A 57,671-nucleotide genomic window follows, 5' to 3' on the forward strand; every position below is an offset into this window, starting at 1 on the left:
AAAGAAATGCTGATTAGATGATTTATTGTATTTTACCTTTGCCCGGTCTACAATTAATTTTAAACGGTCTCCTTTTTGGATATTTACGGCCAGGTGGTGCCCTGGTCCCTGCCTGTTTAAATAAAAGATCACTTCGCAGGTTTCTTTCGTTTTATCAAAGGCAGACAGTGTATAATGACGGTATTCGTTTGCGTTAACCCTAAACAGCACTTCCATTCCCGGAATAAATTCAGCTTCGAAAAAACCACCTTTAAAGGTAACACACTTTAAGTTGCTGCTTAACATTTTAGTTTCTACAACCTCTACCTGATATATTTTATTGCTGATCACTTTTTCCATTGTATCGGCCAGCCAGGATGGTAATTTTGTCATCGTATCTTTTTGTTTAGTAACTTTGAACAAAAGTAATGGTCTGATTAAGGCCCCTTTTTATATCAAAAGGATTAAAGTTTATATTAAAGGGATTTTATGGCCTTAAAGATTTACGATAGCGACAATAAGCATTATACTGTAGGAAGCATGTTTGACAATGCCGGACTTCAACCGGCGCTGGTAACTGAGCGGCGCGACAAATACAGTTTTCCATTTGGTGATGCAGAGATTGTGCAGATTGCTTTTTCGGGCATTTATATTGTTTATGGCGATATGCTGGTAAAGCAAAGCCGTTTGCGTATTAAAGCTTTCGACGAACCTGATATGGTGGAACTTCATTTTGCACTCGCTGGCGGGGGCATCATGGAAAATTACCTCACCAACAAACGCCTGAATATCAAAGGAAACCAGCATAATATTATCTATAGCCCCGACTTTGACGGGATGGCAGAATTCAAGACCAACGAACCGCATAAATTTTTTGAAGTAAATTTTGAAAGAAACCGCTTTATCGATTTAACCAGTGAGAGCAGCAACCTTTTAAAGAATTTTGCTGAAAACATTATGAACAACCGCCCGGTAGAAATTTCATCAGAAAACCTCCCCATCAGCCTGGCTATGCACAGTTGTATAAAAGATATTATGAATTGTCAGTTTACCGGCGGATTAAAGTTATTGTTTCTTCAATCTAAATGTCTGGAACTGCTTGCGCTACAGGCTCAGGCTTTTGAAGAAGCTGCTAAGAAAACCGTAAATTCTGCTATTAAATCAGCTTATGATAAAGAAAGGATCTATTATGCCCGCGAATATTTGCTGGCCAATGCCAATCATCCACCGTCTTTAACTGAACTAGCCAAAACCGCAGGTATAAATGAATTTAAACTGAAACACGGCTTTAAAGAAGTGTTTAAAAATACTGTTTTTGGTTATTTGAGCGATTATAAATTAATGCGTGCTAAAGAGCTGCTGGCCGATAGCAGCAAAGACATCAAAAATATTTCCGACGAACTGGGTTACTCTTCAGTACAGCATTTCAGCAGCGCTTTTAGCAAGAAATTTGGAATAAGTCCGGCAAAAGCAAGGTAGATTATTTCCTGGTCTCAAGAGATCGCTGACCTGTAGCGAAGCGGAAAGCTACGCAGTAAATTTATTTCAGGGTCTTAACTGCAAGAAAGGTGCTGACCACACAGTAGCTACAAGACAATTGAAAACACTACTTCTACTTGTAAAATAAATTCAGCATGACGAAAAAGAGTTTAATCTCTCTTCCCTTTTTTCTTAAGATCTAGATAATCAACATAATACAACAACTTAACCGAAAGACTGTTGTTTTGTGGAGCATTTAAAATCCCGCTCAGGTTATTATTGTAACGTGGGGTGTAATAAGTATCGTAAGTTTCTGCTGCATCTTTATAAGAAACAGATAAAGTGCTGCCTGGAGCAAACTGCCAGGTATAAATTAAATCAATATTAAATACGTTATAATTCCTATCCAGCCCGGTTAATGGCACACCTTGGTATGTTGTTAAATGTCCGTCAGGATTAAGCAGGTAAAACTCCTTATTTCTTCTATCACTCCAATAATGTCTTAATACAACAGTTATCCCCATTAAATTGGTAAAGGTGTATTTGGCATCGAAAGAGTTTTCTACTGTCCTGCGGTCATATTTCGAAAAAATAGCCTGGTTGCCTTGCGCCGTTACCCAATTTACGTAGTCGTAATTAGGGTTAAAATTCAAGTCTAACCCAAAGGCAATCTGATCATTCAACCGCAGGTTCTGAAAAAGGTAAAAGTTATACTGTTTTCCTCCAAATAGTTGCTGTTTAAAGTAGCGCACATTTCCGCCAAAATTATAGGCTTTGGCTCTGTTGGGGTTTACATAAAGACTGATACCATAATTTTCTGGTGCGCGGTACAACTGCCCGTTTCGTGCCTCATAAAAATCATTTCCTTTTCTTTCCCAGCTTAAATCCAATTCTGCCGACCATAAATTTTTAAACTGTACCCAATATCCTGCATTTGTACTTGTTTTTTGGTAAACACTTGGTATTGCTCTGCGCGAATAATTTAAATTAATCCAGCTTTCAAATTGATTATACCATTTGCCTGGTTTATACACATTATAACCAATGCCTATCCGCTGATCTAAGAAGTTGTTATTGGTAAAGAAACCCATATCTGATGGATCAAACTTATCATCAGCATATACCTGATTGTAACTCCAGGTAAAGTTGCCGCTCTGTTTACCAAACCGCAGTGTATAACTATATCCTGTCCGCGATTCTTCTCCCCTTAAATAACTCATTTTACCAACGCCGTTTACGAAATATTTATTGCCTTTATTATTTATATTGAAAAGCAAAGCACTCACATTTGCATCGTAAGCCGTGCCTTGTCTGAGCACGTTCGTGTTGATAAATGTAGCCGAACTATTGTTCTTCAACGACTGATCAAAAACCAAAATATTATAATTGGTAAGTGGTTGCGTTTCCACCATCCGAATGTTGCCGTGAGTGTCTTCAACCTCGGTTTCCATACTACTGGTAACTGCATTAAAAATGCCAATACCAAGGCCTTTTGCAGTTCGGCCAGAAATCTTTGTTGCATTTAACACCTTAGCCTCTGTTTGATCTTTTACAATTTTATCGGTGCTGCCTACGTCACTATAATTATAATAGGCTGGTATAGAACCGATCCGTTTAGAATAAAAAAGATCTCCTTTGTTAAACAGCTCCGTGCCTTCGGTAAAAAACTGTCTGTTTTCATTAAATTTCACTTCAAAAGGAGTGAGGTTCAGTATACTGTTATCGGATTGTACCTGACCGAAATCTGGCACCAGAGTCATATCGAGGGTAAAACTGTTGTTGATCCCGTATTTAACATCCATACCGCCATTAAATCTCGATGTGGTGTTTTTAACACCAGGCAGATTAACAGGGTAATGGTTTACATAAGCTGAAACATAGGGAGAAAAAGACAACCTTAATGGTGGCTTAATATTTTTTATCCCCGTCCAAAGGCCTTCCTGATTGATAAATCCATTTATTTTAGGGTCGACGAAATTCCAAAAAGTCTGTGTATTGCTCCGTTGTATTCTTCGGCTAAAATTCAACCCCCAAGTTTGCACCCCTTTGCTCGAGAAACGAAGGGCTGAATAGGGAATTTTCATTTCACAGGTCCAACCTTTATCGTCAATCTTAACTGCACTTTCCCATACCGCATTCCAGTTGGCGTCTTCATCGCCCACCTGCGAATATTTAGCGTCAAACTGCACTCCCGCAGCAGTAACAAAAAAGCCGTTTCCGTTCATTTTATCGTAAAAAGGGTCAACAATAATCGAAATAAAGTCGGCGTTTCCAATATTATCTCTCGAAACCAACTCGTGCGAAACACTGTCAGGATGATCATACATACGGGCATAAACATAAATGGCTACATCATCATAAATCACTTTCATTTCAGTGCGCCGGTCATGACCTTCTATCTTTCCAGGATTTGGCCTGATCTCAATGAAATCAGTAGCTATAGGGACATTATTCCAACACTCATCATCCAAAATACCATCTATTTTAGGGCTTTGCAGCGCCCTTTTCGCTTCCATTTGGCGCTGTTTTGAAATATCCTGAGCTTGAGAAAAAGCATAAGAAAATACAAAAAGAATGAGGAGGCAGCGTTTCATTTGTTTAGCTTAGTTAGATATAAGACCGCGCCTTAAACCAGAATGTTGCACAAGAAGAAAAATTTTATTTACTACCTCAAAGTTTTGACTTTGAGGTGCAGCGATTTACAAGCAAAATTTGATACATTTGCCCTTTATTAAAAACAAGTAGCTTTTTGCCCTCTGGCATAAGGCTTTTAGCTTAAAAAAAGATGTTTGATAATTTACAGGACAAGCTAGATAGAGCATTTAAAGTGTTAAAGGGGCAGGGCAGTATTACGGAAATCAACGTGGCAGAAACCATGAAAGAAATCCGCAAAGCATTGCTGGATGCCGATGTTAACTATAAAACAGCAAAAGCCTTTACTGATGAGGTGAGGCAGAAAGCTCTGGGACAAAACGTACTTACCGCCGTTTCTCCAGGTCAATTGCTTACCAAGATAATGAACGATGAACTTGCGGCCTTAATGGGTGGCGAAGTTACAGAGTTGAATACAAAAGCAAATCCTACCATCATTCTAATTGCAGGTTTAAACGGTGCAGGTAAAACCACTTTTGCCGGTAAACTGGCCCTACACCTGAAAGGTAAGGGCAAAAAACCTTTATTGGTGGCAGGCGATATGTACCGCCCGGCGGCCGTAGACCAATTAGAGGTTTTAGGAACTTCAGTTGGGGTGTCTGTTTATGCGAACCGCGCCTCAAATGATCCTGTTGGCATAGCTTTAGAGGGTATTGCACATGGTAAACAAAATGGGAATAACGTCATCATTATTGATACGGCTGGTCGTTTAGCGATCGACGAGTCATTAATGAACGAAATATCCGAAGTTAAAGCCCAAACTCAACCACACGAGGTTTTATTTGTAGTGGATGCAATGACTGGTCAGGATGCGGTAAATACGGCCAAAGTATTCAACGACCGTTTAGATTTTACAGGTGTTGTATTAACCAAACTGGATGGCGATACCCGTGGTGGTGCAGCCCTTTCCATTAAATCGGTAGTAAACAAACCTATTAAATTTATTGGTACTGGCGAGAAGATGGAAGCCCTGGATGTTTTCTATCCAGATCGTATGGCATCGCGTATTTTAGGCATGGGTGATGTGGTTTCGCTTGTTGAACGTGCTCAGATGCAGTTCGATGAGAAAGAAGCTGCAGAATTGCAGAAGAAAATCCGTAAAAATAAATTCGACTTCAACGATTTCTACAACCAGATTCAGCAGATCAAGAAAATGGGTAACATGAAAGATCTGATGGGCATGATCCCAGGTGTAGGTAAAATGATGAAAAATGTAGATATCCAGGATGATGCATTCAAATCAATTGAAGCCATCATCAATTCGATGACACCATTTGAGAAAGAAAATCCGGATAGCATCCAGCAAAGTCGCCGTTTACGTATTGCAAAAGGTTCAGGAAGCAAGGTTGAAGAAGTAACCAAGCTCATTAAACAGTTTGAAGACATGCGTAAAATGATGAAGCAGTTTTCTAATCCTGCAGCCGCAGCAGCCATGATGAAAGGCATGCCTAAAATGCCATTTGGCAGATAGTTAAGAAGCAGGATAGAGAAGTTAGGCCCTAAGGTCTTATTCCTAGTGAAAATACAAATCCCGATCAGTAGTGGTTGGGATTTTTTTGTTTTAGGTTTTGGAAATGAGTGTTCAGTTTTCCATAGCAGGGTTCAGCCCTGCTTTCCCTTCTGCCGATAGAAGGAATCGGCATTCGTCCAATCAGGTTTATTTAACAAAGGTAGTTTAATGAAGTTAATCCAATCCAAAAGCGATGCTAATATTACCTTTTGAACGAACCTTTTTTGATTTTAGAGTTGCAGCAACCCAGTTACCGGATGATCTCAATAACCTCAATGCCTCTTCATCACACCTAATATTTAAACCGCGTGTTATTACTGCATCTGTTATCTTACCGTCCTTTTCAATTACAAATGATAAAAAAATTCTTCCAATGGCCTTATCCTTTTTAGGCATTTTAGGATATCTTGAGTGAGTTAAAAGATATTTTTCCCATCCAATTTCTCCATTCGGTAAGCGAGCTTTTACACCTACTTCGTTCGAATAATAAACACGATTTTCTTCGTTTTTTTTCAGGTTTACGGCAATATTCCCATCCCTGCCTTGAGAATAAAGCTGTTGACTTAACATCAGAAAAATTATGGTCGATAATAACTTCAGCATTTTTAATATTGATTTAAAGTATAAATTATTAATCATATTCTTATATTAGTCATTAATATTCATCCCGAATAACTTACATCCGAATTTATTTAATTAAAATTAAATGCTTGTAAAAACATACGGGAGTGCTGTTTATGGCGTAAATGCACTAACCATAACCATCGAAGTGAATATTAGCGCAGGCACCAAATACTATATGGTGGGCTTGCCCGATAATGCGGTAAAAGAGAGTTTGCAAAGGGTGGCCAGTGCCATCAATGTTTCAGGTTTCCGCATGCCTAAACAGAAAATAGTGGTAAACCTGGCGCCAGCCGATATAAAAAAAGAAGGCTCATCTTACGATCTGCCAATTGCTATCGGCATTCTGGCGGCATCAGGGCAAATCCCAGCCGAAGAACTGGAAGATTATTTCATTATGGGTGAACTGTCTTTGGATGGAAGTATCCAGCCCATAAGAGGTGCCCTTCCAATTGCCATCCAAGCGCAGCAAGACGGCTTTAAAGGTTTTATCTTACCAAAACAAAACGTTCGTGAAGCAGCCATTGTAAACGATTTAATTGCATATGGTGTGGAAAACCTGGCACAGGTGGTAGCTTTCTTTAACAAAAGCGAAGTACTGGAACAGGTTAAAGTAAATACCAGGGAAGAATTCTTAAAAAACATCAACAATTACGAACACGATTTTGCAGATGTTAAAGGTCAGGAAAATATTAAACGAGCGTTAGAAATCGCAGCTGCAGGTGGTCATAATGTTATTTTAATTGGTCCGCCAGGAGCGGGCAAAACTATGCTGGCCAAGCGCCTGCCCACTATATTGCCCCCGTTAAATTTAAATGAGGCTTTAGAAACCACAAAAATTCACTCTGTAGCCGGAAAACTCGCTGCGAGCGACGCGTTAATGACAAGCCGTCCGTATCGTTCGCCGCACCATACCATTAGCGATGTTGCGCTGGTAGGCGGCGGAATGAATCCACAGCCCGGAGAAATATCGCTGGCCCACAATGGTGTTCTGTTCTTAGATGAATTGCCAGAATTTAAACGAACCGTTTTAGAAGTCATGCGCCAACCGCTGGAAGACCGTAAAGTAGCTATTTCAAGGGCAAGGTTTTCAGTAGAATATCCGGCCAGCTTTATGTTGGTGGCCTCTATGAATCCCTGTCCTTGTGGCTTTTACAATCATCCGGAGAAAGATTGTGTGTGCGCACCAGGCGTAGTTCAAAAATACCTGAGTAAAATATCAGGACCACTCCTAGACCGCATTGACCTGCATGTGGAGGTAACGCCTGTTGATTTTACCGAACTTGCCTCCTCACACGAAACAGAAAAAAGCAACCACATCAGGACACGAGTCATTAAAGCAAGGGAAATCCAGGATCTACGTTTTGCAGATAGAGAAGATCTGCATTGCAACGCCCAGATGAGTCCTAAAATGGTGCGCAAAGTATGCCGGATCAGCGAAGCCGGAACCAATTTATTAAAGACAGCAATGGAAAGGTTAGGGTTGTCGGCCCGTGCCTACGACCGGATTTTAAAGGTTGCGCGAACCATTGCCGATTTAGCCGATAGTGAAAATATAGAGCTTGAACATTTGGCCGAATCAATCAATTACAGGAGTTTGGACAGAGATGGCTGGGCGGGATAACGCTTTACACAAAAAAGCGTTTTAATTTGCTCGTTATCTTGATAAAGATTAAGTTTATCGATCAGCCAATGCCATATATATGAAAAATTTACCTTCTTATTTTCTGGCCCATTGGTAATTTTATGCTATATGAGAAATATTACAGGCCTAATGCTATTATTAATTTCTGCTCAGCTATTTGCTCAAAGCAACAATCCTCAAATTCCTAAAACAGGCATTAATACCAATGCATTTGTTCCAAAAGGATGGAAAATAATTTATCGTGCCAAAGGTGATTTAAATAAAGATCATTTACCTGATGAAGCCATCATTATCCAGAATACGAATCCAGAAAATATCATCAAAAACGAGGGGATGGGCATTGATAAACTGAATTTGAACCCCCGTATGCTTTTGGTACTTTTTAAAACATCCGGCAACTACAGCTTACAATCCAAAAACGCCATTTTTATCCCAACTGAAAATAATGAAGAGAATACCTGCCTCGCCGATCCTTTAGAAGAAACGGGTGCCATCAACATCAAAAACGGTACACTCACTTTAAGTTATCAATATTGGCTAAGCTGTGGCTCCTACTGGGTAAACAATGCTGATTATACATTCAGGTTCCAGAATCAAAAGATGGAACTTATCGGCTTTGATGCGGAGAGTTATAGCCGTTCTTCAGGAGAACAAACCACTACCAGCGTTAATTTCTCTACCCGAAAAAAAAGCGAAACCTCTGGTGGCAATATGTTTAGCGACAAAACCAACAAACCAAAAACAGTATGGAAGAAATTTAATTGGGGCAGATTGCTTACACTTGATAAGATGACGGAAGAACTTGCTCAAAAACTTGCAGAAATATAATCTTTTTGAGATGTTTAACGTGAAGAAGGTATTTTTTGTATATTTTATATTTATTTCGAGTCATTCGTTTGCACAAAAAATATTCCATCAGACTGATGTAAAAGGTACATGGCAATATGTTTATCCTTTTAAAGATAAGCGTTATGTAATGGCTATACAATATCTGATTGTTGATGGAGAATCCTCAGAGGAGCCGTCCAATGCCGTCATTTATTTCGGTCAAATTAATAAAAAAGCCGACAAAATTTTCTGGAAAGAAAATCTTGCTCTACGCCAGATCAGTAACAATATTACTTACGAAGACTATAACAACGACGAGATAAAAGATCTGTTAATTTTTGAAGATACAGGTGGAAGGGGAGGAAATTCTTTTTACAATCTTTACCTTGTTAATCCTAAAAACCATACCTTAACCAAGGTCGGAGATTTCAACAAAATTGTTAACCCTAACTACAACAAAAAATACAAAGTGATTGTGAGTTATGGTTTAACAGGTACTAATTATTATCAGTTGTATAAACTGAATAAAAAGCACATACCATATAAAATTGGCAAACCCTTTGACGATACTGAAGATTTAGATCTGGATAAAAAGATTGCCACAATTTTAAAGAAAAATAATAATCCAAAACAGCAGATCAAAAAGATAGGCAATTAGTACATCTAAATGAACATTAAAAACATAATAAAACTCCTGTTATATGCCATTATTTTGAGCGTTATCATAGTATTGGGGATTAATTTGTTAGTCAAACATCAAACTGATCCATCAATTTACTTCAACGCGCAAAACGTACCAAAAACCAGGGTAGCCATTATTTTCGGCGCAGGAATAAACAACAACAAGCCCGGTAAATATTTAAAAGACAGGCTTGATGCCGGCATAAAACTCTATAACAATCAAAAAATTGATAAAATTTTGCTTTCAGGAGATAACGGTACTGATGCGCACGATGAACTTACTGTAATGAAAATCTACTGTTATGAACATGGTGTTGATACCGGTAAAATTTATCTCGACTATGCCGGTTTTGATAGCTACTCTACGCTTTACAGATCAAAATTTATTTTCAAAATAGATACCGCCATTCTGGTATCGCAAAAATATCATTTGAATAGGTGTGTGAATATCGGCAACAAGCTAGGAATAAAATCTTATGGCTTTGCTGCAGATCAAGGAACATATCAAGGCTTCAAATACGCTTCATTCAGAGAATATTTGGCTATAGTAAAATCTGCTATTGATCTGATTATTGACAGAAAGCCCCGTTTTTTAGGTGAACCGGTTAATATTAATGGCCCATCAAACTATACTAAACAATAGTATAAAGTAAATTTATTTATCAGCGCCTAAATTGAAAATTTCTTTTAAACCAAACAGTTCCGGTACTTAAACAAATCAGCATATTTTTTAAAAGGCATCATTAAACAGCCCGATTAAAAGATCAAACTCATTTATAAGAACCTAAAAAACAACAACTTATTAGTAAAGTTTAATTAGACCTGCTTGCTGGTTACTCATCTCATTTACCAATCACATTTTTCTTTGGCATAGTCATTGTCATAGCACTGTTACAATTATTACCTATTTAAAATTAAAAAAGTGAAAGAGATGAAAAAGACAGTTCAAATTTTCAGCATGCTTCTAATAGCATTAACCGTAATGGTATCATGTAAAAAAGACACCGATCCGGCAGATCGCGATTTCTTTGTAGGCACGTACAAAGGATCAGTTTCTTACCGTAGTGGCGAAAATACAATTACCAGCAGCGACGGAAAAGTGACCGTGAGCAAAGTTGGTGAAACCTATAATTTTTACTTTGGCAACAACATTCCGGATATTACTGGAGTAAAATTCGAAAAGAAAGGCGACAACAGCTACGTGAGTATCGGTTCTGGCTTAACTGGTATTAGCATTGACGCCAGTAATCTAACCATCAGGGTAGCTAAAGACAGTCAATTCTGGACTGCAGATTGTACCAGATAATAAAGAATAATATAAATTAAGGCCCGATTGGTAATCGGGCCTTAATTTTTTTCCTCACTTCGTTCTGAATGCAAAAAAAATTTTCATGCTTAATTTAGCTAAATTTACAGCATGAGTTTTGAATTAAAAACACACCTCGAAGAAATCATTTCCCTTACCGATCAGGAATTTGAACATATTGTTTCTCATTTCAAACTTAAAACGCTTAAGAAACATCAGTACCTCATCCAGGAAGACGAATTTGTCAATCACATTTATTTTGTAGTTAAAGGTTTATTAAAAGCCACCTTTACTGATACCAATGGTAAAGAATATATTATCCAGTTCGCAATGGAAAACTGGTGGCTTTCTGATTTCAGGGCTTTTTATGGCCAGGTTAAATCAATTACCAACATCAGCTGCCTGGAAAATTCCGAATTACTCTCCATCACCAAAGAAAACCTGGATCTGTTATGCCGCGAAAGCCATAAAATGGAACATTTTTTCAGGGTAAAAAACAGTTTAGGATATGTAGCATTACAGCAAAGAATTTTATCCCTTTTAACCACAAGTCCAAAAGAGCGCTTTGAACAACTTGCTCACCAGTATCCGCAATTGATGCAAAGGGTTTCTAAAACAATAATAGCGGCATACTTAGGTATATCAAGAGAAACCCTAAGCAGACTTTCCGCAAAAACGTGATTTCGCGCACAATAAATCTGTGATTGAAGTCCTTTGCTACCAAACCTAACAGCTTTAACTTTGTAATACACTTAACACAAAAACATATGAATAAGAAAGTTTTATTCGTGCTTACAAGCCACGACGAATTAGGAAATACAGGTTTAAAAACAGGTTTTTGGTCAGAAGAATTGGCAGCGCCATATTATGCTTTAGCCGATAAAGGCATTGATATTGTATTGGCCTCTCCAAAAGGTGGTCAGCCACCAATAGACCCTAAAAGTGAAGACCCTTCTTTTCAAACCGAAACAACGAAAAGAATGGACAATGACACGGTTCTCTTAGATAAATTGAAGAATACCACTCCATTGGCTGATATCAAAATGGATGATTATGATGCCGTTTTTTATCCTGGTGGCCACGGACCACTGTGGGATTTGGCAGAAAGTAAAACTTCACAACAGCTCATTACCGAATTCTATTCTGCCGGCAAACCTGTTGCTTTTGTATGTCATGCTCCCGGAGTGCTTAAGGATGTAAAGGTAAATGGCGAATACCTGGTAAAAGGAAAAAATGTAACTGGGTTTACCAATAGCGAAGAAGAAGCTGTACAATTAACAAACGTAGTGCCTTTCCTGGTAGAGGATATGTTAATAAAAAATGGTGGAAATTATAGTAAGATAGCCGACTGGAGTCCTTATGCTGTAGTTGATGGTTTATTGATTACCGGCCAAAACCCTGCCTCATCAGAAAAAGTTGCAGAAGAATTATTAAAGCTTCTTGCCTAAATTTAAATCCTCAACAGAGATTGGTTTTTCCCCTCCCTGTTGAGGATTCCTTATTATAACCCGTCTTCTTCCTCGTCTTCAGGTTCAGGTACATAATTTTCAATGGCCTGCCCAATTGCATTAACCTCTTCGTCTTCCTCAAAAATTGGAAGTTCGGTTTTATAGTCCATTTTTAACCAGATAGATGAAGTGTCCTTTTGGATCTGTATGTATTCTTTTCCCTCTTTAAAAATGGTATAAGAATCATTTCCTTCCGGAAAAACGGAATAATTAATTGGCCCTATTTCTATATCAAAAGGTTCTTGCATAGCGGATATTTTCTTACAAAGATAAAAATCTTTTTGTTGAGGTAACTTAGCCATACGCCAGACTTTACTATCTTTACCCTAATAAATGTTAACTATGGATTTTTCAAAAGCAGATAACAAAGTTGCCCGAAAATTATTCGAAGTCGCTTTACAACGGGAACTAAAAAAGGAAATGCAGCTATTCTCCGAAATTTTAGACCAATGGAAAGCACAACAGCCTGAAGACAACAGAGACGATTACTATAAAATTTTTACTGCTGTAAAAGATTTCGACAAGCACATCGCCAGAAGGTACGACGGACTTAGAAATTCATGGTTTTTAGGCACTATAACTGCGCTGCTTGTAGAAAAAATCATCACGGCAGATGATTTGGAAGATTTTTCAGAAGAGGCAAAAAGTGAAATATCAAGGAGCCTCAAATTCAGAGAAGTTAATCAATTATAAATAATTTCAAATCCGGGAAAGGCAGAGCGCTTTGATTCTACGGTGTACAGAAATTATTGTTAATTTAGTATGCACTGTGGCTTTCCTCCGCAACCTCTGTGCTAATGAAATTAAAAAATTACGCATGATTGTTTAAAAATCTCATCATTTGTACTACTTTACGGCTAAAGATTTTACGCGATAGATAAGAAGATGAAGTTAACGTTTTGGGGAGCAGCGCAACAGGTAACCGGTAGTATGCACCTGCTCGAAATCGGGCATTATAAAATACTGATAGATTGTGGATTAGATTACGAGAAAGAAACATATCAGGAAGAAAACCAACAATTCCCCTTTGATCCGGCCATTATAAACCTGGTAATTCTAACCCATGCCCATATCGATCACTCTGGTAATTTACCAACATTGGTTAGAATGGGCTTTGAGGGCCAGGTGCTTTGTACACCACCAACTGCCGATCTTACTTCGATACTATTGTTCGATTCTGTCGAACTTTTTTTAAGAAAGGCCGGCCGGAAACCGCGTACAAAACGTGGCAATTTTAGCGGACCAAAACCGCTGTACCTGCACAAACATGTGATGGATACCATCGATCGTTTTGTAACCATTGCTTTTAACAAACCTTTCAAAATTAACGGCGATATCACTTTAACCTTTGTGCCGGTTGGTCATTTATTGGGTGCTGCCGCAGCTGTTTTAACCATAAATGATGAGGGAATAGAAAAGAAAATCGCTTTTACGGGTGATATCGGCAGAGAGAACTATCCGGTATTGGTTAATCCGGAGCCTTTGCCAGAGGTAGATTATGTTGTAAGTGAAGCGACTTATGGAGGTAGAATACATACCAAAGATCAAACACTGGAGGAACGCCTGGTTCAGGAAATTACAGAAGCCTGCATCAAAAGTCCTGGCAGGCTGATTATTCCGGCGTTTAGTATTGGGCGTACACAATCGCTGGTATTTGCCCTGAACCAGATATTTACTAAAAAACTGTTGCCGCCCATTCAAATCTTTGTAGATAGCCCAATGGCCATCCAGGCTACCGAGGTTTATCGTAAACACCACAACCTGGTGAACCAGGAGGCAAAAGATTTTTACCAAACTATGGGTGATGAGTTTGAGTTTGAACACCTGGCTTACGTTCAAACCATGAAAGAAAGTAAAGACGTTTCTAATTATTTCGATCCCTGCATCATTATTTCCTCAGCAGGCATGCTGGAAGGCGGAAGGATCCAGGACCATCTTTATTACAACATTCAGAACTATTATTGCACCATTCTATTTATTGGTTATTGCGCAAAAGGAACGCTAGGCTATAAGTTATTAAGCGGAGCGCCCATCGTACGTATTAAAGACCGAGAAATGATGGTTTATGCCACTATCCGCCAAACAGATCTACTCAGTGGCCACGGCGATCATAACGACTTAATTAAAACAATTAAACAAACTGGCCAACCCAAAAAGGTATTCCTGGTTCATGGTGAAGATAAAAGCCTGCAAAGCCTATCATTAGCATTACAGGAAGAAGGTTTTAATGTAGAGGTGCCGGAAAGAGGAGAGGCATTTGAACTTTAATACTATGTTGTCATTTTGAGGGATAATTTATTTTATAAAAAATTAATATGATTGACAGTAGCATCTAATTGAAATAGACCTCACCGAGGATCGTCATTGCGAAAAGGCTTTTTCAGCCGACGAAGCAATCTTTATAGCAAGGATCATTAGCATGAAAGATTGCTTCGTCGTTCCTCCTCGCAATGACGAATTTTTAGGGATGAGGTTTGTCAATGGTAGCACAGCGAAAAATTCCTGAATAAGTTGCACTACCGATTATGAAAAATTCATTGGCAGTTTTCCATGGTTTGCAGATTCTTCGCTATGCTCAGAATGACAATATTGCTATGGATTTCGAACATCATCATCCCTCTTACACCTTCCATCATTTCCTAATTTGCCCATTACCCCGAACCACCCACTTATAACTGGTTAATTCTTCCAAACCCATTGGTCCCCGTGCATGAAGTTTCTGTGTGCTGATCCCAATTTCGGCGCCAAGGCCAAATTGAGCACCATCGGTAAAACCTGTAGAAGCATTGGCATACACTGCTGCGGCATCTACTTCATTCAAAAATTGAGCGATATTAGCGGCATCTTCAGAAATGATGGCTTCACTGTGCTTAGAGCTGTAATCAGCAATGTGGTTCAATGCTTCTGCTAAATCCTTTACCACTTTAACTGCCAGCTTTAACGATAAAAATTCCGTTCCAAAATGTTCAGGCATAGCCTTATTCAATAGATTTGACGGATAAGAATACTTTAATGCTTCATAGCTTTTTTCATCTGCAAATAATTTCACATTTCCATCTGCCAGCGGAGATAAAAGTGCGGGTACATCATTTAACCTGTTTTCGTTAACAAGCACACAGTCTAATGAGTTACAAACGCTTACCCTTCTCGTTTTAGCATTAAAAATAATCGCTTGACCTTTCTCCAAATCACCTTTTTCGTCAAAATAGGTATGCACTATTCCCGCTCCGGTTTCAATAACCGGGATTTTGCTGTTTTCCCGGACATAATTAATTAACGATTGACTTCCTCTTGGAATCAGAACATCAACAAAGCCTCTTGCATTCAATAGCGCTTCGGTTGCAGCCCTTTCTGCCGGCAACAAGGTTAACACATCACGATTGATTTTATGGTTATCCAACACCTCGTGTATTACCTTTGCTATGGCCAGATTAGAAAACTCAGCGTCACTGCCGCCTTTTAATACGGCAACATTTCCGGTTTTAAAACAAAGCGAAAATACATCAGCAGTGACGTTGGGGCGAGCCTCATAAATTACACCCACCACGCCCAAAGGCACACTCACTTTTTGTATATGAAGCTGATTGTCCAATATTTTATCGGATAGTACTTTACCCAACGGACTGTTTAAACTTGCTACATTTTTAAGGTCAGTTGAAATATCAGCAATACGTGCTGCACTTAATTTTAGCCTGTCATATTTAGGGTCTTCGATGGCCATTTTAGCTAAATCCTTTGCATTTTCAGAAAGGATTCCGGCTGTATTAGCCACTAGAGCCTCTGCCAAATCCCTTAAAATTGCATCTGTTGTTTCTTTTCCCAAGCTAATCAAGCTGCGACTTGCCTGTTTTGCCTTTTCGAAGTATTCTTTGTAATCCATGTTGTTAATTATTAACCGCAAAGAGCGCTAAGTTTTTCGCAGAGAACGCTAAAGTTAACTGCATATTTACAACCTTGCTTACCCTCCTCTTTGTGCCTTCGCGTATCTCTTTGCGTCCTTTGCGGTAAAGCCCTTTAAATAGCCGAATAAAAATAATCGTAATGCACCAAAGCTTTCTGTTTCTTTTGTCCTATTCTCTCTCTTGCCTTGTCAGATCCATATTCTGCAATACCCAATCCGATCAGGTTATGCTGTTCATCGATAATCTTAATAATATCGCCTTTTAAAAAGTCTGTCTGTATTTCAATAATTCCTACGGGCAATAAACTGGTTGCTTTGCCTGATGTCAATACCGTTTTTGCTCCATCATTTAATTTCACCACGCCAGTTGCGGCAGTTTCAGAATGGGCAATCCATTTTTTCTTACCTGATTTGCTTTTCTCCGGGACAAAGCGCGTATGTACCAACTCATTGTTTAGTAGAGAAGTCAGTACATCATCTTTTGTTCCATTGGCAATATGAACCGTTATGCCCAATTTAGCCACTTTTTGCGCCATGGTCGATTTGGTGATCATGCCTCCACGGCCAAACTGTGATTTACCTGTTTGAATAAAAGAAGCCAGGTTAGCAACCGAACCGTTAATTTCCTCAATAACAGCTGAGCCTTCTAGTTTCGGATCGCCATTATAAATGCCATTTACATTTGATAAAATAATCAATGCATCCGCGTTTAACATTGAGGCAATTAGTCCGGCCAGTTCATCGTTGTCTGTAAACATCAGCTCAGTAACCGAAACCACATCATTTTCATTCACTACAGGTATCACTTCATTCTGTAACAAAATCTGCAGGCAGTTTTTCATGTTCAGGTAGTGTGCCCGGTCGCGGAAATCCTCTTTGGTAACTAAAACCTGGGCGCATTGTATAGCATGCGTTGCAAAGAAACTGGAATAGGTATTAATCAGTTTAACCTGGCCAATAGCTGCCAGTAGTTGTCGGGTAGTTACGGCATCTTGTTTTTCGGATACTTTAATTAAACTCCTGCCTGATGCTACTGCACCCGAAGATACCAAAATTACTTCAATACCCTGCTTTTTAATGTCGGCCAGTTGATTTACGAGGTGCTTAATCCTAGATTCATCAGGCAAACCATTTTCCTTCGTAATTACATTCGAACCAACTTTAACAACTATCTTTTTGTATCCTAATTTCATTATAATTTCAACCGTTTGGATATGGCAATTTACCATCAATTTTTATAATTCAGATGATTATCTATAGGCTTGATCGATTTTTACGAAAATGATAATCGGGTTTTGCGTTTAGCGCTAAGCGTTTGGGGTTGATTAACCGGATAACCAGTTACCCACTAATAAACTAATGACTATTGAACTAATAAACTATTTCATTAAATTGCAATTGATCCTAAATCAAACCGCTATGAAACGTATCTTAACCGGCCTGATATTGCTTAGTGCAATTATGGCCTGTAATCACCCTCAAAATAAAGAAATGAAAGCAATAAAGTGGCCTGATGCCAAAGCTCCGGTAGCAGAAATTATTCCGCACAAAAGAGTTGTACATGGCGATACCGTGGTAGATAACTACTATTGGATGATCGATTATTTTAAAAAAGGTCCGGACAGTACCAAAGTTGTGAATTACCTGAAAGCAGAAAACGCTTACCTGGATACCATGATGAAAAGTACCGAAAAGTTTCAGTCCGATCTGTTTAAGGAAATGAAAGGCCGGATTAAAGAAAAAGATGAATCGGTGCCGGTTTTCAGAAATGGCTACTATTACTATTCGCGTACAGAAGACGGGCAGCAATATTTTAAGTATTGCCGCAAAAAGGGAAGTTTATCGGCTACAGAAGAAATTTTGCTGGATGTAGACCAACTGGCAAAAGGCCATTCATATTACAGCGCTACCGGGTTTAGTGTAAGTCCTGATAATAAACTTTTAGCTTTTGGAGTCGATCAGGTTTCGCGCAGGCAGTATACCATTAACATTAAAAATTTAGAAACCGGAGAACTTTTAAAAGATGCCATCACCAATACAGAAGGCTTAGTGGCCTGGGCCAACGATAATAAAACATTCTTTTACACGTCAAAAAACCCGGTTACCCTTTTAAGTGAAAAAATTAAAAAGCATGTACTGGGTACAGATGCCAAAACGGATGCTGTGGTTTACGATGAGAAAGACAACACGAACTATATTGGGGTAGGTAAATCGAAAAATGGCAGATATATCTTCATTGCTTCCCAAGGAACATTAACTGCCGAATATAAAATGATTGACGCCGACCATCCGGAAAGCCCCTTTAAAGTTTTTGCAGCCCGATCAAAAGATGTGCTGTATGATGTGATGCCCGTCGATGATAAGTTTCTTATCTTAACCAACTGGAAGGCTAAAAATTTCCGTTTAATGGAATGTCCGCTGGATAAAACCGAAAAGGAAAACTGGAAAGAAGTGATTCCGCACCGCGCCGATGTTTTATTGGAAAGCGTTGAAGAATTTAAAGATTTTACTGTTTTATCTGAACGTAAAAATGGGTTAACTGAGTTACGTGTACTCAAAAAAGACAAAAGTGATTATTACATAAAATTTGATGAACCTGTGTATGATGCCGGCGTTGGTGCAAATCCAGAGTACAACAGCACTACTTTGCGTTATAACTATACTTCATTAACCACTCCAAGCTCGGTTTACGATTATAACCTCATCGGGAAGGATCAGAAACTGATGAAGCAACAGGAGGTTTTAGGGGGCTATAATCCAAAAGATTATATTACTGAACGTGTTTTCGCAACCGCTAAAGACGGCACCAAAGTGCCAATTGCACTGGTATATAAAAAAGGCTTCGAAAAGAACGGTGAATCGCCATTGTTGCTTTATGGTTATGGTTCTTATGGTTCAAACTCGGATGTTTATTTCTCTTCACCTCGTTTAAGTTTGCTAAATAGGGGCTTTGTGTTTGCCATTGCCAATATCCGGGGCGGACAGGAAATGGGCCGCCAATGGTACGAAGATGGAAAACTGATGAAAAAGAAAAACACCTTTACTGATTTTATTGCAGCAGGGGAGTATCTGATTGATCAAAAATACACCTCAAAAGGCCATTTATACGGTCATGGTGGAAGTGCCGGCGGCTTATTAATGGGTGCTGTAGCCAACATGGCCCCAAATTTATGGAACGGCCTTATTGCTGATGTTCCTTTTGTAGATGTGGTTAATACCATGCTGGATGAAAGCATTCCGCTAACAACAAACGAGTTTGATGAGTGGGGTAACCCGAAACAAAAAGCAGCTTACGATTACATGAAAAGCTATTCTCCTTATGAAAATATCGAGAAAAAAGCTTACCCAAATATGTTGGTAACTACAGGCTTGCACGATAGCCAGGTGCAGTATTTTGAGCCAGCAAAATGGGTGGCCAAATTAAGGGCCACCAAAACCGACAAAAACGTACTGCTACTCAAAACCAACATGGAGTTCGGCCACGGTGGGGCATCAGGCCGTTTTGATTATTTAAAAGATGTGGCATTACGCTGGGCATTTTTGTTCTCTTTGGAGGGGATAACGAAATAATTTTCCATAAATCCGTCATTTCGAGCGGAGTGCAACGCAGTCGAGAACCCGAAGGCTCAGCGAAGCTAAATCTAATTAAGCAGATTTCTCTCCCGAACGTTCGGGACTGCGCTTCAGTCGAGATGACGGAACTTTTTTAATAATAATACCAATACTAACCCCACAATGAATACTCAACTAAAAACACTCCAAACCATCCATCTAGCACTATGCTCGGGTGTATTACTTTTTGCATTGGTAACGGTATTTTTAAACCGCGAGCTTATGTTTTTTGATGCCAATCCTAAAACAACGACACCCTTTAACCCGATATTTCCGGTTATGGGACTAATCACCCTCTCTGCAAGCATATTTTGTTATAGAAATTTAATCGCTAAAATTGATAAAACGGCTGCTGATGATATCAAAATCAACCTGTACCAAAGTGCATTTATCATTAGTTCAGCATTACTGGAAGGCGGGGCGCTTTTCAATATTGTTGGTTTCTTTATGACACGTAATTCATTCTTTTTGATATTTGGGGCAGCTAATTTTATATTTTTGGTGTTGAAACGGCCAACTAAAGATAAATTGATTTCCACTTTACAATTGCAACATCCAAATTCCGGGTCTTTATAGGCAATTAGCCTTATCTTTGCCACTTAATGGAATACAATGTTCACACTCTGCCAAACGGCATCCGCTTATTGCACGTGCCTGCGGCTTCAGCCATATCTCATGCATGTATCATCGTTAATACAGGATCGCGCGATGAGCCTGAAGGCAAAGCAGGTTTAGCACACTTTATAGAGCACTTGATTTTTAAGCGTACCGAAAAACGGAACACCAACCAGATTCTAAATCATTTAGAAAGCGTTGGTGCAGATTTAAATGCCTATACCACTAAAGAATATACCTGCGTACATGCCTCGTTTTTAAATCCTTATTTAGCTAGAACTTTAGATCTCTTTAACGATATACTCTTCCATTCTACTTTTCCTGAAGAGGAAATGGATAAAGAAAAAAGTGTAATTCTGGATGAAATTTCTTCTTATCTGGATCAACCGGAAGAAGCCATTAATGACGATTTTGAAGATATGCTTTTTGCTGGTCATGCTTTAGGCAATAATATTCTAGGCACAACCGAATCCGTTCAACATTTTACAAGAGAAGATGTAATGAACTTCAGAAAGGCCAATTACCGTACAAGTGAAATTGTGGTGGCCGTTTTAGGTAATTATACTTTAAATCATGTTGTAAAAAAGGGAAGCAAATATTTTGCGGATGTAGAAGAAAATAACCCCAAAAAAGTGCGGGTTAAACCAACTATACTTCCTCCAAGTAATAACACCATTTACAAGCCCATTATGCAGTCTCACTGCATTTTAGGTACACAGGCATATTCTACACATCAATCACAAAAGGTACCGCTGATGCTGTTGAATAATTATTTCGGCGGCAATGGAATGAGTTCGGTATTAAATCTGCAGATCAGGGAAAGATATGGCATTGCCTACACCATCGAATCCAATTTTTCGCCTTTGAGCGACACTGGCATTTTCTCTGTTTATTTCGGAACCGATAAAGAAAAACAGGCTAAAGCACTATCTTTAATTTTTAAGGAAATCAAAAAACTCAGAGATCGTCCGTTAAATGATTTACAGCTTCAGAAAGCCAAAAATAAATTTATCGGACAAATTGCTTTGGGAGAAGAAAACAGGATTGGTTTGATCATTTCGATGGCAAAAAGCCTGATCGATCATAATCAAATAGATTCGCTGGAAACCGTTTTTGAGAAAATTAACGCGGTTACCACCAGGCAAATGATAGAAGTTACCAATGAGATTTTAAATATTGAGCAACTGAGTGTCTTTACGTTCTGCCCAATAGCGGAATAATTGTTAGTTTTGTAAAGAATTGCTGTCATACTGAGGTACGAAGTATCTTATCCTGACAAGCAGTCACAATAAATATAGTAGCAACTCGTCTCGCCAGAAAAGCAATGTTAGAGATTCTTCATTGCATTCAGAATGACAAACTTGCATACAATTAATGAGTTCAGATTCAGTTCTGAAAAAAATATAATACAATGAAATTACCAATAGTAGCTTACGGCGATCCGGTTTTAAAAAAGGTTTGCGCCGATATCGATAAAGATTATCCGGAATTAGAAAAACTGATCAGCGATATGTTCGACACCATGTATTACGCCAATGGTGTTGGCTTGGCTGCACCGCAGATTGGTTTACCGATCCGCTTGTTTATTGTAGATACCGGTGAAGATGAAGACGGAAACCCTGGTTATAAAAAAGTATTTATCAATGCCGAAATTTTGGAAGAAACAGGCGAAGCCTGGAGCTTTAACGAAGGCTGTTTAAGTATTCCCGATATCCGCGAAAATATTATGCGCAAACCCAATGTCAAGATTACCTATTTCGACGAAAACTGGGTAGAGCATACCGATGATGTTGATGGCATGCCTGCACGTGTGATCCAGCACGAATACGATCATATTGAAGGGAAACTGTTTACTGATAAAGTAAGTGTTTTACGCAAAACTATGCTGAAAAGTAAACTGGATGCCATTTCGAAAGGAAATATCAAGACAGATTACAAAATGAAGTTTCCGAACAAGAGCAAGAAAAGATAGGTTTTGATGGAAAATATAAGAGGGAAAATGGAAAACGTTTTCCCTTTTTTTATTTTTCCACTCACCAAGGTCGTCATTTCTAGCGAAGTGCAAAGAAGTCGAGAACCCGAAGACTCAGCGAAGCTAAATCTACTCGCACTGTCGTCACCCTGAACTCGTTTCAGGGTCTTTCCTAATAAACAACTCTCTTAGTTTCGGTCGAGATGATGACCTCCATGAAACTCGTTTATTGAAAGATACGGTTTGCACGCAATACTAAGGACTCCAGACTTAGGACTCAAGACTAATTAGTCCTGCTCTTATCGCCATCAAAAATCTGCTGCATAAGTTTGCCCCAGGCGAACGGATTAAGCAGTGGATTGGTTTGCACCATATTCTTATTGATCATCCTGTCGAAATTATAACGGTAATTCTGGCTGCCAATTTCCTGCCCATCTCGTGGCAGCGTTTGGATCAAACCATCAATTGAAGAACGCGAAAGATTCTTCTTGGCAATAGCCATATCGTCATCCGCCAGTTTCATTGATAAAAACTCGCGGGTAAATTCTTCAGTGGTTGCCCAGGGGAAAACGCGCACCGAAGGTAAATCGATCACATTCGCTTTCAATTTAACCATAATGGTGTATTTGCTATCGGGCGTACTTTGTGGTATTACGGTAGAGAATTTTTTGTACCCAATGGCTGTAAATAGTATCGTATCGCCTGGGTTAACAATAAAGGTAAAATATCCCCTGTAATCGGCACCAACCCTTTTGCTCCTGGCAGAAAGATTGGTAATGGTAACATAAGGTATTACGTTTGAACTGTCGATATCGGTAATAATCCCGGAAAATTGGATCAGTTTATCCTGAGCCGGCTTTTGTTGTGCAGAAGCGGCTAAAGAAAAAATAAGACAAATTAGGATAACACAATATCTCATTAATACAAAAGTAATTTTATTAATAAAACTTCCTTGTTAAATAGTGTTAAAGCTTATTCTTGTTCAGCCATGTTAACGGCAACCACAGATGTAATCTGAGGAACAGCTTTCATAATGGCCTGTTCAATACCAGATTTCATCGTCATAAAGCTCATTGGGCAAGAACCGCAATTGCCTAAAAGCTTAAGCTTTACCGTGCCTTCAGCTGTAATTTCTTCAACAGAAACATCCCCTCCATCAGCCTTTAAATACGGCCTGATAGTTTCCAATGCCTGTTCTACTTCTTCTGTTAAATTCATTATATATATTTTAATTTATAAAAATAGTAATTTTTTAGCAATTCACGATTTGTGCATTGTTAATGGAGATCTGTTGTGCAATCTTACTGGCAATATCTCCAAATACAACACCCAATAACGGGTTTTGATTTAGTGCTACAGGTTTTCCTTTGTCACCAGCTTCGGCAATACTTTGGATAATTGGAATTTCTCCCAGAAACGGCACATCAAAACGCGATGCAAGCTCTGTACCGCCACCTTTTCCAAAAATATAATATTTGTTCTCCGGCAATTCGGCTGGTGTAAAATACGACATGTTTTCTATAACGCCTAAAATAGGGATATTAATTCCAGGCATTCTGAACATCGCCAGGCCTTTATGCGTATCAGCCAGTGCTACCTGTTGCGGTGTAGTAACCACTACTGCCCCCGAAATTGGAAAACTTTGGGTAATGGTAATGTGGATATCGCCCGTTCCCGGTGGAAGATCTACAACCAGGTAATCCAGTTCTCCCCAGTTGGTATCATTAAACAATTGTTTTACCGCATTCGAGGCCATTGGTCCACGCCAGGGTACGGGTTGGCCAGGATCAGCAAAAAAACCAAGAGATAACAGTTTAATGCCATACTTTTCAATTGGCAAAATTTTGGTCTTTCCATCAGCCGTTTCTTCGGCAGCAGGTTTGGCATCAACCAGATCGAACATGGTTGGTACCGATGGACCATAAATATCAGCATCAATAAGGCCAACCTTGGCACCATCTTTAGCCAATACAACCGCCAGATTGCTTGCAACGGTAGATTTACCAACACCTCCTTTGCCAGATGAAACCAAAATAATGTTTTTGATGTTATCTAATGATGATGAATTGCTGGGCTGAGTAACCCTTGACGTTACATTGATCATTACCTCCGCAGCGGCTGATACAAAATGCCTGATGGCATTTGTACAGGCATTTTTCAGCATTTCTTTCATCGGACATGCCGGCGTGGTAAGCTCTAATGTAAAGTTGACCTGGTTATCTGTGATCTGTAAATCTTTGATCATGTTTAAAGTAACCAGATCTTTTTTAAGATCGGGATCTTCAACATTTTTAAGCGCATCTAAAACTTGTTGCGGGCTAATCTGCATGGTATTAATTTAAATTCAAAATTAACAAAACATAGCCACAAATACTTTTATTTAGGCTTTTTAACTGTAATTTTAACACGAAATAAACATTTAATTGTTACGTTTAAGCAATTAACCATTTTAACGACTATATGCGAATACCAAAAATTAAGATCCCCAAAAAATATTTGAAAATCGGAGCCTGGTTTTTAGGTGTTTTTGTTGTTGTTTGTATTGCTTTTGGAGCCGTAGCCTACAGCAAAAGGGAAGCGCTTCTTAAAAAGATGGTGGCCAAAGCAATCGCTAAGGCCGACAAAGATTACAACCTGGAAGTTAAAATCGGATCAGCAGATTTTGCCGGGTTCAGCACCGTTAAAATGACCAATATTTCTATAGTTCCTAAAGAACGCGATACCCTTTCAAACATTAATGAGCTGAGTGTTAGCGTTAAGCTTTTTCCTTTAATTTTCGGCAACGTAAAACTTTCGGAAATAAAACTGAAAGAAGGTTATGTGAATATAGTGCTAAAAGATTCGACCACTAATATCGATTTCATCTTAAAACGGAAGAAAAAAGACAGCATTCAGACCAGTCAAAAAGCAAATTTATCAGAAATTGCCAGCAACATTTTAAATCAGGTGTTATATAAAATCCCTGACGATATGGATGTGAAGAATATGATTTTTAAGCTAAATGATCATGATACAGCCAAACTGAGCTTTGCAACCACTGCTACAATTGATGGAGGAGATTTAAAATCGACCATTGACGTAAACAACAACGAATCTACGTGGCATGTCAATGGGTATGTTGATCCGGGAAGTAAAAAGTTAAACTTTTTAGCCTATGCCGATGGAAAAAAGCTGGAATTGCCTTACCTCAACAATAAATTACACGCCAGGCTTAGTTTCGACACGTTACAAACTGAATTAAAAAATGCCAAATATAGTGGCGATGATTATAAGATATCGGGCTCCTGGTCAGTTAAAAATATGTTGATCAATCAGCCCCGTATTGCATCAAATGATATTATTGTACAAAGCGCAAAACTGGATGCCGATATTTTAGTCGGACCTAACTACATTGCCTTAGACAGCACCTCCACAGCCTATTTAAAAAATGCACAGATCCACCCTTTTGTTAAGTATACCTTAGGGAAAAACAAAATATATGAACTAAAGCTCAATGCCGAAGAACAGGATGCACAAGCGGTTTTAGACGCATTTCCACAAGGTTTGTTTGAATCGCTGGAAGGATTAAAAGTACAAGGTAAGGTTAAATACAGCCTTAATTTTTACCTGGATACTAAGATACCCGACAGTGTTCGCTTCAACTCTACACTCACACCGGTCAATTTTAAAATCTTGCAGTGGGGCAAAACCAATCTGCAAAAAATTAACAATACTTTCATTTATACACCCTATGAATATGGCAAGCCGATGCGCGATATTACCATTGGCCCGTCAAACCCGAATTTCACCCCCTTATCTGCCATTTCAAAGAATTTTATCAACGCCGTTTTAACGGCAGAAGATCCTTCCTTTTTTACCCATAATGGTTTTGTGGAAGAATCGATCCGCAAATCAATCGCTGTAAATTTTAAGGAAAAGAAATTTAAGCGCGGGGGCAGTACCATCAGCATGCAGCTGGTGAAAAATGTGTACTTAAGCCGTCAGAAAACTTTGGCCCGTAAAGCCGAAGAGATCTTAATTGTCTGGCTTATCGAGCATAACCGCCTCATCAGTAAACAACGCATGTTGGAGGTATATTTTAATATTATTGAGCTGGGGCAAAACATTTATGGTATAGGGGAGGCCTCAAGGTATTATTTTGGAAAGCAACCAGCAGATTTAACTATTGGTGAAGGATTATTTCTTGCCAGTATTGTTCCCAAACCAAAAGCTTCGATGTATAAATTTATGGCCGATGGCAGCCTGAAACCTTATATGTTCAACTATTTCAGGTTTATGGGCAATATTATGGCCAGAAAAGGTCTAACGCCTGGCGATACCTCAGGTTACGGCTTTTATAATGTTCGCTTAAGGGAAGGTTTGCGTCGTTACCTGGCTCCAGATACGGCCGTTGTTGATACCTCTGCTTTCGATGATGATGGAGATGGATTGCCCGTTGTAATTGTTCAAGATAAAAATAAAAGCTTCTTCGAACGCCTCTTTGGTGGCAACCCTAAAAAAGACACCACCAACAATAAGCAGATGAACGCTCCGGCCGATACCACCAAGACAAAAAAACAGTTGAGGCAGGAGCGAAGGGAAGAACGGAGACGCCAGAAGGAACTTGAAAAGAGCCTGGAGCAGTAGTTTTGAGTTGCGCATCTGAAGCCTGAACTTGGGTAACAGGTTTTTAGTTAGCGGTTGTCAATTCGCAAAACAACCCAACAATAAAACAATCATCAACAAAAACCTTACAACTTTCCAACATTAAAACCTTTTTCAAACAATAACAAAGCAGCATGCACAAAATAAAAGTAGAGGATAAAGAATTCGAGATATTTTTAGAAAATGATACCTTAAACAAAAGAATCCGCTTGCTGGGTATCCAGATGAATGTAGATTATGAGAATAAATGCCCTTTATTCATCGGTGTGCTAAATGGCAGCTTCCTGTTTATGGCTGACCTGATTAAAGAGATTGATATACCTTGCGAAGTTGCTTTTATGCGTGTCGCATCCTATGAAGGAACAGCAAGTTCGGGAAATGTAAAAGAACTGATCGGATTGCCAGATAATCTGGAAGGCAGAGATATCGTTATTGTGGAAGATATTGTTGATACAGGCCTGACTTTAACACATATTTTAAAAACGATAAAGGAAAAAAATCCGGCTTCCGTTAAAGTAGCTTCTCTTTTGCTTAAACCAAGTGCTTTAAAACACGAAATTGAAGCCTTAGAATACGTTGGCTTTGAAATACCTAATGAGTTTGTAGTGGGTTACGGGCTGGATTATAATGGCCTTGGCAGAAACCTGACAGATATTTACAGAGCAACGGGCGCATAATTTTTAGATTGGATTAATTTATTTTTCGCACCTTTGCCCTATAATTTCTAAAACAATGACCATACATAAAGAAGGCTACACCACTATTGCCTTAAGCATATTGTTTATCTTCGTAATCAACGCCATAGTCGATTATAAATACCATGACATTACCTGGTTGCGCTGGTTTATCTATATCTTTTCCGCTGCTTTATTTATTATTGTGCTGCAATTTTTCCGCAACCCTAGCCGCAGCTTTTCTTCAGGCGATAATCTGGTGATTTGCCCTGCAGATGGAAAAGTTGTGGTAATTGAAGAGACGGAAGAAGGCGAATATTTTAAAGATAAACGTTTACAGGTTTCGATTTTTATGTCGCCCGTAAATGTGCACATTAACCGTAATCCGATTTCGGGGGTAGTGAAATTTTTCAAATATCACCCTGGAAAATACCTTGCCGCCTGGAATCCAAAATCTTCTACTGAAAATGAGCGTACGACCACCGTTGTTGAACATAAAAACGGCACGCCCGTATTGTTCCGTCAAATTGCAGGTGCCTTAGCGCGCAGAATTGTATGGTACGTTAAAGAAGGCGATCAGGTGGTACAAACCGAGCAGTTTGGTTTCATCAAATTTGGATCAAGGGTGGATGTTTTTCTTCCGGTAGGCACCAAAGTTAATGTAGAGCTGAACCAGGTTGTAAAGGGTGGGATCACTACCCTGGCAACCTTAAGTTAAAGACATTAAATAAATGTATAAAAAAGCCGTCCCGATGTAAAATCGTGACGGCTTTTTTGTGGTTACCATTTGATTAACATGATGTTCTGTGATGAGACAAACCACGGCAACTGAAAGGGATTTTAAAACACTAAAGAATCCACCTAAACCTAATAGCAACGGAAAGCCCGGATCCCGATTTTCATCGGGAGAGGACTTGTAGTGGATAGCAGGAGCAAACTTTAATCATTATCACAGGCTTTGCTTTCCAAAAAAGCAACTTTTTCCCTTATCCGTTGTACTTTCTGTATGGCAATTTCTTTAATTTACGCAGCGGTTTGTGGAAATACAAACCAAAGGATCAGAACTAATCCATAGCATCATTACCCACTTCTTTTTCTGTTGCGGCGTTACCGAGTGGCCTGTCGCTGATTAAACGTTGTGTAGGGTAAGCAAAATCCGATTTATTCCTAACTACGATCTCCATAATCTCCAGGTTAATTTCCTGCCTGATTTTCAGGAATTCAACCGAATCAAGTACGGTTACGAAATAATTGATTTCCACGTTCAGGCTTGAATCGCCAAAGCTTTTAAAGGAGGCATTTCCATCATCGCTGGTACCTTCATGGTTGTTGATATAATCCTGGATTTCGGAAATAATTTTTCTTAAGGAATCTGAACTGGTTTCGTAGGTAAGTCCGATTACAAATGATACCTTACGCGAATTTCGCAAGGAGAGATTTTCCAAAACCCCATCAATCATACCCCTATTGGGTAGGGTAGCCATGGTTCTCTCAGAAGTCCTGATCCTTGTACTCCTAAAACCAACCTTTTCTACAGTACCTTCTACACCATCAACCTTTACCAGATCGCCCACCACAAAAGGCTTATCTAAAAATATGGTAAAAGAACCGATCAAGTTCTCCAGGTTCTCTTTCGCGGCCAAAGCAATGGCAATACCACCAATACCCAATCCGGTGATCAGGGTTAACACGTTAACTTCGAAAACAAAACCCAGCAGCGTGAAAAAACCGATAAAAATTACAGTTGTTTTAAGTAATTCTTTTAAAAAAGGCACTAATTGATCGTCAGACTTATTTGCGGTAAGCGATGCTTTAAATAACAACACGTGGGTAATAAAATCAATTATCCTTAAAATAATCCAAAAAAACGATAGGATGATGCCAAACAAAAATATCCGGTCGATACAATCGCCAATAGATACCGGTATAGACTCTTTAACCTTTCCGATTAACTTGCTGTAATGGAATACAGTTACCTCTAAAGGGTGTTTCAACTGGTTGATTGAAAGATAAAGCGTGGTTAACAGAATGAAAACCTCTATTGGCTTTACCAGCAGTGCCACAAAAGCTTCATCATGTGATTGGTTTGAAAAGTTCCTGAAAAGCTTAAAAAGCAGCTTGCTTAACAGCTTAGAGACGATATTTTTGAAAACCAAGCCGAAAAGAAGTATTCCTCCGAAAAGGAAATAATCCTTTATGGTATTGCCCCAAAAAACCTGATTGAAAAAAGCAGAGTCTAACATTTAACAAAGGTATAAACAAAAAAACCTCCACGAAATTAATCGTGAAGGCTATATCTTATAATAAAGAATATTATTTTCTCAAAGATTTGATACGAGCAGCCTTACCGGTTAAAGCACGTAAATAGAACAATTTCGCTCTACGAACTTTACCATAGCTATTCACTTCAACTTTCTCGATGTTAGGAGAACTAAAAGGGAAAATACGTTCAACACCAACGCCGTTGCTCATTTTACGAACAGTAAAAGTTTCGTTAGCACCTGCACTGTTACGTTGTATTACAACACCTTGGTAAATTTGAACACGTTCTTTATTACCTTCGCGAATTTTATAGTGTACGCTCACTGTATCGCCAGACTTGAACGCAGGAAAATCTTTTTTCGCGATGGCCTGCTCTTCAACAAATTTTACTAAATCCATGATTTTAAGCTATTAAATCGATATTTCATCCCGTGAAAATCGGATTGCAATATTAGGGATTATTTTCGATAAAAAAAAACCTATTTTAATTTTTTCCACATTCTTAATGAATTCCACATTTGATTGTGTTAATTGCTTCTATTCCAAAAGATCAGGACGACGGGCTTTGGTCCGTTCTAAAGCCTGTTCATGCCTCCATTCGTTCACTTTTGCCTCATGGCCGCTCAATAAAACATCAGGCACCTTATGTCCACGCCAATCTGCAGGACGGGTATAAACCGGCGCATCCAGCAGTTCGCCTTGAAAACTATCCGACAGGGCAGAAGTCTCATCATTTAAAACCCCGGGGATTAAACGTACCACAGCATCTACCACAATTGCTGCCGGCAGCTCTCCTCCGCTTAAAACATAATCACCAACAGATATCTCTCTTGTTACGAAAATATCCCGTATACGCTGATCTATGCCTTTGTAGTGGCCACACAAAATAATGATGTTCTTTTTTATAGATAGCTCATTGGCCATGCTCTGGTTTAACGTAACACCATCCGGACTCATGAATATTACCTCATCATATTCCCTTTCTGCCTGAAGTTTTTCGATACAGGCAGCAAAAGGTTCGATGCTCATTACCATACCACTACCACCGCCGTATTGGTAATCATCTACACTTTTTTGCTTGTTGGTGGCATAATCTCTCAGGTTATGCACAACAATTTCGGCAATGCCCTTTTTTTGTGCACGATGCAATATAGAATGGGCAAAAGGGCTTTCTAATAACGCAGGTAAAACAGTAATAATATCGAAACGCATGAAGCAAAGGTAAGGCTTTTGACGGTCAAATGTAAATAAGCCGAACCGGGATCAACACCTGTGTATATTGGCAAAATAACTGACTAATATTTAGCGTTATAGCACTCCTGACCAAGACAGATATCTAGCCTTTTTTTATCTTGTCCACTTTCCGCCATAGTTCCTGCCACTGGTAAGTTTCTTTTCCGTCAACTTGTTTTGCACCACCCATTATACCAAGGTACCGATTACCATCAGGCCCATCAAAAAACTTAAATTTCAAACTGGAAACAGTATTGTTTAATGGCGCACTGATAGAATAATTAACACTTTCTTTTATAAAATCCTCATTTTCTACCTCAATTTTAGCGGTTTGCCACACCACCGCTCCTTGTTCTGTTACTTTCAACTGGAGACAGTTACCCATGGTATCAAACACCTTGAGGGTTGATAAAAATGGCAGCTGTGGAGCATTAGCCTGGCCAGATGGCTTTACAAACTCCCATGCCCCAACAAAATCAGATAAAGTTGATTTCTCCTGGGCGCTAACGCAAGTTGAGTTTAAGAAAAAAAGAACGGCAACAAGAACGAATTTAAAGGCTTTTCTCATATTAATTTTAGGTTTATTGTCGCGCTAAAATGATTTCACTTTGACCATACTTTCTTCCCACTTAAGTGTATCCGGCCCAGATTTACTATACACAACACCAGAAAGCTTAACGCTCTTCATATCTTTTCCAAAAACATAATGATTGATGTATTGGCGATCCTTAAGCGCATACTTTCGGTTAGGCAGTTCGTAGGTAATATCAAGTAAATAGGCGCCATCGCCAATCACTTTATAATGACCACTGTGGGTAATCACCTGGCTATCACCTTCCTTATAGCTGTTATAAAAATGGCCATCTTCCGTATAAGTGATAAAAGATCCTTTTTCTTTAACATTCTGCCAAATCCCAACAAAAGGCTTGTTGGCTTTTAAAGATAGTTTTTGTGTCGTGCAGGCTTGAAATGAAGCCACCAATAAAAGCAGCGCAATAGCTTTAGATCGTTTCTTAAACATAAAAGAATTAATTAGATATAGCTAATATAAAGATCTATATCTAATTAATTCTTTTATTGCATGCTCTATTTTTCCAGGTAAACATCCAGCAAACCTTCGGGCAAACTAAGTGTGAGGATCTTTTCATCCTCATCATATTCAACAATAAAATCTTCATTTAGCGGAAACAGTACTTCGGTTCCTTTATACATCACCGTAGCCACAAATTGCTGTGGATATTCGTTTACTTCCAGAATTTCGCCTAATTCGCCTAAAGATTCATCTATCGCTAAATAACCTTTAAAATCGGTATAGAAAAATTCACCTTCTTCGCGTTCGGGCATCTGCGACAGCGGCAGGTACAATTTCTTTTTTAACAGTGGCTGCACTTTATCAATATGATCAGCATCATCAAAGTTGAAGTAACCTGTTTTATTGGCTTGCAGTTTTGCCGATGCTACAAAATAGGGTACTAGTTTGCCATTCATATCGGCAAATACCACATCAAAATCAAGTTCTTCGTATTCATCAAATTCAAAAAATACCTGAACTTCTCCTTTTAAACCCCTCGTTTTGGTTACGTAACCGATATAAAATGCTTCTTCGTGTTTCATGATAATTTGCATTTTGATTCTGATGCACGAGGGATCTTTTAATAATTAGAAAGCCCCTTCGTACCTCAGGATGATATTTTTGTTTAAAAAAATAGCGTTCCGGTAACCGGAACGCTATTTTATCAGGCAAAATAATTAAAAACTATTCTGCACCTTCTTCTTTAGGAGCTTCTTCAGTTGCCTCAGCCTCAACAGCTGGAGCTTCTTCTTCAACAACTTCTTCTGCAACTGGTGCATTTTTAGCTGCGATAGCTGCTGCTCTATCTTCTTTCTTTTTAGCTTCTGCTGCTAGCGCTGCTTTACGCGCATCTGCTTTAGAATTAGCCAAACCTTCTGTTTTACCAGAAATTTTACCTGCTTTAGCATCTAACCAAGCTGCAAATTTTTCATCTGCCTGTTCTTGAGTCAAAGCGCCTTTTTTAACACCACCTTCTAAGTGTTTTTTGTATAAAACACCTTTGTAAGAAAGGATAGCACGAGCAGTATCAGTAGGTTGTGCACCACTGTTAACCCAAGCTAAAGTTTTTTCGAAGTTAATTTCGATGGTAGCTGGATTGGTATTTGGGTTGTAAGAACCTAAACGCTCAATAAATTTACCATCACGTGGAGAGCGGGAATCTGCTACCACAACGTGGAAAAAAGGTTTCCCTTTTTTACCAAATCTTTGCAATCTGATTTTAGTTGCCATTTTCTTTTGTATTTATGTATTCAACATAGTTCCCGGAGCTTCATACTGCGGGGCTGCAAAGATAACTAAAATACTGGAAATTAAAAACATAGTTTAATTTCTTTGTTTTCAGGATATTTACGTCCAAATATTTGCAGATACAAATGGAAAGAATTGCGATTGATATGGACGAGGTGATTGCCGATGCCGTTGGAAAATTTATTAAACTTTATAACCGGGACTTTAACGTTCCTTTAGACTTAAAAATTGACGCTGGAAATGAAATCTATCATCATGTTCCACAAGATGTGAATCAGAAATGGTTCGAGTATATTAATGAGCCTGGTTTTTTCCGAGATCTTGACGTTATAGCCGATAGCCAAAGGGTAATTAAAGCTTTACAACAGAAATACGATGTTTACATCGTTTCGGCAGCAATGGAGTTCCGGAATTCATTGGTTGATAAATACGATTGGCTGGCCGAACATTTCCCATTTATCGATTGGCAACACATCATATTCTGCGGAAATAAAATTGTGAATGTTGATATTATCATAGACGACCGCATTAAAAACTTTATAAATTTTAGCGGCAGGCCGTTATTATACACTTCTCCTCATAATTTGCTGATTACAGATTATGAGCGCGTAAATAACTGGGAAGAAATAGCAGGATTACTGTTATAATCTTGCCATGGTCAGTTTTTATAAGCTGCAACAGAGAAATCTTTAGCGTTCTTTACTCCGTTACATTTCGATTGGCAATGACAATCCAGGTATTAAGCCCCTAAATCTTTACATTTCGAAAAGTGTAACATTTCTGGAAAGATTTGCTCTAATGATAAAAAAATTAAACTATGCTAGTAACCACAACGCCTACAGTTGAGGGCAGAAAAATTATAAAATATATTGGTTTGGTAACCGGAGAAACCATTATAGGTGCAAATATTTTTAAAGATTTATTTGCAGGAATAACAGATATAGTAGGAGGGAGATCGAGTTCGTACGAACGCGTTTTAAGAGAGGGAAAAGATACCGCTGTTAATGAAATGCAGCAATATGCAGCGGCACTTGGAGCAAATGCCATTGTTGGGGTTGATTTAGATTATGAAACCGTTGGTAGCGGTGGAAGCATGCTCATGGTAAGCGCCAATGGTACTGCGGTAATTTTAGCAGACTAAAAAATTTGCTTATCGCGAAGACTAAGCAAAAAACAAGAAAGTCTTTCCGGTGCGGGAAAGACTTTTCTTTTAAACTTTTTTCACTTAAAACGAAAGTATGTCAATTAATTTCAGCCATTTAGAACTTACTTTCTCTGCATTAATATGCTTTATTGCATGATCAAAAGGGGTAAAAACAATTTCCCGGTTAATCTGTCCGACCATTACACCACTCTCACCCTGAATTAAACCCTCAACTGCGACTACGCCTAAGCGGCTGGCCAATACGCGGTCCATACAAGTTGGCTTACCCCCACGTTGAATATGCCCCAAAACTGAAACTTTGGTATCGTAATGTGGATATTTTTCCTGCAAAATTTCGCCAACCTTAAAGGCACCACCGGTATCATCACCTTCAGCAACGATAATAATCTTTGATGATTTATCTTTACGGCTATGCTCCAGCTTGTGCAAAATATCATCCGCATTCATATTTGCTTCAGGGATCATGATGGCCTCAGCGCCAACACCGATACCACTTCTTAAAGCGATTAATCCAGAGTCGCGGCCCATTACCTCTACAATAAAAAGCCTGTCATGTGATTCTGCCGTATCTCGGATCCTATCTACCGCATCAACAACGGTATTAATAGCCGAGTCATATCCAATAGTGAAATCGGTACCCACTAAATCATTATCAATGGTACCAGGTAAGCCCACAATCGGAAAATCGAATTCTTTGGAAAAAACATTGGCCCCCGTAAACGTTCCATCTCCGCCGATTACCACTAAGGCATCAATTCCATTGGCTTTCAGGTTTTCGTAAGCTTTTTGCCTGCCTTCTACTGTTCTAAAAGCTTCACTACGGGCTGTTTTTAAAATAGTTCCACCTCGCTGAATAATATTGGCCACCGACTTACGGTCCATCGGAATAAAATCATTGTTGATCAACCCCTCATATCCACGGAGAAATCCGGTTACTTCAATATCATAATAAATAGAGCCTCTAACTACCGCTCTGATTGCGGCGTTCATGCCTGGCGAATCTCCACCAGAGGTTAAAACGCCAATATTCTTAATCTTATTCATTTGTCTATTTCTTGGCAAATCCAGATAATCCATTATCCAGGTATTGCAAATATTTATCTATATCAAATTCTACCCCAATAGGAGGCGAAACTAATTCTTTTTCATCAGTACCCAAAAGCACATAATATGGTTGCGAAATGGTATTAAATCTCTCTGCCTGCAAATGTTTGAATTTTTTACCAACGGTATTCACCCTTGTGCCTAAAATTTTAGAGTCAAATTGTTCTGCTTCCGGCAAACTGGTTTTGTCATCCGTGTAAAGCGATACCACAATGTAATCTTCTTTCAATTTTTTTAGCACTCTGGGATCAGACCAAACCCGTGCTTCCATTTCGCGGCAATTTACACAACCATGTCCTGTGAAATCAAGAAATAACGGTTTTTTTACTTCTTTGGCATAGGCTAAAGCTTCTTCATAATCAAAAAATCCATCAATATTGTGCGGAATATGAAGAAAATCAGCATATTTACGTTTAGCATGATTGGTTGTTGCCGTTTGGTTCGACCCCCCTCCGGCATCTTGTCCAATTACAAAATCCTGCGTAGAGAGCGGCGGTACCAGTGCACTTACAGCTTTCAAGGGCGCTCCCCACAAACCCGGAATAAGGTAAATAGCAAATACAAAAGTTGCCGTTGCAATGAATAGTCTTGGCACAGAGACATAAGGGAGGTCACTATCATGAGAGAACTTGATTTTCCCCAATAAATAAACGCCCAAAATCAAAGCCAGTACAATCCATATAGCTAAAAATATCTCACGGTCCAATATTCCCCAATGATAAGCCAGATCTGCTGTTGAAAGGAATTTCAGTGATAAACCCAATTCTAAAAACCCTAAAAAAACTTTAATGGAGTTTAGCCAACCACCTGATTTTGGCAGCCCCGTCATTAAACTCGGGAAAATAGCGAACATGGTAAAGATCAATGCCAATGACAGCGAAAAGCCGAACATCACGATAACAGGTGTTAATAAATCGGTATTGATGGCGACTAAGGAAGTTCCGATTAATGGTCCTGTACAAGAGAAGGAAACAACCGCCAAGGTTGCTGCCATAAAAAAGATCCCACTTAAACCTTTAGCATCAGATTTTGCATCGAGTTTGTTCACAAATGAACTTGGCAGGGTAATTTCGAAAGCACCTAAAAACGATACGCCAAAAATAATTAATATCAGAAAGATAAAAATATTAAAAAATCCGTCTGTAGAAATTTCATTCAGTGCACTGGCGCCCCAGATTAAGGTAATGATTACACCTAAACCTACGTAAATGATAATAATCGATAAACCATAAATAATGGCACTCCTGATGCCTTTCGCCCTGCTTTCGGCCCTCTTGGTAAAAAAACCAACAGTAAGCGGTACCATCGGAAAAATACATGGAAGAAAAAACGCGGCGACACCCGCCAAAAGCCCCAGACCAAAGGTTACCCAAAGCGATTGTTTAGGAGCATCTTTTCCCGCTACAGGAGCTTTTACTTCTTTAACCGTATCCTTCTTAATTGTGTCATTTTCTGTTTTTACCTGCTTATTGGCGGCACTATCTTGTGCAGAGCCTACCTCAGTAAAAACGATATCATCTGGTGGAGTTGTTGCTGTGGTATCCTGTGTTACCATTGCGTAGGTCTTAACGGCTGGCCATGCAATAAACGTTGCCGCCATTAAGAACAATAATAAAACCTTTTTCATTTGTGTGTATTTTGAAACCGTGAAATTAAGAATAATTTTAGAAACGATTTTTTTTAAACCACAACACCTTGTAGATTTTACTTTAAAAAGAAACAGTCCCAAAAATTCGGGACTGCCTGTAAACATTTTGATGTCAATTATTTAACCGGAACACTAAACTCCACTTCTTCTGGCGGAAGGCATTGTTTATCGTTACAAACCATAAACTCTACCACACCTTTAACTACAGTTGTTGCTTTGTTCAGCTTAATCTTTTGTTGAAAAATTACTGATTTTTCAAAGTAACTTACGTTCATTTTAAATGTGCTTTCGTATTTAACAATTGCTTTTGGCTCAATTGTTTTGCCTACAAGACTAAAATCTTTTGATGGGGAAAAAGTAAAAGTGGTTTTTACAGGTCCTCCGTCTTTTACATTTTGAGAATAAATATGCCATCTATCATCAATCGTAGCCTTTAAATAAATTATGGCTTCAGTTTTACTTACTTTCTTTGCAGAGTATGCCCAAGTTACCGGTTTTTCGATCTGAGCAAATGCACCAACAACGGTAAAAAGTACCATCGAAAGCACCAGGGTGATTTTTTTCATTTGTGTTTTATTTTGTGTGTATAAATTCAATTTCTTTAAAGTTAAAAATTTTTAAGCCATTTTTTGTATCAACTTTTAACCTGCCGTTATCTTCAACTCCTTCAATCGTTCCTTCAAAAATCCCGCCGTTGTGCTTATATAACGAAGCAATTCCGTAATTATATAGTTTCGTAAGGTAATCATTTTGTAAAATACTGAATTTCCCTGCCCTCAAAATTAGGTAGTACTTTTCGATAAATATGAATATTTTATCCATAATATCCATTAAGGGAACCTCTTTTTGTAAAATTTGAATCACCGAAGTAGCACGTCCACTGATGCTCTCTGCAAATTCTGATTGATTCACGTTCAAGCCAATGCCAATCACTGATGATTTAAAAGTACTGCCTGTCAGTGTATTTTCAATCAATATACCTCCTAATTTCTTATCCAGGTAGTAGATATCATTGGGCCATTTCACCATTATTCCTTGCGGTATAAAACAGCATAAAGCATCACTAACAGCCAAACTAACGGCCATATTTAAGTAAAACTGCTTTTTAAGCGGCAAAAAAGAAGGCTTTAAATATATACTGGTACTGATATTTTTTCCCTCCTGCGTTTGCCAAACACTATCCTGCTGTCCTCTTCCGGCAAACTGGTGGTCTGCCATAATTACAGTGCCTTCTACTAATGGCTCGGATTTTGACACCAAATTTTTTAAAAAGTTATTAGTAGAATCAACTTCTTTTAATTTGATTAAATTTTGACCAACAAATAGTGTTGAAAAAGTGTTATTTTGCAAGTGTTGAATTTATAATATTGTAATTCCAAAATTAAAGCATTTTAATGGTAAAAAAGAAAATAGTAGCCCTTTCTACATATCTTTCTGAACTGGCCGTTCACGGCATACAAGAGAAAAAAGGAGAAGATATTGTGCGGTTAGATCTTAGAAATATTCATACTTCAGTGGCTGATTACTTTATTATAGCGAGCGCCAACTCTGCTACCCAGGTTAAAGCTATTGCCGATAGTGTAGAAAAAGAAATATATAAAGCCACTCAAGCCGACCCAAGACATAAGGAAGGTTTCGAATCAGCAGACTGGATCATTCTTGATTATTTCGATGTGGTTGTGCACATCTTTAAAACTGAAAAGCGCCACTTTTATGGCATAGAAGAACTTTGGGGGGATGCAGAAAGCACAAATTTTCAAAGCGCATAACCTAATAGAACCATTTTGACAAAGACAAATGAACGACAATCAAAATAATAACGAAAAACAGGGAAGAAGAATCCCAAACATTCCTAAAAAACCACAAAAAGGTTCAAAATTTAATATTTTCTGGGTATATGCGGCCATTATTATAGCCATTATTGCTGCACAGTTTTTATTTACTACCGATGGAGGTAAAGAGGTAACCTACCAGAAATTTGAACAACAAATGTTGCTAAAAGGCGACGTGCAAAAAGTTGTTGCTTATAAATCTGATGATTTAGTGCGTGTAGAGGTATATATCAAGAAAGACAGCCTGAAAAAGCCAACATACGATCCATATAAAGGCAACAGCACTTTTAACGTAAATAATGCGTCAGGTCCAGTTGTGTTTTTCAATGCCGGAACGATGGATGGACTGGATAAACAACTTGCCGATTCGCAAAAAGACCTTCCAGCCAACCAACCAAGGATATTGGCAGAAAAAACCAGCCGCAGCAATCCGTTGGCAAGCTGGTTTTTAAGCATCATTTTACCTGTATTGCTTTTAATCGGTTTCTGGATTTTTATGATGCGCAGAATGGGTGGCGGTGCTGGTGGTGGTGGCCAGATTTTCAGTATCGGAAAATCTAAAGCGACACTGTTTGACAAAGAAAGCCAGGTAAATATCACTTTTAATGATGTTGCTGGTTTGGAAGAAGCTAAAACCGAGGTAATGGAAATTGTAGATTTCCTTAAAAACCCAAAAAAATATACCGATTTGGGTGGAAAAATACCTAAAGGTGCTTTATTGGTAGGTTCGCCAGGTACAGGTAAAACTTTATTGGCTAAAGCTGTTGCCGGCGAGGCCCAGGTTCCTTTCTTTTCTCTGTCAGGATCTGATTTTGTAGAGATGTTTGTTGGAGTTGGTGCATCCCGTGTTCGCGACTTGTTTAAACAGGCAAAAGACAAATCGCCTTGTATCATTTTCATTGATGAGATTGATGCTATTGGTCGCGCCCGTGGTAAAAACGGTGTTATGGGTGGAAATGACGAACGTGAAAACACCTTAAACCAGCTTTTGGTTGAAATGGATGGTTTTGGTACCAATACACATGTGATCATTTTAGCAGCAACAAACCGTGCTGATGTTTTAGATAAAGCCTTATTAAGGGCAGGTAGATTCGACAGACAGATTTACGTTGATTTACCGGATGTTATAGAACGTAAACAGATTTTTGAGGTACACATTGCGCCGCTTAAAAAATCGGAAGAGCTTGATACCGAGTTTTTAGCTAAACAAACGCCAGGATTCTCAGGTGCAGATATTGCAAATGTTTGCAACGAAGCGGCGCTAATTGCAGCACGTAAAAACAAATCATCGGTTGATAAGCAAGATTTCTTAGATGCTGTAGACAGAATTGTAGGTGGTTTAGAAAAGAAAAATAAAATCATCACCCCGAGCGAAAAACGTGCAATTGCGATTCACGAGGCTGGCCACGCCACTGTAAGCTGGTTACTGGAACATGCTGCGCCTCTAGTTAAGGTTACAATTGTTCCGCGCGGACAAAGTTTAGGTGCAGCCTGGTACCTTCCAGAAGAGCGCTTAATTGTTCGCCCTCATCAAATGCTCGACGAGATGTGTGCAACAATGGGTGGTAGGGCAGCTGAAAAAGTAATGTTTGATACTATTTCTACTGGTGCGCTTAGCGATCTGGAGAAAGTAAACAAACAAGCGAGAGCAATGGTTACCATTTACGGATTGAACGATAAATTAGGAAACATTACTTATTATGATTCATCTGGTCAGAACGAGTACAATTTCTCAAAACCATATTCTGAAGACACCGCTTTAACTATCGATAAAGAAATTTCAGCATTAATTGAAGGCCAATACCAACGCGCAATTCAATTATTGGAAGAAAATAAAGATAAATTGATCCAGTTGGCTGATATCCTGATCGAAAAAGAAGTTTTATTTAAAGACGATTTAGAAGTGATTTTCGGTAAAAGATTATTCGAAAATCAAGGAGAAAGCGGAAATCCCGGACACATTAAGCCCGTTGAAGCTTAAATAAATAATTTCTATTATTACATTTGCTACCCTGGTTTAACCATTAGGGTAGCTTTTTTTTATAATGAAGGATAATACGACAGCGAAAGAACAAATACTGAAAAAGATAAGGAAAGCACTATTAGAGAAGCGCGAAAATCCCTATCCTAATTTAGAAGAAAGTCCATTGTATAAAACAAATACAGATGAGCTTGAGATATTATTTGCCGAACAGCTTACGGCAATATCCGGTAATTTCATCTTCTGCGAAGACGGGATCGACTTTTTTGAAAATATGCTGCATCTGGCTGATAAGTTTAAATGGCGAAAAATATACTGCTGGGAACCAGAGCTACAGCAGTTTTTAAGCAAATACGAATTTCCATTTTACCAAACCGATAAGGATTTTGAGCAAGCTGAAGTTGGTATTACCCTTTGTGAAGCCTTAATTGCCCGTAATGGAAGCGTAATGGTAACTAACCAGGGCGCTGCAGGACGAAGGCTCAGCATCTTTCCACACCATCATATTGTGATTGCTAAGACCAGTCAGTTGGTTTTAGATCTTAAAGATGCCTTTTTGTTATTGAAGAACAAATATGGCAGCCAAATCCCATCCATGATCAGTAATATTACTGGACCAAGCAGAACGGCAGACATCGAAAAAACACTGGTTTTGGGCGCTCATGGCCCCAAAGAGCTTTTTGTGTTTTTAATTGATGATTTTAGTTAAGGCCTTGCGTTTCATATCTTTTTCCGCTTGCCTTTGCGGTATATTTTAAAAACCCCACAGCAATGCCAAATCTTACCCATGCATATTTATCCTTAAAATAAATATTGTAAGGGTCTTCTCCATAATATCCAGCAGCTAACATAAATGCAGTTTGGCGCATCCAAGAGAGTGAATAATATCCTGTAGCCTCAATATTTAATCTTCTTTTAACAGCTAACAAGTTGTAATGAGCATATTTATTTATCGCATAAGATGCTTCCAGGTTCCATCTGAACTTCTCTTTATTTAGCCAACCTTTTTGATCATCCTCTTTTTTAGACGATCGCTTACCATTATCCTCCTGATCAGCATTAGTGAAAAGATCATAGAAATAGGAATATTTCCGATAAGAAAAACTATAGCTGAGCCTTGTAAAACCATAATCTCCCTTTATCACGTCATCGAAGTCAAACAGCCCGTTTGATTTAAATTCTAGTTGATGATTTGTTGATGATCTCATGATATTGCTATCCATTTTAACTTTGCCCCAATTGTATCTCCCGTAAATGTAATTCGTAGAAAAATCCCAATCTTTATAATTTAGAGTACCCACAACTGGCCTATGAGTAGTATCCTGCCCGTTTGAGTGATGCATAAAACCCAATGTTGCATATTTATAATTATTTTCATCAGCATTTAACCGGTAATAAAAAGAACCTCCTATTCTAAAATCTGGGGTATATACAGGCCTAGACTTCATATCAAGCATCCTAATGGTGAAGTCTGGTATTAATGCAGCAGCAAGCCTAGATCCTTTTGTTCCGAGGATCATAAAAGAAGTACTTAGTCTTGACGTAAATATATATTTATTCTTTGACCCAATTTCGCCCAGAGGGGCAATATAGGATAGTGGATGATTTTGTCTGTAAAAATCAACGTATCTTAAATTAAGATAGCGTATATTCTCTGATCTGACGGAATCCTGATCTTGCGCTTTGACGCTGTTGCAGATAAAAATTATCAACGTAATGAGGGCGAACTTTTTCATGTTTATTTTTTGAGAAGATTACTGGATAAAGAACTTTGTTATCACCTTGAACAAATGTTTTCTATAATAGCACCAATTACATAAGGTGGTTCTTTGTAAGCTATTTTGAGATCAATATCGCTGCTAGGATGTATCAATCCTATCCTATGGGCTGTTTCATGGGCAATTGTATTGGCAATGCTAGCTGCATTACGATGTCTTAGCGGAATTCTGTTTAGTAAAATCGGACCATTTGCCGTGCCATCATAAGCAATGTTATGATAAAAAGCATAACGAAACCACCCGATCGCGCCACCATAAGTTTCTATATACTCACCATTAATTTCTTTTCGCATTTTATCCACGATATCTTTCGCTACCAATCCTTTCCAGGAATTTTCATGGGGTCCGTTGCCAATACTATCTTTTATATAATTTTCAAGTTCGGTTTCGAACATTTGAGAATAGATGGCATTGATCGATAATTTAACTGCTTTTTCATATTCAGGGACTTTTTTACAAGGAATTTTAGAAGATGCGAAAGAAACTACTGCTCCGCCTACGGTAGTGTTTACTGGCGGAACAATGCAGATTTTTGCACATGAAAAATAGAATAAGGCTATTCCCGTTAAAAAGTAAAGTGATTTGTTTTTCATAATAGCATAATTTAAATGACAAATAATAAATAACTACCTCGAATGCTCAGGCATCTGCCTGTCTACGACAAACTCGAAAAGAACATTTGTTAAGGAATGTTTTATGTTTTAAGTGGTTTGGTTTGATGTAAATGTAATTGATAGTCCAGGTAGTTTATATACCCTTTAACCGGTATATTCAGTCCCTGTTTTATATCTTATATTTATAGAAATATTAACCGCAACTTTTCGACAATTCGCTCATCAATGAATAAATTTTTCCTGATAACTGCATTATTATTGACAGCCCGCTTATGTGCTGCACAACAGGGAAATCCTATTTTAATTGATACGGCCAAAAAATTCAGTATCAGCAAACATGGATATTTTTATGAGGACAAAAACCTAAACCTGACCGTCGACTCTATTATAAAATATAAGCAGGCCGGTAAACTAATCCCTTTAAAACCTGGAAAAGTTTTTAGTAAAGGTTACTCGCAGTCTTATTACTGGATCGCCTTTGACATAAAAAACATGCTTAATCAGGCTGTAAATCTGATGTTTAAGGAACAGAGTTCGAGCATCAACCAACTCCGGTTATTTAAAGTAGATGAAGGGCAAAACGTTCATCCATTAGGTTTAACCGGTGATCATTTCCCTTTTAAACAACGGCCGTATTACAACAGAAGCTTTATTTATCCAATTGTACTTTTGCCCCATGAGAAAGCGACCTTTTATTTGTGGGCCGATAAAAGGGGCCAAAATATGTATATGCCGATGTCTATCGGACGCGACGTTGATATGATACAGGCAGAAATTCCGCAGCACACCTTATTTGGATTTTATACTGGCATTTTTGTTTTTGCAGTGATCTTCAATCTTTTGCTTTTTGCTTCGCTCAGGGATAATATCCATTTATACTATGCGATTTATATTTTTTGCACACTAATTTTTATCCTGGAAGAAGAAGGGCTGGCTTTCCAATGGTTTTATCCAAATTTGCCCGGTTTACAGGATTATATGCGGTTAATGATGGCATCATTAAGCTGTGGCCTGTTAATTCAGGTAATGCAGCTGTTTGTGAATCAAAACAGCACAAACAGTAAATTATACCGTTTTACAAACTATTATAAAAGATTCTGCTGGGCCATGTTCATCATTCCGGTATTTATGTTCTTTAAATCCTTTATTATTTTAGAAAAAACGGTTTTTTACATCAACAATTTTCTTGCACTCCTTACGGTAATCGTGATGATCATTGGTGTGGTAGAAAGAATAAGGTCAGGCTATAAGCTAGGCTGGTATTATCTTATTGCCACGTTGATGTTATTGTTTGGCGTGTTTAATTATGTTTTTAACACTTTAGGCCTTACTAACTTTAATTTATTAAAACCAAACGGTTTAGTAGTAGGTTTAACGGCCGAAATCATTTTTCTTTCATTTGCACTAACACAACGTTATAATTTCCTTAAAAAAGAAAAAGAAGTCTTACTCGAAGAAAAAAGCAGGCACCAGGTTGATCTGGCTGATGGTATTTTCAATGCTCAGGAAGATGAAAGAACGCGGTTGGCCCGCGATTTACATGACGACCTGGGCGGAACACTGTCCATCATCAAGTTAAATATTACTGCTTTTCAACACAAGGTTTTAAAACTTGCCGAAAATGACCGCATATTTTACGATCAAACCATTGACATGATCGAAAAGGCCTGTGCAGACTTAAGAGAAATATCGCATAACCTGATGCCAAAAAACTTTGAACAATTTGGCCTGATTGAAACCTTAAATGAACATTTTAAAACTTTAAACCATTCTGGTAAAATTGCATTTGAATTTGTTTTTCAGGTAGAAAATCCTATTGATAGGGGCATTGAGATTACCATATATCGTATAGTTAATGAACTGGTTAATAACATCGTCAGGCATTCCTTTGCCTCAAAGGCAACTATACAGATTTTATCATTTACCGACCGCATTAGTATTATGGCAGAAGATAACGGCATTGGCTTCAATCCCGATGTAGATAAAAAGGGCTTGGGCATCCATAATATTCTATCAAGGGTAAATTATCTTAACGGTAAAATCCAGATCGATAGTAATCAAAACGGCACAACTACAACAATTGATATTCCGCTAAAATAATGGACACAATACAACAACGCCCTATAACAATTATGATTGCAGATGATCATAAACTTTTTGCGCAAGGCCTATCTGCAATCCTTTCCGGACAATCAAACTTTAAGGTAATCGGAATGGCCGCAAATGGAAAAGAAATTTTGCACCTGCTCAATCACCAGCTGCCAGATGTTTTAATCCTCGACTTAAACATGCCCGTTCTGGATGGTGAAATTGCTGCGGAGAAAGTAACTCAGCTGTTTCCTTCTGTGAAAATAATGGCATTGTCCATGTATTATACAAGCAAACTATCAGCTAAGCTTGAGAATATAGGCGTAAAAGCATTTGTACAAAAGGATACCAATGCAGAAACCCTGTTTGAAATAATAACGGGTATACATCAGGGCAAAAAATACTTTCAAAAAGCGAAAACTGATGCACTTGCCTCATCCGTATTTAACGATGGTGATCATTTTCAAAAAAGCCACAACTTAACAGCCCGTGAAATGGAAATACTAAAACTGATAAGCGAAGATTATTCCTCACAACAGATTGCCGAAAAACTATTTATAGCCTTGAACACGGTTGACACCCACCGCAAGAATATGGCACAGAAGCTAAATGTAACCGGAAAAGCAGGGTTATTGAAGTTTGCGCTTGAGAATAAGCTACGCTAAATTTTTATTTATTTTCAATTACCGAAGATAAATGGTATTTTTATACTACATACCGTTTTAGTATGCGGTATTATAATTATGAGCAAAGCAATAAATACGTTAATAACCGGTACTGGGAGTTATATTCCACAAAATATTATTTCAGGTAATGAATTCTTGAACTCCACATTTTTTGAGAATGGAAATGTACTTGAAAAAGAAAATTCAGAAATTATTCATAAATTTTCAGAAATCACAGAAATTGTAGAGCGTCGTTACGCTTGTCCTGATCAGTTAAGTCATCACATCGGCGCAAAAGCAGCAGAAAATGCCATTGAAAATGCAGGTATTGATAAAGAATCCTTAGATTATATTATATTCTGCCATAATTTTGGAGACATCCCTTTGGGCAGTAACCGCACTGACGTTCTGCCATCTTTAGCCTCAAAGGTAAAACAACGACTTGGTATTCAAAATCCAGACTGCGTTGCTTACGATATCATCTTTGGTTGTCCGGGATGGATTCAGGGTGCAATACAGGCTGATTATTATATTAAAAGCGGAGATGCCAAACGGGTTATGGTTATTGGTGCAGAAACCCTAAGCCGGATTATTGATCCGCATGACCGTGACAGTATGATCTTTTCGGATGGCGCCGGAGCCGTGATATTCGAAGCAGAAGAAGCAGCCGAAAAAAGAGGGATATTGGCCCACAAGACAGAAACGCATGCACTTCATCATAGTAACTTGCTCACCATGGGTAAAGGATCTAATCCTGATGAGACCAGCGGAAACTTATACCTGAAAATGAATGGACGCAAGCTATACGAATTTGCGGTAATCCAGGTTCCGCAGGTAATCAAAAAAGCTATCGACAAAGCAGGTTTAAGTGTTGATGATATCAATATTGTATTTGTTCACCAGGCCAATGGCAAAATGGACACTGCGATCATGAAACGTTTGTTCAAACTTTATGGAAAAGATACCGTACCAGAAAACTTAGTTCCGATGACGATTTCGTGGTTAGGAAACAGTTCTGTTGCCACGGTACCAACTTTACTAGACCTGGTATTAAAAGGACAAGTTAAAGGCTATAATGTTAAGCCTGGTGATGTAGCGGTATTTGCTTCAGTAGGGGCGGGCATGCACATTAATGCTTTTATATACCGCTTCTAATTGGCCAACCGCTTTAACCCGGCCTTGGCCTGGTTTTCAATACTGCTTTCAAACTCATGGTTTTTCATGGCAATCGCAGTATTGAAAGCCTCTTTTGCTTTCGCTATATTTTTCCTTCTCTCATAAATCTTACCCATTTGTACAGCAGCGTTCGCCGCAAAATAATATTTCAGGTTTCTACCTTCATCAATCGTTTCCTGATAGGCGGTTAAGGCCTGATCATCTTTCCCTAAATCATCGTAAATTCTGCCTAAACGGTAATGGAGTTCTGTTCTATCTCTATCGCTGGTGTAATCTGTTGCCTTCTTGCTATCAATTACCTGTAAGGCCCTGCTTAAATAACCACCATCAAACAACAGTCTGGCTTTTAACAAATCAATGTTCGGTACTGCTGCCGAAGCCTCTGCTTTAGCCTGCTTATCCTTTTCCATGTAAGTGTAGCCATTTTTAACTGCCCTGGAGGCAAATGCCGCATATGTTCCTTTATCTCCTTTCAGAAGCGCAACCCATCCCAGATGAAGGTAGGCGTCTTTAACAAAGTTTACGCCCTTTGTAGTCTGCAAAAACCGGTTAAAATAGGTGCCTGCATTCAGATCAAGTTTATTTAAATGTGCAATTCCTTCCAAATAATCCAGATAAGGAAAAGGCTGATAAACACCTCCCTCTGGTCGTCTTGCTAAAATAGAAATTGCTTCTTCACTATGCCCGTTTTTAATGCAAACATAACTCTGCAGATAACTTTTTAACAAACTGGTATCGGCAATCCGTTCGGTGTAACTCATGGTTTTGGCATATGCCTGCGGGCTATGCGCCACATCGGTTAAAACGTAGGCATAATAAAACACCACTTCTTCATAAAAAGGTTCGTAAGATGATTTTGGCAGGTTATCAGCCAATTTTTCGAACATATTCAATCCGCTCTGCAGGTTTCCCTTAATGCCGAATGTTGAAAGTGCTGTTTTTAAAGCCCCGTCAGGAAGATTGCCTAATACTGCGTTAATCAATCCCAAACCTTTTAAGTTCAGGTGAAAATTTGGAAACTTTTTATTATTATCCTGTAACAGATTGTTTGCTCTTTTAACTTCCATGGCGGCATTAAAATATTCACCAAAACGGCCTCGGATGAGCGCCCATTGCAAATTGATTTCTGCCTGCGCATACAGGTAGTAAGGCGAATTTTTATCATCATCGCTTATCTGATCCAAACGTTTAGATTTATTTCCTTTCAAACGGTCAAAATCAGCCTTGCTTTCTGAAGTAAGTACGGTAAAATAATCAACATAATTTTCCAGAAGCGGAATAATGGAATTATTGGGATGCTGCTTTTTTTCGGTAGAGATATAAGCCCTCGCATTGCCCAACTTCAATTCGAATATGCTTTTATAAGCATTTAAGCAGTTGCTGTTAAAATCGAAATTTGCAAGTGAAAACAAAGGGGAGAGGAGCAGGAGAAACGTTACGTAAAAACGGAAATTTTTATTCATCAGGGATTCTATTTCGGTTTGGTTCTATGCTGCAGCAATCGCTCACATTCAAACAAATATCTACACTAAACGATAAAATCATATTCTTGTTTTGAGTAAGGCCAAGAAAATAGCCTTAAACAAAAAACGTCCCGATTAAATCGGGACGTTCAAATACTTTTATTATTTAGCTTAAGCCTCTGCTACTTCGTGTGTTAGCGCTTCATCAACCAAAATACGACCACAGTGTTCGCAAACGATAATTTTTTTACGTTGGCGAATATCTAACTGGCGTTGCGGTGGAATCTGGTTAAAACATCCGGAACAAGAATCACGATCAATGGTTACTACAGCTAAACCATTCACTGCATTTTTGCGTAAACGTTTATAAGCAACCAATAAGCGTTCTTCGATTTGAGGTTCCGCTTTATCTGCTTTCTTTTGTAAATCCTGCTCCTCTTTTTCAGTTTCGGCAGTAATTACATCCAGTTCTGCTTTTTTAGCTTCCAAATCTTTTTTTCTTCCATCTAATTCGGCTTTAGCAGCTTCATAGATTTCAGTTTTTGAAGTGATTTCGAAACCATGTTCTTTAATTTTCTTTTCAGAAACCTGGATATCTAAACCCTGAATCTCAATTTCTTTGGTTAAAGCATCGTATTCACGGTTATTTTTAACTTCTTTTAATTGAGAATCATATCTTTTGATGGCAGCCTGCGCATCTTTGATTGTATTTTTACGCGTTACGATCGAATCTTCAAGATCATCAAGCTCACCTTTAATTTTTGCAATTCTAGTTTCCAGTCCTAGAACGTCATCCTCAAGGTCGGCAACTTCCATCGGTAACTCGCCACGTACTTGGCGGATTTTATCAATTTTCGTGTGGATATTTTGTAATTCGTATAAAGCTTTTAGCTTTTGTTCTACGGTTTGTTCCATTAAAACAAGTAATTTATGGGGTTTGTATTTTGCTCCGTTAAACGGATTGCAAAGTTAGTAAATTTTTTCTGAATAATTTCAAGCAATAAATTTGAGGTAAATTGTTCAGTTTCAAAGTGTCCGATGTCTGCAATGATCAATTTTTCTTCCGCGTCAAAAAACTCGTGGTATTTAAAATCTGCGGTAATAAATGCATCGGCCCCGGCAGCTATGGCTTCTTTTAACAGGAAGCTTCCCGAACCTCCGCAAACCGCAACTTTCTTAATCCTTTTGCCAATTACTTCTGTATGCCTAACCACTTTAGCCTGCATCCTATCTTTCACCAGATGCAGAAAATCATAAGCATCCATATCGTATTCCAGCCAGCCTACCATACCCGAACCCACCAGCTGATGCTTATTTTCGAGTTTATAAATGTCGTAGGCCACTTCCTCGTATGGATGGTTTTCAAACAAAGCAACGAGGATTTTTCGTTCAGCCTGGGTAGGGTAAACCATTTCGATCCGTATTTCGGCCTCCCGGTGGCGAACACCTTTTTCACCAACAAAAGGGTCGGAATCTTCATTTCCTTTGAATGTGCCAAAACCATCAGCGTTGAAACTGCATTCGCTATAATTACCAATGGTACCTGCACCAGCATAAAACAATGCCGACCGCAGTTGCTCAGCCTGGGCCTGTGGACAATAAGTAACCAATTTCTTCAACAGCCCTGCTTTTGGCGAAAGTACTTTAGTACCTGTTAAACCTAAACGTTCACAGATCCTAGCATTTACCCCGGTATGAATACTGTCTAAATTGGTATGAATGGCATATAGTGCAATATTATTCCTGATTGCCTTTAAAACCACACGCTCTACATAGTTTTTACCATTAAGCTTTTTTAGTCCTTTAAAAACTATCGGGTGATGGGTAATGATCAAATTGCATCCTGTCGAAATGGCTTCATCTACAATTTTCTCTACACAATCCAAAGCCACCAAAGCAGCACGGATTTCCATGTTTGGATCCCCCACAATTAAACCAGAGTTATCATAGTCTTCCTGATAATTAAGCGGAGCGATGCTTTCTAAATAATTGGTAATTTCAGCTAATTTCATTCGATAAATATAGAAATTTCATTGTTTTCTTTTTTCTGTCATGAAAGTTCATTAAACAAAAAAGTCCGCATCCAATTTATTTGGATACGGACCTAAGTATTGAGATTAATTATCTTAGAATTTTCCCGCTTGTTGGAATCCACCTCCCATTCTTACCATCTGTAAGCTTTCGAAAACCATTTTCTGGTTGTATTCAAAAGCAAGTGTTTTGTGGTTTACCACATCGATAATCGAACCGATAAAGCATAAACCGGCAGTTAAAAGGTACAAAATACCCATACCGATCTGGCCTATGATAAACCTTTGCAAGCCTGGAACAGCAAACAATCCGATTAAACAAAAAATCAACATATCTGATGGATTTTTTCTTTTGCTGCTGTAAACCATCAGGAAATTACGTAACTGCTCTTCAGTTAAACCGGTTGTGGCTTGTTGTAAATATGAGTATTCCTCTGGTGTTATACCTGGTAACGACATTAGAGGTGATTGAAATATATCCATGGTTTCTATGTATTTGTGGTTAAAACTTTAAACTTCTTTTTGTTCCTTATCAATGTGCAAATTCTATAAATTATAATTAAAAGTGCCGGAAAACCAAACCAATGTTCGGAAAAGCTTTCGGTAAACTCGCCATGTAAAATATGACTGATTGACCTGCCTATGCCACACCCCGGACACCAATCCTCAAAGCCCAAATTGGCTAAAGGACAAAGTGTAAAATGATGTTGGTGGCCATCCGCCGTTGCCAGTAATATTAAAGCTGTTAACCAGAAAAAAAGTTCCAGTGGAAAGCTTTTAATGTACTTCATTGTTTCACTTTTTATAACATTTAGAGGCTATAGAACTACCTTTGTTACACCGATTTGCCCTTAATCGACGAAAGGGGAATATATTTCGACCAAACGAACGATCCCATCTAAGAATAAGTTTTCGTTTTTTCCCAAATCTGATTATTCTATCACAACCCTGCCAAAAATAGTTAAAAAAACCTTTACACAAATTGCGGGTTAATATTAAAAGATAAGCTTATTTTTGTGCCTTGAACATCCGCGATTTAATAAACAGATACAAAACCGACGATAGGGTAACTCAATTTACCAAAGCGTTGAACAGCAGCAAAAACCCAAAGATACAATTAAAGGGATTGGTGGGTTCGGCTGATGCTATTGTTGCACTTTCTTCTTATTTCCTGTTACATAAGCCCCTTCTGTTCGTTTTGCCTGATAGGGAAGAAGCCGCTTATTTTCAGTCTGACCTTGAAAGTGTATTGGATAAACAGGTTTTACTATTTCCTTCATCGTACCGAAAATCTTTCGATTTCACCCAGGTAGATACCGCTAACGTGCTGGCCCGTGCGGAAGTACTGAACGAGCTGAATCATGATTCGGAATACGGAAAAATTGTAGTTTCCTATCCTGAAGCCATTGCCGAAAAGGTGATAGATCGCTCTGCGCTTGAAAAAAACACTTTAGAAATCAGTTTGGGCGCCAAACTGGGCATTGATTTTATCAATGAATTTCTAATTGATTATGATTTTGACAGAAGAGATTTTGTTTACGAACCCGGGCAGTTTTCCATCCGAGGTGGCATTGTAGATATTTTCTCGTTCTCCTCTGATCTTCCTTATCGCATCGAGTTTTTTGGTGACGAAGTAGAAAGCATCAGAAGTTTTGAAATTGAAAGCCAGCTGTCGGTTGCCGAAGTTAAATCGCTTACCATTGTTCCAAATGTTCAGGCCAAGTTTTTAACCGAAAGTAACATCAGTATTCTCGATTATATCGATCAGGACACGCAACTCTGGTTTAAAGACGTAGAATTTACCCTGGATATTGTTAAAGCCGGTTTTAAAAAGGCTGTTGAACTTTGGAAAGCCTTGCCAGCGGCAGATAAAAGTCAAAACCCGGAGTGGATTGATCCTAAATTTGCTTTTACGGATGAAAAGTTATTGGGCGATCACCTTCAGGATTTCCCGTTGGTAGAATTCGGGAAACAGTTTTTCTATAAAACAGATAATCGTTTTGAATTCGAAACCAAGCCACAACCATCATTTAATAAAGATTTCAATCTGCTGATTCACAACCTTAAGGAAAATGAAAAGGCTGGAATCGTTAATTTTATTTTTACCGATTCGCCTAAGCAGATTGAGCGTTTATATGCCATTTTAGAAGATATTGACAAAACGGCCAAATTTACACCAATCAACAGCATGCTGCGCGAGGGTTTTGTTGATCCGCAGATCCAAACGGCATTTTACACTGATCACCAGATTTTCGACCGTTACTACAAATACAAGCTTAAAAAAGGTTATCAAAAAAGTCAGGCCATTACCCTAAAAGATTTGAGGGAACTAAAATCCGGCGATTATGTTACCCATATCGATCATGGTATTGGTAAGTATGCCGGACTTGAAAAAGTTGAGGTGAACGGCAAAACCCAGGAAATGATCCGTTTAGTTTATGCCGATAACGACCTGCTTTACGTCAACATCAACTCCCTAAACCGGATTGCTAAGTACAGCGGTAAGGAAAGCGGCGTTCCTAAAATGAATAAGCTGGGTACCGATGCCTGGGATAAGTTAAAAAAAACCACTAAAAAAAAAGTTAAAGATATCGCGCGGGATTTGATCAAGCTTTATGCCTTGCGCAAAACCCAGGCCGGAACAGCATTCTCTCCAGATAGTTATTTACAGACCGAATTAGAGGCTTCTTTTATTTATGAAGATACCCCCGATCAGTTAAAAGCCACCCAGGACGTGAAAAAGGATATGGAATCACCACATCCAATGGACCGTTTGGTGTGTGGTGATGTTGGCTTTGGAAAGACAGAAATTGCCGTACGTGCTGCATTTAAAGCGGTAGCTGATGGTAAACAGGCTGCCGTTCTGGTACCAACAACCATTTTAGCTTTACAACATTTTAAAACTTTCTCCTCCCGTTTAAAGGATTTCCCGGTAACGGTCGATTATATTAACCGTTTTAAAACGAATAAACAGATTAAAGATACCCTGGCTGAAGCCGCAGCCGGCAAAGTTGACATTTTAATTGGAACACACCGTTTGCTTAGCAAGGATGTCAAATTTAAAGATCTTGGCATCATGATTATTGATGAAGAGCAAAAGTTTGGCGTTACTGCAAAAGAAAGGTTAAAAGCCATACGGGTAAATGTTGATACCTTAACCCTTACAGCCACTCCAATTCCAAGAACGCTGCATTTTTCTTTAATGGGGGCAAGGGATTTATCTATTATAAGTACGCCACCGCCGAACCGGCAGCCCGTTAGCACCGAATTGCATGTTTTTAACGATAAATTAATCCAGGAAGCCGTGCAGTTTGAACTGGATCGCGGCGGACAGGTGTTCTTTATCCATAACCGGGTAAATGACCTGATGCAATTAGGTGGGTTAATCCAGAAACTGGTTCCAAAAGCAAGGATTGGTATTGCGCATGGCCAATTAGATGGAGATGCTTTGGAAGATGTGATGCTTGATTTCATTAACGGAGAAAAAGATGTTTTGGTAGCCACAACTATTATTGAAGCAGGTTTAGATATCCCAAATGCCAATACCATCATCATCAACCATGCACACATGTTTGGTTTGAGCGATCTGCACCAAATGCGTGGCCGTGTAGGCCGGAGCAACAAAAAAGCTTTCTGTTATTTACTTTCGCCTCCTTTATCTACCTTAACTTCTGAGGCCCGGAAACGTTTAAGTGCCATTGAAGAGTTTTCTGATCTCGGCAGTGGCTTTAATGTGGCCATGCGCGATTTGGATATCCGTGGAAGTGGAAATTTATTAGGTGCCGAGCAGAGTGGGTTCATCGCCGAAATCGGTTTTGAAATGTACCATAAGATACTGGATGAAGCCATTCAGGAATTGAAAGAAGCTGAGTTTAAAGGCCTGTTCGAAAATGAACCTGCCCGTCCGTTTGTAGGCTTTACACAGGTAGATACCGATCTTGAATTATATATTCCTGATGCTTACATTACCAATATTACTGAGCGTTACAATTTATACACCGAGCTTTCTAAGCTTGACAACGAAGCTGAATTAGCCGTTTTCGAAAAACACCTGGCCGATCGTTTCGGACCTATACCCCCGCAAGTAAAAACCATGCTCAGCGTAGTGCGGTTACAGTGGTTGGGTAAAAAATTAGGATTCGAAAAAATCAGTTTTAAGAAAAATAGCTTAAGAGGATATTTTTTAAGTGATAAACAGTCAGCTTATTTCGACTCAAATACCTTTACCAAAATTTTAACTTTTGCGCAGAACCATCCGCGCATGTGCAATTTAAAGGAAGTAAAGAATACACTTAGAATTGCTTTTGATAATGTAAAAACCGTTGAAGAAGCGATTGAAACTTTAGAGCTGATCGATTAAAAAACATTAATTGAGTCAGTCTATTGACTGAATTAACATTAATTGAGTCAGTCTATTGACTGAATTAACGTTTTTACCTATATTTGGCTTAAATGGAAAGTCAAATTGTTAGAGCTTTGAAGCCGATTATCCTTAACAAAATTGGGAAAAACAAAGTAATCCTAATATTCGGAACAAGGCGGGTAGGTAAAACCTGGTTGGTAGAAAGCATTACCAAAGACGCGAACATCAACTACCTTTCTTTAAATGGGGAAGACCAGGATGTACAGGTATTGCTTTCAACCCGAACAGCTGCCAATTACAAAAGGGTTTTGGGTGATGCCAAGCTACTCATTATTGACGAAGCCCAGGTTATACCTGAAATCGGAAAAATATTAAAGTTACTCATCGATACTTTTAAAGATCTTACCATTATCGCAAGTGGATCATCTACTTTCGATTTATCAAACCAAACAGGTGAACCCTTAAGCGGAAGAAGTTTAACTTACCATCTTTACCCCATAGCACAAGTTGAGTTGGATAAACAGGAAAATGGTTTACAAACCACCCAAAATCTGGAAGAAAGATTAATTTTTGGTTCTTATCCTGAGTTATTCCACCTGAATTCATTAGCTGAAAAAGCACAGTATTTAACAGAACTGGTTAAATCTTATCTCTTAAAAGATATTTTGATGTATGAGAACATCCAAAATAGCGCTAAACTACTGGAATTATTAAAACTGATTGCCTATCAGGTAGGATCGGAAGTTTCAATTGATGAGATTTCCCGTAATCTGGGTATCAGCAAAAATACGGTAGATCGTTACCTTGATTTACTCTCAAAGGTTTTTATCATTTATAAAATTGGCGGATATAGTAATAATTTACGGAAAGAAGTTACGAAATCATCCAAATGGTATTTTTACGACAATGGGATCCGGAACGCAATCGTAAACGATTTCAGGTTGTTAGCCTTAAGGAACGATCAGGGTATTTTATGGGAAAACTACTGCTTTAGCGAACGCATTAAAAAAATGGAGTACGAACAGCAAAGTGCCACTTATTTCTTTTGGAGAACCTATGATCAACAAGAAATAGACCTAATTGAAATTAACAACGGAGAAATGTTAGCTGCCGATTTTAAATGGGGAAACCAAAAGAAGAAAATCCCGGGCTTTTTTGCCAAAAACTATCCTCAAGCCAGTTTCTCCGTAATTAACAAAGAAAATTATTTAGATTTTATATTATAATGTTAGATCCCTCCTTATTACTCGATTTAGTAAAAATGCAAATGCCTTACGGGAAATATAAAGGTTACCTGATCTGTAATATTCCAGAAAGCTATTTGCTATGGTATAAGGATAAGGGTTTCCCGAAAGGCAAATTAGGCGATTTAATGGCTACCATGTTCGAAATCAGGGTGAATGGTTTGGAGTATTTATTAACGCCGTTGAAGAATCAGCAGCAGTAAGTTTCCCGAGCCATTGTCATCCTGAGGAATAATTTATGATATAAAAATCAATATGATTGACAGAAGTATTTAATGGAAATAAGCCTCTAAGAGGATCGTTATTGCGGGAAGGCTTTTTCAGCCGACGAAGCAATCTTACAGCAAGGATCATTAGCATGAAAGATTGCTTCGTCATTCCTCCTCGCAAGGACGACTTTTTTAGAGATTCTGTCAATGGTAGCGGAGTGTCGAAGATCCTAAAACGATCGTCCCCCTGAATTTTTTTTCAGGATTTAACACCCCTCAGTTACCGTCATTTCGAGCGAAGTGCAACGAAGCAGAGAACCCGAAGGCTCAGCGAAGCTAAATCTGTCTCGAGATAGATCTCTCCATTGCGCTGCGCTCCAGTCGAAATGATTTTTATATCTGCAGGAAACAAATCTATATCTCACAACCATTCTCATCACAAACCGCGTCATTATTTTTATTTAATGAAGTAATCGTGGTTTTAGGCTGAGCGGCTTTCCATTCGGTAAAACTCTGGGTAAGCGCATCAGTAAAAGCCTGAACAGGTTGGGCACCAGAAATACCATATTTACGGTCCATAACGAAATATGGCACACCGCGGATTCCTAAATTCTGGCTTTCATAAATATCATAACGAACAGCTTCAGCAAACTCGTCGCTATTTAAAACGGCCACAGCTTCGTCCTTATTCAATCCTATTTCCACTGCAAGATCAACTAAAACATCTGTTTCGCCAATGTTTTTGCTCTTCACAAAATGAGCTTCGAAAAGTTTTTCTTCAGCTAAATCCTGAAGGCCGTGTTTTGCTGCCAAATGAATCAAACGATGCGCGTTGAATGTATTTGCTGGAATATTGGTATCGAAATCAA

General features: G+C 38.6%; 57 protein-coding genes (2 of these 57 cut by a window edge). 29 read left to right on the top strand and 28 right to left on the bottom strand.

Annotation, left to right across the window (positions count from 1 at the left end):
* Positions 1-372 carry the 5' portion of a ferredoxin reductase domain-containing protein gene (locus BM107_RS06010; protein WP_090981269.1) on the bottom strand. The gene continues 360 nt to the left of window position 1, outside the view, so only the first 372 of its 732 coding nucleotides appear in the window; its start codon is at positions 370-372; its stop codon lies off the left edge, out of view.
* 96 nt (positions 373-468) lie between these two features.
* Between BM107_RS06010 and BM107_RS06015 the strand changes: the two genes are divergently transcribed.
* Positions 469-1,458 carry a helix-turn-helix transcriptional regulator gene (locus tag BM107_RS06015; RefSeq protein ID WP_090981271.1) on the top strand — a complete coding sequence of 330 codons (990 nt, stop codon included), beginning with the start codon at positions 469-471 and terminating at the stop codon, positions 1,456-1,458.
* A 170-nt stretch (positions 1,459-1,628) separates the two neighbouring features.
* On the opposite strand, the gene BM107_RS06020 is transcribed toward BM107_RS06015, so the two are convergent.
* Positions 1,629-4,052 carry a DUF5916 domain-containing protein gene (locus tag BM107_RS06020; protein WP_090981273.1) on the bottom strand — a complete coding sequence of 808 codons (2,424 nt, stop codon included), beginning with the start codon at positions 4,050-4,052 and terminating at the stop codon, positions 1,629-1,631.
* A 191-nt stretch (positions 4,053-4,243) separates the two neighbouring features.
* Here BM107_RS06020 and ffh point away from each other — a divergent pair, with 191 nt between their 5' ends.
* A complete protein-coding gene (gene ffh / locus BM107_RS06025; protein ID WP_090981275.1) occupies positions 4,244-5,581 on the top strand; it encodes a signal recognition particle protein in 1,338 nt (445 codons plus the stop codon).
* Between the two features lie 213 nt (positions 5,582-5,794).
* On the opposite strand, the gene BM107_RS06030 is transcribed toward ffh, so the two are convergent.
* Complete coding sequence (locus BM107_RS06030; protein WP_090981278.1) at positions 5,795-6,259, bottom strand: energy transducer TonB; 465 nt, start codon at positions 6,257-6,259, stop codon at positions 5,795-5,797.
* A gap of 67 nt (positions 6,260-6,326) precedes the next feature.
* On the opposite strand from BM107_RS06030, the gene BM107_RS06035 reads away from it, so the two are divergent.
* The 7 genes from BM107_RS06035 to BM107_RS06065 all read left to right on the top strand — a co-directional run bounded on the left by BM107_RS06035 (position 6,327) and on the right by BM107_RS06065 (position 12,149).
* On the top strand, positions 6,327-7,865 hold the full coding sequence (locus BM107_RS06035) for a YifB family Mg chelatase-like AAA ATPase (RefSeq protein WP_090981280.1): 1,539 nt from the start codon (positions 6,327-6,329) through the stop codon (positions 7,863-7,865).
* A gap of 129 nt (positions 7,866-7,994) precedes the next feature.
* Complete coding sequence (locus BM107_RS06040; protein ID WP_090981282.1) at positions 7,995-8,714, top strand: hypothetical protein; 720 nt, start codon at positions 7,995-7,997, stop codon at positions 8,712-8,714.
* Positions 8,715-8,733: 19 nt separating this feature from the next.
* The gene (locus BM107_RS06045) at positions 8,734-9,372 is read left to right on the top strand and encodes an XAC2610-related protein (RefSeq protein WP_134204459.1); all 639 of its coding nucleotides are present in this window, start codon (positions 8,734-8,736) and stop codon (positions 9,370-9,372) included.
* Positions 9,373-9,426: 54 nt separating this feature from the next.
* On the top strand, positions 9,427-10,038 hold the full coding sequence (locus BM107_RS06050; protein ID WP_208864342.1) for a SanA/YdcF family protein: 612 nt from the start codon (positions 9,427-9,429) through the stop codon (positions 10,036-10,038).
* A gap of 288 nt (positions 10,039-10,326) precedes the next feature.
* The gene (locus BM107_RS06055; protein WP_090981288.1) at positions 10,327-10,701 is read left to right on the top strand and encodes a hypothetical protein; all 375 of its coding nucleotides are present in this window, start codon (positions 10,327-10,329) and stop codon (positions 10,699-10,701) included.
* A gap of 111 nt (positions 10,702-10,812) precedes the next feature.
* Positions 10,813-11,382 carry a Crp/Fnr family transcriptional regulator gene (locus BM107_RS06060; RefSeq protein WP_090981290.1) on the top strand — a complete coding sequence of 190 codons (570 nt, stop codon included), beginning with the start codon at positions 10,813-10,815 and terminating at the stop codon, positions 11,380-11,382.
* A gap of 86 nt (positions 11,383-11,468) precedes the next feature.
* Positions 11,469-12,149 carry a type 1 glutamine amidotransferase domain-containing protein gene (locus BM107_RS06065; protein WP_090981292.1) on the top strand — a complete coding sequence of 227 codons (681 nt, stop codon included), beginning with the start codon at positions 11,469-11,471 and terminating at the stop codon, positions 12,147-12,149.
* A gap of 53 nt (positions 12,150-12,202) precedes the next feature.
* On the opposite strand, the gene BM107_RS06070 is transcribed toward BM107_RS06065, so the two are convergent.
* Positions 12,203-12,511 (bottom strand): hypothetical protein, encoded by a 309-nt coding sequence (locus BM107_RS06070; RefSeq protein WP_244278742.1) that lies wholly within the window; start codon positions 12,509-12,511, stop codon positions 12,203-12,205.
* Between the two features lie 40 nt (positions 12,512-12,551).
* On the opposite strand from BM107_RS06070, the gene BM107_RS06075 reads away from it, so the two are divergent.
* Both BM107_RS06075 and BM107_RS06080 read left to right on the top strand, forming a co-directional pair.
* Positions 12,552-12,902: a hypothetical protein gene (locus tag BM107_RS06075; protein WP_090981296.1), complete on the top strand. Its 351-nt coding sequence runs from the start codon at positions 12,552-12,554 to the stop codon at positions 12,900-12,902.
* Positions 12,903-13,094: 192 nt separating this feature from the next.
* Entirely contained in the window at positions 13,095-14,477 is a 1,383-nt protein-coding gene (locus BM107_RS06080; RefSeq protein WP_090981297.1) for an MBL fold metallo-hydrolase RNA specificity domain-containing protein, read from the top strand.
* 364 nt (positions 14,478-14,841) lie between these two features.
* Here the strand turns inward: BM107_RS06080 and BM107_RS06085 are convergent, their stop codons facing one another.
* Both BM107_RS06085 and proB read right to left on the bottom strand, forming a co-directional pair.
* Complete coding sequence (locus tag BM107_RS06085) at positions 14,842-16,089, bottom strand: glutamate-5-semialdehyde dehydrogenase (RefSeq protein WP_090981298.1); 1,248 nt, start codon at positions 16,087-16,089, stop codon at positions 14,842-14,844.
* 134 nt (positions 16,090-16,223) lie between these two features.
* Positions 16,224-17,303 carry a glutamate 5-kinase gene (proB, locus tag BM107_RS06090; protein WP_090981300.1) on the bottom strand — a complete coding sequence of 360 codons (1,080 nt, stop codon included), beginning with the start codon at positions 17,301-17,303 and terminating at the stop codon, positions 16,224-16,226.
* A gap of 226 nt (positions 17,304-17,529) precedes the next feature.
* Here proB and BM107_RS06095 point away from each other — a divergent pair, with 226 nt between their 5' ends.
* The 4 genes from BM107_RS06095 to def all read left to right on the top strand — a co-directional run bounded on the left by BM107_RS06095 (position 17,530) and on the right by def (position 22,309).
* A complete protein-coding gene (locus BM107_RS06095; RefSeq protein ID WP_090981302.1) occupies positions 17,530-19,680 on the top strand; it encodes a S9 family peptidase in 2,151 nt (716 codons plus the stop codon).
* 165 nt (positions 19,681-19,845) lie between these two features.
* Positions 19,846-20,298, top strand: a complete 453-nt coding sequence (locus BM107_RS06100) for a hypothetical protein (RefSeq protein ID WP_090981303.1) — start codon at positions 19,846-19,848, stop codon at positions 20,296-20,298.
* Positions 20,299-20,324: 26 nt separating this feature from the next.
* A complete protein-coding gene (locus tag BM107_RS06105; protein ID WP_090981305.1) occupies positions 20,325-21,557 on the top strand; it encodes a M16 family metallopeptidase in 1,233 nt (410 codons plus the stop codon).
* Positions 21,558-21,748: 191 nt separating this feature from the next.
* Positions 21,749-22,309 (top strand): peptide deformylase, encoded by a 561-nt coding sequence (gene def / locus BM107_RS06110; RefSeq protein WP_090981307.1) that lies wholly within the window; start codon positions 21,749-21,751, stop codon positions 22,307-22,309.
* 283 nt (positions 22,310-22,592) lie between these two features.
* Here the strand turns inward: def and BM107_RS06115 are convergent, their stop codons facing one another.
* Genes BM107_RS06115 through BM107_RS06125 form a run of 3 tightly spaced genes read right to left on the bottom strand, consistent with a single transcriptional unit; the run spans position 22,593 to position 24,638 of the window.
* Positions 22,593-23,228, bottom strand: a complete 636-nt coding sequence (locus BM107_RS06115) for a peptidase associated/transthyretin-like domain-containing protein (protein WP_090981309.1) — start codon at positions 23,226-23,228, stop codon at positions 22,593-22,595.
* Between the two features lie 53 nt (positions 23,229-23,281).
* Positions 23,282-23,527 (bottom strand): NifU family protein, encoded by a 246-nt coding sequence (locus BM107_RS06120; RefSeq protein WP_090497495.1) that lies wholly within the window; start codon positions 23,525-23,527, stop codon positions 23,282-23,284.
* Between the two features lie 34 nt (positions 23,528-23,561).
* A complete protein-coding gene (locus BM107_RS06125; protein ID WP_090981311.1) occupies positions 23,562-24,638 on the bottom strand; it encodes an Mrp/NBP35 family ATP-binding protein in 1,077 nt (358 codons plus the stop codon).
* 131 nt (positions 24,639-24,769) lie between these two features.
* On the opposite strand from BM107_RS06125, the gene BM107_RS06130 reads away from it, so the two are divergent.
* The 3 genes from BM107_RS06130 (at position 24,770) to BM107_RS06140 (ending at position 28,345) form a co-directional block, all read left to right on the top strand.
* Positions 24,770-26,935 carry a transglycosylase domain-containing protein gene (locus BM107_RS06130; protein ID WP_090981313.1) on the top strand — a complete coding sequence of 722 codons (2,166 nt, stop codon included), beginning with the start codon at positions 24,770-24,772 and terminating at the stop codon, positions 26,933-26,935.
* A 152-nt stretch (positions 26,936-27,087) separates the two neighbouring features.
* Complete coding sequence (hpt, locus tag BM107_RS06135; RefSeq protein WP_090981315.1) at positions 27,088-27,630, top strand: hypoxanthine phosphoribosyltransferase; 543 nt, start codon at positions 27,088-27,090, stop codon at positions 27,628-27,630.
* Positions 27,631-27,685: 55 nt separating this feature from the next.
* Positions 27,686-28,345 carry a phosphatidylserine decarboxylase family protein gene (locus tag BM107_RS06140; RefSeq protein WP_090981317.1) on the top strand — a complete coding sequence of 220 codons (660 nt, stop codon included), beginning with the start codon at positions 27,686-27,688 and terminating at the stop codon, positions 28,343-28,345.
* Between the two features lie 346 nt (positions 28,346-28,691).
* Here the strand turns inward: BM107_RS06140 and BM107_RS06145 are convergent, their stop codons facing one another.
* The 7 genes from BM107_RS06145 to BM107_RS06175 all read right to left on the bottom strand — a co-directional run bounded on the left by BM107_RS06145 (position 28,692) and on the right by BM107_RS06175 (position 33,424).
* Positions 28,692-29,870 (bottom strand): mechanosensitive ion channel family protein, encoded by a 1,179-nt coding sequence (locus BM107_RS06145; protein WP_090981319.1) that lies wholly within the window; start codon positions 29,868-29,870, stop codon positions 28,692-28,694.
* A 70-nt stretch (positions 29,871-29,940) separates the two neighbouring features.
* Positions 29,941-30,288, bottom strand: a complete 348-nt coding sequence (gene rplS, locus BM107_RS06150) for a 50S ribosomal protein L19 (protein ID WP_057930964.1) — start codon at positions 30,286-30,288, stop codon at positions 29,941-29,943.
* Positions 30,289-30,426: 138 nt separating this feature from the next.
* Positions 30,427-31,101 (bottom strand): tRNA (guanosine(37)-N1)-methyltransferase TrmD, encoded by a 675-nt coding sequence (gene trmD, locus BM107_RS06155; protein ID WP_090981321.1) that lies wholly within the window; start codon positions 31,099-31,101, stop codon positions 30,427-30,429.
* Positions 31,102-31,225: 124 nt separating this feature from the next.
* Positions 31,226-31,690, bottom strand: a complete 465-nt coding sequence (locus BM107_RS06160) for a hypothetical protein (RefSeq protein WP_090981323.1) — start codon at positions 31,688-31,690, stop codon at positions 31,226-31,228.
* A gap of 24 nt (positions 31,691-31,714) precedes the next feature.
* Positions 31,715-32,143 carry a hypothetical protein gene (locus BM107_RS06165; protein ID WP_090981325.1) on the bottom strand — a complete coding sequence of 143 codons (429 nt, stop codon included), beginning with the start codon at positions 32,141-32,143 and terminating at the stop codon, positions 31,715-31,717.
* 65 nt (positions 32,144-32,208) lie between these two features.
* Complete coding sequence (rimM, locus tag BM107_RS06170) at positions 32,209-32,736, bottom strand: ribosome maturation factor RimM (RefSeq protein WP_090981444.1); 528 nt, start codon at positions 32,734-32,736, stop codon at positions 32,209-32,211.
* 142 nt (positions 32,737-32,878) lie between these two features.
* On the bottom strand, positions 32,879-33,424 hold the full coding sequence (locus BM107_RS06175; protein ID WP_090981327.1) for a 30S ribosomal protein S16: 546 nt from the start codon (positions 33,422-33,424) through the stop codon (positions 32,879-32,881).
* Between the two features lie 143 nt (positions 33,425-33,567).
* Here BM107_RS06175 and BM107_RS06180 point away from each other — a divergent pair, with 143 nt between their 5' ends.
* Together BM107_RS06180 and BM107_RS06185 are read left to right on the top strand one after the other, a co-directional pair.
* Positions 33,568-34,089, top strand: a complete 522-nt coding sequence (locus tag BM107_RS06180; RefSeq protein ID WP_166672350.1) for a 5' nucleotidase, NT5C type — start codon at positions 33,568-33,570, stop codon at positions 34,087-34,089.
* 170 nt (positions 34,090-34,259) lie between these two features.
* Complete coding sequence (locus BM107_RS06185; RefSeq protein ID WP_090497467.1) at positions 34,260-34,583, top strand: heavy metal-binding domain-containing protein; 324 nt, start codon at positions 34,260-34,262, stop codon at positions 34,581-34,583.
* A gap of 84 nt (positions 34,584-34,667) precedes the next feature.
* Here the strand turns inward: BM107_RS06185 and pfkA are convergent, their stop codons facing one another.
* From pfkA to BM107_RS06205, 4 genes are all read right to left on the bottom strand, one after another.
* Positions 34,668-35,651 carry a 6-phosphofructokinase gene (pfkA, locus tag BM107_RS06190; protein WP_090981448.1) on the bottom strand — a complete coding sequence of 328 codons (984 nt, stop codon included), beginning with the start codon at positions 35,649-35,651 and terminating at the stop codon, positions 34,668-34,670.
* A 4-nt stretch (positions 35,652-35,655) separates the two neighbouring features.
* Entirely contained in the window at positions 35,656-37,338 is a 1,683-nt protein-coding gene (locus tag BM107_RS06195) for a protein-disulfide reductase DsbD family protein (RefSeq protein ID WP_090981450.1), read from the bottom strand.
* A gap of 137 nt (positions 37,339-37,475) precedes the next feature.
* The gene (locus BM107_RS06200; RefSeq protein ID WP_090981329.1) at positions 37,476-37,925 is read right to left on the bottom strand and encodes a protein-disulfide reductase DsbD domain-containing protein; all 450 of its coding nucleotides are present in this window, start codon (positions 37,923-37,925) and stop codon (positions 37,476-37,478) included.
* 7 nt (positions 37,926-37,932) lie between these two features.
* Positions 37,933-38,709, bottom strand: coding sequence for a biotin--[acetyl-CoA-carboxylase] ligase (locus tag BM107_RS06205; protein WP_090981331.1), 777 nt, complete (start codon positions 38,707-38,709; stop codon positions 37,933-37,935).
* 44 nt (positions 38,710-38,753) lie between these two features.
* On the opposite strand from BM107_RS06205, the gene rsfS reads away from it, so the two are divergent.
* From rsfS to BM107_RS06220, 3 genes are all read left to right on the top strand, one after another.
* Positions 38,754-39,128 (top strand): ribosome silencing factor, encoded by a 375-nt coding sequence (gene rsfS, locus BM107_RS06210; RefSeq protein WP_090981333.1) that lies wholly within the window; start codon positions 38,754-38,756, stop codon positions 39,126-39,128.
* Between the two features lie 28 nt (positions 39,129-39,156).
* Complete coding sequence (gene ftsH, locus BM107_RS06215; protein ID WP_090981335.1) at positions 39,157-41,172, top strand: ATP-dependent zinc metalloprotease FtsH; 2,016 nt, start codon at positions 39,157-39,159, stop codon at positions 41,170-41,172.
* A gap of 64 nt (positions 41,173-41,236) precedes the next feature.
* Complete coding sequence (locus tag BM107_RS06220; protein WP_090981337.1) at positions 41,237-41,881, top strand: LutC/YkgG family protein; 645 nt, start codon at positions 41,237-41,239, stop codon at positions 41,879-41,881.
* Here the strand turns inward: BM107_RS06220 and BM107_RS06225 are convergent.
* Both BM107_RS06225 and BM107_RS06230 read right to left on the bottom strand, forming a co-directional pair.
* Positions 41,874-42,884 carry a hypothetical protein gene (locus BM107_RS06225; protein WP_134204441.1) on the bottom strand — a complete coding sequence of 337 codons (1,011 nt, stop codon included), beginning with the start codon at positions 42,882-42,884 and terminating at the stop codon, positions 41,874-41,876. The genes BM107_RS06220 and BM107_RS06225 overlap by 8 nt on opposite strands.
* Positions 42,885-42,949: 65 nt before the next feature.
* The gene (locus BM107_RS06230; protein WP_090981341.1) at positions 42,950-43,543 is read right to left on the bottom strand and encodes a hypothetical protein; all 594 of its coding nucleotides are present in this window, start codon (positions 43,541-43,543) and stop codon (positions 42,950-42,952) included.
* A gap of 246 nt (positions 43,544-43,789) precedes the next feature.
* Here BM107_RS06230 and BM107_RS06235 point away from each other — a divergent pair, with 246 nt between their 5' ends.
* The 3 genes from BM107_RS06235 to BM107_RS06245 all read left to right on the top strand — a co-directional run bounded on the left by BM107_RS06235 (position 43,790) and on the right by BM107_RS06245 (position 47,472).
* Positions 43,790-45,664 (top strand): sensor histidine kinase, encoded by a 1,875-nt coding sequence (locus BM107_RS06235; RefSeq protein WP_090981343.1) that lies wholly within the window; start codon positions 43,790-43,792, stop codon positions 45,662-45,664.
* Entirely contained in the window at positions 45,664-46,317 is a 654-nt protein-coding gene (locus BM107_RS06240) for a response regulator transcription factor (RefSeq protein WP_090981345.1), read from the top strand. Before BM107_RS06235 ends, BM107_RS06240 begins: the two co-directional genes overlap by 1 nt.
* A gap of 78 nt (positions 46,318-46,395) precedes the next feature.
* Positions 46,396-47,472: a 3-oxoacyl-ACP synthase III family protein gene (locus BM107_RS06245; protein WP_090981347.1), complete on the top strand. Its 1,077-nt coding sequence runs from the start codon at positions 46,396-46,398 to the stop codon at positions 47,470-47,472.
* On the opposite strand, the gene BM107_RS06250 is transcribed toward BM107_RS06245, so the two are convergent.
* From BM107_RS06250 to BM107_RS06270, 5 genes are all read right to left on the bottom strand, one after another.
* The gene (locus BM107_RS06250) at positions 47,469-48,956 is read right to left on the bottom strand and encodes a tetratricopeptide repeat protein (protein ID WP_090981349.1); all 1,488 of its coding nucleotides are present in this window, start codon (positions 48,954-48,956) and stop codon (positions 47,469-47,471) included. The two genes, BM107_RS06245 and BM107_RS06250, sit on opposite strands and share 4 nt — an antisense overlap.
* A gap of 171 nt (positions 48,957-49,127) precedes the next feature.
* Complete coding sequence (locus BM107_RS06255; RefSeq protein WP_090981351.1) at positions 49,128-49,871, bottom strand: zinc ribbon domain-containing protein; 744 nt, start codon at positions 49,869-49,871, stop codon at positions 49,128-49,130.
* Positions 49,871-50,968: a Nif3-like dinuclear metal center hexameric protein gene (locus BM107_RS06260; protein WP_090981353.1), complete on the bottom strand. Its 1,098-nt coding sequence runs from the start codon at positions 50,966-50,968 to the stop codon at positions 49,871-49,873. The genes BM107_RS06255 and BM107_RS06260 overlap by 1 nt, the downstream gene beginning before the upstream one ends.
* A gap of 114 nt (positions 50,969-51,082) precedes the next feature.
* Positions 51,083-51,469 (bottom strand): TM2 domain-containing protein, encoded by a 387-nt coding sequence (locus BM107_RS06265; RefSeq protein ID WP_090981355.1) that lies wholly within the window; start codon positions 51,467-51,469, stop codon positions 51,083-51,085.
* 5 nt (positions 51,470-51,474) lie between these two features.
* The gene (locus tag BM107_RS06270; RefSeq protein ID WP_090981359.1) at positions 51,475-51,777 is read right to left on the bottom strand and encodes a DUF2752 domain-containing protein; all 303 of its coding nucleotides are present in this window, start codon (positions 51,775-51,777) and stop codon (positions 51,475-51,477) included.
* A gap of 230 nt (positions 51,778-52,007) precedes the next feature.
* Between BM107_RS06270 and mfd the strand changes: the two genes are divergently transcribed.
* From mfd to BM107_RS06285, 3 genes are all read left to right on the top strand, one after another.
* Positions 52,008-55,346, top strand: coding sequence for a transcription-repair coupling factor (mfd, locus tag BM107_RS06275; protein ID WP_090981360.1), 3,339 nt, complete (start codon positions 52,008-52,010; stop codon positions 55,344-55,346).
* Positions 55,347-55,438: 92 nt separating this feature from the next.
* Positions 55,439-56,575 (top strand): ATP-binding protein, encoded by a 1,137-nt coding sequence (locus BM107_RS06280; protein ID WP_090981361.1) that lies wholly within the window; start codon positions 55,439-55,441, stop codon positions 56,573-56,575.
* A complete protein-coding gene (locus BM107_RS06285; protein ID WP_090981363.1) occupies positions 56,575-56,796 on the top strand; it encodes a DUF3820 family protein in 222 nt (73 codons plus the stop codon). The genes BM107_RS06280 and BM107_RS06285 overlap by 1 nt, the downstream gene beginning before the upstream one ends.
* 420 nt (positions 56,797-57,216) lie before the next feature.
* Here BM107_RS06285 and BM107_RS06290 read toward each other — a convergent pair whose 3' ends face one another.
* Positions 57,217-57,671 carry the 3' portion of a DsbA family oxidoreductase gene (locus BM107_RS06290; RefSeq protein WP_090981365.1) on the bottom strand. 262 nt of this gene lie beyond the right edge of the window, so the window shows 455 of its 717 coding nt (coding positions 263-717); its start codon lies off the right edge, out of view; it ends in the stop codon at positions 57,217-57,219.

This window comes from Pedobacter suwonensis, assembly GCF_900111825.1.
GTDB lineage: Bacteria > Bacteroidota > Bacteroidia > Sphingobacteriales > Sphingobacteriaceae > Pedobacter > Pedobacter suwonensis.

Excerpts from the sequence above, each read along its gene's own strand:
- hpt (WP_090981315.1), top strand. The coding sequence starts at position 27,088 with ATGCACAAAATAAAAGTAGAGGATAAAGAATTCGAGATATTTTTAGAA.
- BM107_RS06255 (WP_090981351.1), bottom strand. The coding sequence starts at position 49,871 with ATGGAACAAACCGTAGAACAAAAGCTAAAAGCTTTATACGAATTACAA.
- ffh (WP_090981275.1), top strand. The coding sequence starts at position 4,244 with ATGTTTGATAATTTACAGGACAAGCTAGATAGAGCATTTAAAGTGTTA.
- BM107_RS06220 (WP_090981337.1), top strand. The coding sequence starts at position 41,237 with ATGAAGGATAATACGACAGCGAAAGAACAAATACTGAAAAAGATAAGG.
- BM107_RS06100 (WP_090981303.1), top strand. The coding sequence starts at position 19,846 with ATGAATACTCAACTAAAAACACTCCAAACCATCCATCTAGCACTATGC.
- BM107_RS06095 (WP_090981302.1), top strand. The coding sequence starts at position 17,530 with ATGAAACGTATCTTAACCGGCCTGATATTGCTTAGTGCAATTATGGCC.
- BM107_RS06195 (WP_090981450.1), bottom strand. The coding sequence starts at position 37,338 with ATGAAAAAGGTTTTATTATTGTTCTTAATGGCGGCAACGTTTATTGCA.
- BM107_RS06265 (WP_090981355.1), bottom strand. The coding sequence starts at position 51,469 with ATGGATATATTTCAATCACCTCTAATGTCGTTACCAGGTATAACACCA.
- BM107_RS06035 (WP_090981280.1), top strand. The coding sequence starts at position 6,327 with ATGCTTGTAAAAACATACGGGAGTGCTGTTTATGGCGTAAATGCACTA.
- pfkA (WP_090981448.1), bottom strand. The coding sequence starts at position 35,651 with ATGAATAAGATTAAGAATATTGGCGTTTTAACCTCTGGTGGAGATTCG.
- rimM (WP_090981444.1), bottom strand. The coding sequence starts at position 32,736 with ATGAAACACGAAGAAGCATTTTATATCGGTTACGTAACCAAAACGAGG.
- BM107_RS06285 (WP_090981363.1), top strand. The coding sequence starts at position 56,575 with ATGTTAGATCCCTCCTTATTACTCGATTTAGTAAAAATGCAAATGCCT.
- proB (WP_090981300.1), bottom strand. The coding sequence starts at position 17,303 with ATGAAATTAGGATACAAAAAGATAGTTGTTAAAGTTGGTTCGAATGTA.
- BM107_RS06145 (WP_090981319.1), bottom strand. The coding sequence starts at position 29,870 with ATGTTAGACTCTGCTTTTTTCAATCAGGTTTTTTGGGGCAATACCATA.
- BM107_RS06165 (WP_090981325.1), bottom strand. The coding sequence starts at position 32,143 with ATGTTTAAGAAACGATCTAAAGCTATTGCGCTGCTTTTATTGGTGGCT.
- BM107_RS06240 (WP_090981345.1), top strand. The coding sequence starts at position 45,664 with ATGGACACAATACAACAACGCCCTATAACAATTATGATTGCAGATGAT.
- BM107_RS06075 (WP_090981296.1), top strand. The coding sequence starts at position 12,552 with ATGGATTTTTCAAAAGCAGATAACAAAGTTGCCCGAAAATTATTCGAA.
- BM107_RS06105 (WP_090981305.1), top strand. The coding sequence starts at position 20,325 with ATGGAATACAATGTTCACACTCTGCCAAACGGCATCCGCTTATTGCAC.
- BM107_RS06040 (WP_090981282.1), top strand. The coding sequence starts at position 7,995 with ATGAGAAATATTACAGGCCTAATGCTATTATTAATTTCTGCTCAGCTA.
- rsfS (WP_090981333.1), top strand. The coding sequence starts at position 38,754 with ATGGTAAAAAAGAAAATAGTAGCCCTTTCTACATATCTTTCTGAACTG.
- BM107_RS06280 (WP_090981361.1), top strand. The coding sequence starts at position 55,439 with ATGGAAAGTCAAATTGTTAGAGCTTTGAAGCCGATTATCCTTAACAAA.
- BM107_RS06185 (WP_090497467.1), top strand. The coding sequence starts at position 34,260 with ATGCTAGTAACCACAACGCCTACAGTTGAGGGCAGAAAAATTATAAAA.
- BM107_RS06235 (WP_090981343.1), top strand. The coding sequence starts at position 43,790 with ATGAATAAATTTTTCCTGATAACTGCATTATTATTGACAGCCCGCTTA.
- BM107_RS06245 (WP_090981347.1), top strand. The coding sequence starts at position 46,396 with ATGAGCAAAGCAATAAATACGTTAATAACCGGTACTGGGAGTTATATT.
- trmD (WP_090981321.1), bottom strand. The coding sequence starts at position 31,101 with ATGCGTTTCGATATTATTACTGTTTTACCTGCGTTATTAGAAAGCCCT.
- BM107_RS06120 (WP_090497495.1), bottom strand. The coding sequence starts at position 23,527 with ATGAATTTAACAGAAGAAGTAGAACAGGCATTGGAAACTATCAGGCCG.
- BM107_RS06140 (WP_090981317.1), top strand. The coding sequence starts at position 27,686 with ATGACCATACATAAAGAAGGCTACACCACTATTGCCTTAAGCATATTG.
- BM107_RS06260 (WP_090981353.1), bottom strand. The coding sequence starts at position 50,968 with ATGAAATTAGCTGAAATTACCAATTATTTAGAAAGCATCGCTCCGCTT.
- rplS (WP_057930964.1), bottom strand. The coding sequence starts at position 30,288 with ATGGATTTAGTAAAATTTGTTGAAGAGCAGGCCATCGCGAAAAAAGAT.
- BM107_RS06270 (WP_090981359.1), bottom strand. The coding sequence starts at position 51,777 with ATGAAGTACATTAAAAGCTTTCCACTGGAACTTTTTTTCTGGTTAACA.
- BM107_RS06080 (WP_090981297.1), top strand. The coding sequence starts at position 13,095 with ATGAAGTTAACGTTTTGGGGAGCAGCGCAACAGGTAACCGGTAGTATG.
- ftsH (WP_090981335.1), top strand. The coding sequence starts at position 39,157 with ATGAACGACAATCAAAATAATAACGAAAAACAGGGAAGAAGAATCCCA.
- BM107_RS06015 (WP_090981271.1), top strand. The coding sequence starts at position 469 with ATGGCCTTAAAGATTTACGATAGCGACAATAAGCATTATACTGTAGGA.
- BM107_RS06030 (WP_090981278.1), bottom strand. The coding sequence starts at position 6,259 with ATGATTAATAATTTATACTTTAAATCAATATTAAAAATGCTGAAGTTA.
- BM107_RS06130 (WP_090981313.1), top strand. The coding sequence starts at position 24,770 with ATGCGAATACCAAAAATTAAGATCCCCAAAAAATATTTGAAAATCGGA.
- BM107_RS06160 (WP_090981323.1), bottom strand. The coding sequence starts at position 31,690 with ATGAGAAAAGCCTTTAAATTCGTTCTTGTTGCCGTTCTTTTTTTCTTA.
- BM107_RS06115 (WP_090981309.1), bottom strand. The coding sequence starts at position 23,228 with ATGAGATATTGTGTTATCCTAATTTGTCTTATTTTTTCTTTAGCCGCT.
- BM107_RS06060 (WP_090981290.1), top strand. The coding sequence starts at position 10,813 with ATGAGTTTTGAATTAAAAACACACCTCGAAGAAATCATTTCCCTTACC.
- BM107_RS06055 (WP_090981288.1), top strand. The coding sequence starts at position 10,327 with ATGAAAAAGACAGTTCAAATTTTCAGCATGCTTCTAATAGCATTAACC.
- BM107_RS06070 (WP_244278742.1), bottom strand. The coding sequence starts at position 12,511 with ATGGCTAAGTTACCTCAACAAAAAGATTTTTATCTTTGTAAGAAAATA.
- BM107_RS06175 (WP_090981327.1), bottom strand. The coding sequence starts at position 33,424 with ATGGCAACTAAAATCAGATTGCAAAGATTTGGTAAAAAAGGGAAACCT.
- BM107_RS06180 (WP_166672350.1), top strand. The coding sequence starts at position 33,568 with ATGGAAAGAATTGCGATTGATATGGACGAGGTGATTGCCGATGCCGTT.
- BM107_RS06250 (WP_090981349.1), bottom strand. The coding sequence starts at position 48,956 with ATGAATAAAAATTTCCGTTTTTACGTAACGTTTCTCCTGCTCCTCTCC.
- BM107_RS06065 (WP_090981292.1), top strand. The coding sequence starts at position 11,469 with ATGAATAAGAAAGTTTTATTCGTGCTTACAAGCCACGACGAATTAGGA.
- BM107_RS06085 (WP_090981298.1), bottom strand. The coding sequence starts at position 16,089 with ATGGATTACAAAGAATACTTCGAAAAGGCAAAACAGGCAAGTCGCAGC.
- BM107_RS06125 (WP_090981311.1), bottom strand. The coding sequence starts at position 24,638 with ATGCAGATTAGCCCGCAACAAGTTTTAGATGCGCTTAAAAATGTTGAA.
- BM107_RS06020 (WP_090981273.1), bottom strand. The coding sequence starts at position 4,052 with ATGAAACGCTGCCTCCTCATTCTTTTTGTATTTTCTTATGCTTTTTCT.
- def (WP_090981307.1), top strand. The coding sequence starts at position 21,749 with ATGAAATTACCAATAGTAGCTTACGGCGATCCGGTTTTAAAAAAGGTT.
- BM107_RS06230 (WP_090981341.1), bottom strand. The coding sequence starts at position 43,543 with ATGAAAAACAAATCACTTTACTTTTTAACGGGAATAGCCTTATTCTAT.
- BM107_RS06200 (WP_090981329.1), bottom strand. The coding sequence starts at position 37,925 with ATGAAAAAAATCACCCTGGTGCTTTCGATGGTACTTTTTACCGTTGTT.